Here is a 52,600-nt window from a genome sequence, read left to right as displayed (position 1 = left end):
GGCGTATCGATCCGGAGGATGCTTCGCCAGAGGCGGCGGCGCTGCGCGAGGCGGACGAGGAGATCGGTCTTCTCCCGGGTGCTGTCGATGTGGTCGGCCGCATGCCTGATTATTCCACCGGCAGCGGATACCGCATCGCGCCGGTGCTGGGCATCGTGCAGCCGGGCTTCGATTTGCACATCAACCCGGATGAGGTGGATGCCGCCTTCGAAGTGCCGCTCGCCTTCCTGATGGACCCTGCCAACCACCGGCGCGAGAGCCGTCTGTGGCAGGAGAAGGAGCGGTTCTATTACACAATGCCATTCGGCGACCGCTTCATCTGGGGCGTCACGGCGGGCATCATTCGCACTCTTTACGAAAGACTTTATGCTTGATGGACAAGCGGTTGATTTCAGATTCGAAATGGCTGGCCGACGAAAAGCTCCAGACGCTGCTTGCCGCTCTTTCCACCGATGGCGAGGAAGCGCGCATCGTCGGCGGCGCGGTCCGCAACACGCTGCTTGGCCAGACCGTGACCGACATCGACATTGCCACCACCACGGAGCCGGGTGAGACCGTGCGCCGCGCACGCAGCGCCGGCTTCCGCACCGCGCCCACCGGCATCGATCACGGCACCGTCACGGTGATCGCCGACGGTCGCGCATGGGAGGTGACGACACTGCGGGCCGATGTGGAAACCGATGGCCGCCACGCCAGCGTCACCTTCGGACGCGACTGGCGCAGCGATGCGGAGCGGCGCGATTTCACGATCAATGCGCTTTACGCCCGCGCCGATGGCGAAATTGTCGATCTGGTTGGCGGTTTGCCGGATCTGGAAAACCGCACACTCCGCTTCATAGGCGATGCCGATACGCGCATCACCGAGGATTATCTGCGCATCCTGCGGTTTTTCCGCTTCTTTGCCTGGTATGGCCGGGGCCGTCCCGATGCCGCGGGATTGAAGGCCTGTGCGCGTCACCGTGACGGGCTGGAGCGTCTGTCTGCCGAGCGCGTCTGGGCCGAACTGAAGAAGCTCCTGTCCGCGCCCGACCCCTCACGCGCGCTCCTGTGGATGCGCCAGACCGGTGTGCTGACGACAATCCTGCCGGAATCGGAAAAATGGGGTATCGACACGATTGGCCCGCTGATCGAGGCCGAGCAGGCATTCGGCTGGCAGCCGGACCCGCTTCTGCGGCTGGCCGCGATCATTCCGCCCCACGAGCCCCGCATCGCCGAACTCGGCAGACGCCTGCGCCTCTCAAACGCCGAAAGGGCCGCATTCGAGGGCTGGGCGGGCGCGCCGCTTCCGGCGGCGGACGTGAGCGAAAGCGGATTCAGGAAACTTGCCTACAGGGCTGATGCAAAAGGTCTTTCATGGCGTCTGAAGCTGGCTCTTGTCAGCGCCCGTGCGCGCGCAACAGGGGATGACAGGGCGCTGATGGAGGCTGCCGGCTACACCCGTCTCATGAAGCTCGCCGAAGCATGGAAAAAGCCCTCATTCCCGGTCAACGGAAACGATCTGGCAAAGCTCGGTCTGGAAAAGGGAAAGGCGGTCGGGGAGGTGCTCGCCCGGCTGGAAGAGGAGTGGATCGCCTCGGATTTCTCGTTGAAACGCGACGCGCTGCTGGAGCGCGCCGCGGCAATGATCTCGTCCGCCGGCTGAGATTGCCGGCGGGATACGCATGGTCAGGCCGCGTTGCGGGATTCAGCGATGCGCGAGCGGATGGCCTCCACCATGCTTTCGCGGATCACGGTTTCACCGTGGGCCTCGCGCATATGCTCGGCTGCCCGACGGATGACTTCCGCCTCCTCCTCGTGGCGTGTGTGCCACTCGCAGCCTGGAACGAGCGAGCCGCAATGAAATTCCTTCATGAGACTGTCCTCCTGTTCTCAGTTTATGCGTGCCATAGACTATAACACGGAATGGGGCGAGAGGTTGCCGGTGACAAAAATCGTGATCCTGTCGTGCAGGCGTTACCGTAAGGACAACCGTTATTCCGCCAGCATTTGCGCAATTTCGTCTCGCAGCCAGACCTTGAAGTCACGCACTCTGGCGGGCTCCGGCCGGTTCTGCGAGGTGATCAGCCAGTAGCTGAAGCGTGTTGTCGCCCGCTCGCGGAACGGGGCGACAAGCTGTCCGGCGCGGAGCGCATCATGGGCGAGCGTGTGCCAGGCGAGCATCACGCCCTGGCCGGCAATCGCCGCATCGAGGCAGAGCGCGGCATCGGTGAACGTATCGCCTTCCGCCAGGTCCCGTTCGTCCAGGCCAAGCGGTTTCAGCCACACATCCCATTCGATGTTGGAATTGGCGTCGCGGATGATCGGCGCGGTGAGCACGTCTTCCGGCGTTTCGAGCGCTTTGGCAATCGAGGGCGCGCAGACGGGAAACACTTCCTGCGGCAGCAGGTGTTCCACCTTCACCCCCGGCCAGTTTCCCTCTCCGACGCGGATCGCGAGGTCGATGTCCGTGCTGTCGGGGTGGGCCAGGCCGATGGCCGCTTCCAGCCGCAGCTTGGTCTCCGGATGCGCCCTGGTGTAGCGCGTGAGCCGCGGCACCAGCCATTTGGAGGCGAAAACCGGCGCCACAGAAATCGTCAGGATCGAATCCGTGTCATGCCGGGTCATTGCGACCGCCGCATCGAGCGTGTGAAAACCGATGCCAAGCCGCTCGATAAACTGCCGGCCGAGCGTCGTCGGACGAATGCCGCGGCCCGTCCGTTCAAAGATCGCCGCGCCAAGCTGCGCCTCGGTCTTGATGACCTGCTGGCTTACGGCTCCGACCGAAACGCCCAGCTCCTCAGCCGCGGCACTCAGGGAGCCGCATCGCCCGACCGCTTCCACGGTGCGCAGTCCGTTCAGATGAACCCTCGGCAGATGTTTCATATAGTTTTTCTAAAACATCCCGCAGGCAATCTCCATTGAAAAGCTGCGGAAATAGCGTGATTTTGCCTGTCGAAAACTCCATTCCTCGCAAAAGGGAATGCAATGATACAGTTTTTCTGGATAAAATTTCAGGCTTTCAGCATCCGTTACCGGCAGGCTCGAACAGCGCTGGAGGAAGCTGAATGGCAGGACGATCCGCTGGCCCATCCGGCGCTTCGAGCGATGTCGATGCGGGAGCTGGCGGATCTGCCCATGCGCAATCTCGGCCGGATGGCAAACGGAGAGGCGGTCACGCTCACCGCACCGCCGCCTGCGCCTGCCGGAGTGGCTACTCCGCCGCCATCCTCCCGCCGAGAAAGCCGCCGGACTGGCGCTTCCAGAGCTGGGCGTAAAGCCCGTCCCGTTCCACCAGCGCCTCATGGGAGCCTTCCTCCACGATGCGACCCTGGTCCAGCACGATGATCCGGTCGAGCGCGGCGATGGTGGAAAGACGGTGCGCCACGGCGATCACCGTCTTGTTCTCCATCAGCCGCTCGAGGTTTTCCTGGATCACCGCTTCGATCTCCGAATCGAGCGCCGAGGTTGCCTCGTCGAGGATGAGGATCGGCGCGTTCTTCAGCATCATGCGGGCGATGGCGATGCGCTGGCGCTGGCCGCCGGAGAGCTTGACGCCCCGTTCGCCCACCACCGCATCATAGCCGGTGCGGCCCTTCGGGTCCGACACGTCGAGGATGAACTCATGGGCCGAGGCGCGCTTCGCCGCGGCGACAATCTCCTCGTCGGTGGCCTTGCCCCGGCCATAGGCGATGTTGTCGCGGATCGAACGGTGCATCAGCATGGGCTCCTGGCTCACCACGCCGAACTGGGCGCGCAGCGAGGCCTGTGTCAGCTGCGTGATGTCCTGCCCGTCGAGCAGGATTTTTCCATGCTCGGCCTCGAAAAGCCGCAGCATCAGGTTCACGATCGTGGTCTTGCCGGCGCCCGAAGGTCCGACCAGCGCGACCCGCTCGCCCGGCTTGATGTGCAGGTCAAGCCCCTTGATGATGCCGCTTTCCTTGCCGTGATTGAACGTGACGTTGTCGAAACGGATATCGCCTTTCGCACGCTCCATTTCCAGCGCGTCCTCCGCATCGCGGATTGCCGGCTCGACCGAAACCACCGTGGTGGAATCCTGTACGGTCGCGTAATTGCGGATCAGTCCGTTGATGTTGAACATCATCCAGCCCGACATCTGGTTGAGACGGAAGACAAGGCCCATCGCGGCCGCGATCTCACCGGTGGTGATGGCGCTGTCCAGCCAGCGGGACACGGCAAGAACGAAGATCGCCGCCATCATGAAGCCGTTGACGATGGCAACCGTCACGCGCACACGGGTGATGGCGCGCGTCAGTGTCTGCACGGCGCTCAGGAAATGCGCCATGCCCTCGCGCACATAGGAGTGCTCGCGCTGCCCGCTGTCGAACAGCTTGACCGCCAGAATGTTTGTAAAAGCGTCCACCATGCGCCCGTTGAGGATCGAACGCTGGTCCGCCGTGCGGCGGCCTGCCCGCCGCAGCGGAGGCAGCAGATAGCGGGCAATCGCCACATAGGCCACCAGCCACAGCAGGACCACCAGTCCCATGAACGGGTCGAGTACGGTCAGGATGGAGGCTGCCAGCACCACGAAGGTGAGGAAGCTCCACATGGTCTGCAGAACGTTGATGATGAAATCACCGGTCGCCTCGCCGCCCTGGAGAATCTTGGTGGCGATGCGGCCTGCAAAGTCGTTCTGATAGAATTCGTAGGGCTGTTCGATCACGCGGCGGAACGCCTGCCAGCGCACACGCTGATAGAAGGCCGGCGCGATGACCTGCTCTTCAAGGATCGTGTTGCCGATGATCACCACCGCGCGGATCACCAGGAGCAGCACGAGAAAGGCCGCGAGTTTTTCCCAGTGCTCGGCGATCAGTGTCTGCGGCGAGGAAGAATCCAGAAGATCGATCAGCCAGCCGAGAGCCCAGTAAAGTCCTGCGTCGACGGCGCCCATCAGGCCGCCGGCAATCAGAAGCAGGATAAAGGGCCATTTGGCCTGTCGGGCGAAGAACAGGATGAACTCATGCGCCTTGACCGGCAGCACGGAGCGCCCGGTGTCGCCGAAGGGGTCGATGACCCCTTCGACACTGCGCCAGAGGCTTTCCGATCTGGGCGGTTCTCTGCTTTTCTCGTCTTCGTTCATTCTGCTGCCTCACTCACTTCCAGATCGAGGAACCCGCCGGACTGGCGCTGCCAGAGGCCCGCATAAAGCCCGCCGGCGGCCACCAGCTCGTCATGCGTGCCTTCCTCGACGATCCGGCCTCTGTCCATCACCACGAGGCGGTCCATGGCGGCGATGGTGGAGAGCCGGTGAGCGATTGCGATCACCGTCTTGCCCTCCATCAGGCGATAGAGATTCTCCTGGATTGCCGCCTCGACTTCCGAATCGAGCGCCGAGGTCGCCTCGTCGAGAATGAGGATCGGTGCATCCTTCAGCATGACGCGGGCGATGGCAATGCGCTGGCGCTGGCCACCGGAGAGTTTTACGCCCCGCTCGCCCACATGGGCATCGAAGCCCCTGCGGCCCTTCGGGTCGCTCAGCCCGCCGATGAAGCCCATCGCCTCCGCGCGCCTGGCTGCTTCCAGCATCATCTCCTCGGTTGCATCGGGGCGGCCATAGAGGATGTTGTCGCGCACCGAGCGGTGAAGCAGGGAGGTGTCCTGAGTCACCATGCTGATCTCGGCACGCAGCGAATCCTGCGTGACCCCGGCAATGTCCTGCCCGTCAATCACGATGCGGCCACGCTCCAGGTCGTAGAAACGCAAGAGCAGGTTGACCAGCGTCGACTTGCCGGCGCCCGAGCGTCCGACCAGCCCGACCTTTTCGCCAGGTTTGATGGTCAGTGACAGATCCTCGATCACACCGCCTTTCTTGCCGTAGTGAAAGCCGATTCCGTCGAACTCGATCCGGCCTTCGGGCACCGCAAGCGCTTTTGCGCCGGGCCTGTCTTCGACCAGCCTCGGCAGCGAGATCGAACTGATGCCGTCCTGCACGGTGCCGACATTCTCGAACAGCCCCGTTAGTTCCCACATGATCCACTGCGACATGTTCCAGAGACGCAGAACGAGGCCAATGGCGACCGCGACCGCGCCAACGGAAATTTCCCCGGCGATCCAGAGACTGATCGACAGATAGCCCACGCCCACAAGGCACGCCGAGTTCAGGAAATAGAGAAGCCCGTAAAGGCTCGTGACATACCGGAACTGGGTGTAGACGGTCTGGAGAAAACCGTTCATGCCGTCGCGCGCGTAGCCGGCCTCGCGCTGCGCGTGAGAGAACAGCTTCACCGTCTGGATGTTGGTGTAGCTGTCCACCACGCGCCCGGTCATGACCGAGCGCGCATCGGCCTGCTTCTCGGCAACCTTGCCAAGGCGCGGGATGAAGTAGACCATCAGGGCGATGTAACCACCGAGCCAGAAGAGGATCGGGAGTGACAGGCGCCAGTCGGCAGAGGCGGTCAAAAACAGGATTCCGACGAAATAGATCACAACATAGTTGAAGACGTCGAAGGTCTTGACCACGCATTCGCGCACTGCCAGCGCCGTCTGCATCAGCTTGGTGGCGATGCGGCCGGCGAACTCGTCCTGATAGAAGTTCATCGACTGCTTGAGCAGATAGCGATGCACCTGCCAGCGGACGCGCATGGGGTAGTTGCCCATCAGAATCTGGTGGTTGTTGAGGCCGGTAAGCAGGATCAGCCCCGGCAGGATCAGAAGGATGAAGCCCGCCATGCCGATAAGGCGCAGCCCTTCCTCGTCCAGGAATGTGGCCGGGTCGCGCCCCGACAGCCAGTCGACAATGTCGCCCAGGAAGGCAAACATCCAGACCTCGGCGAGCGCGATGGCCGCCACGAGAAACGTGCCCAGCAGCACATAGGGCCATGCGCCCTTCGTAAAATGCAGGCAGAAGGCGAAGAACGTGCGGGGCGGTTCCTGCGGCTCCTCCGCGGGGAAAGGCTCAAGTCTTCGTTCGAACCATTGAAACATTGTCTCAGGCGTCTTTCATTCTTGTTCCCGCAAACGTGATGTCTTGATTCACGTTTGCGGGTTAATTGTCTGTTTTACATTTGCTTTTCCGCGGGCGGCGGCTGGCGGAAAAGCGGTGCCTTTCGGCTATCGATGGCCCTTGCGCGGCACGGATGCCGCGGGGCTGTTCGTTCGCGTCTTCCCCGGTCCCTTCAAGGGGCCGGCGCGCGACAGTGTTGGTTGCCCGGCACCGCCCTTTTTCAGGGCTTGATTATGCGGCGGATCCGCGGGCTTGCCGAGAGCGGCCTTGAAGGCTCCTGAAAGCGATGTGGCAGGAGCGGTGTCATTTCCACGCTGCAGCGCGGAGGCGGCCGGGTCGGCTTTGGCGAAACTTGTCGTGCGGGGCGTGATGCCCCCGTTGGGAAAGCGTGCAGTCATGATGCAAATCCATTGTGTCAACCGGAAGAAACGGTCGGCGGATTCGCTCGTTTGCTGCTTTGCCTGTCGTGAAAAAGCTGAAGAACGAAACCCGCCGTCAGGCCTGGTACGGCGCCGTGGTCCACGGGCGCAGGCCGGCGAAGGAGGTAAGCATCTTGATGTCCATTGCCGCCTCCAGCGGTTTTCGTTGATGGGACGCACCTTATAGCGACAGCGGTCGGATTTGACCAGAGCGCCTGTGTGCGCGGCAACCATTGAGGGTTGTAGAAAAACATGCGCATTCTGTCCCGTCCCGCAGCGCTGCGGGACGGGGGTTAACGAATGTTCGTGGGCGGAAAGCTCCCTCATTGGAACAGCTTCCGCAGCATCGTCCACAGTGCGGGGCGCTCCGGCGTGGCATATTTCATGTCCACGTCTGGAAGCTGACCGCGATGTGGCCGCCGTTGATGGGGCTCCTGATCGGGCATTGTTGTCGCGCCGATCGTCAGCGCCCATGCCTCAAGCCTGCGATCCTGCAGGGTCGGGCGGGTTGGTTCTATTTGCGGAACGACAAAGTCGTTGTTGCGGCCGAAGGGCCGCCGGGGGAAACGGTTGTGCATCGCGAACGTCCTGGAAGAGCGGGGAGTAATCCCGACGGACTGCGATGCGTAGCTGTCTGAAAGATCAGTGGAAGCGTGCCGAACCGAGTCCGCCGTCAGGCCTTCGGGCCAAAGGCGTGGAGCCAAGTCATGCAATGTCGAAGCGTATCCATGCTTTTCTCCTTCGGTTCGCGTTGACAATGATGGGCTTATACTCACAGTTGCAGCAACTTGCCAACCACTTTCGTGCAATTCCGTTTTCCCGCTGGGGAGTGTGACCGGAAAGCCACAGCCAGCCATGTCGAGAGACACAGCCAGATGCGTATCGCGCTCTACCAGCCAGACATTCCCGGAAATACCGGGGCCATACTCCGTCTTGCCGCCTGCCTCGGCTTCACCGTCGACCTGATCGAGCCGGCGGGCTTCGACCTGTCCGACCGGAACCTGAAGCGGGCCGGCATGGACTATCTCGAGCGCGCCGCGCTTGTGCGCCACGCTTCGTGGGAGGCCTTCGCGCGCTGGAGCCGGGGAGAAGGGCGCCGTCTCCTTCTCTTCACCACCAGAGCTGAGACGCGCTACACCGATTTTTCCTATGCCGATGGCGACATCCTTCTTTTCGGACGGGAATCGGTCGGTGCGCCGGCCTGCGTCCATGACGCCGCCGACGCCCGCCTGCTCATCCCGATGCAGGAAGGCGCGCGCAGTCTCAACCTTGCCATGAGTGCGGCCATGGCCGCCGGTGAGGTGCTGCGGCAGTTGCGCTAGCGCATCGAACGGGAACGTGGAATCCGGTTTTCGGCGGCTCCGATGCTCCGCCAAGGGTGTGGATCGTTCATTATGCGCCCGGGTGGACGCACGGTGACCCGGCGTGCGGGTGTCAGTGTCGTGGGGCGGCATCTCGTCTCTTTCCTCTGTCAGGGAAAGGGATGCCTAAAAGTTCAAGTGAACTTTAAGTCAAGCTATGTCGTGTGGCGTCGAGAAGGGTCCTGAAGGGCGATGTGTCCGAGGGGAGGCTTCTCAGTCGGCGCTCGGTAATCGGCGCATGGTGAACTCAATCACGTCGCCGGGGCGTTCGCACCAGCTTTCGATCTCCGTCCAGTAGGCTTGCTTGGGCCAGCGCTCCAGCCATTCGCGGGCCTTTTCGCGGGCCTGTGCGCGGGGCAGGGCAAAACTCTCCCGCAGAAACCCATCGCGCGGCAGGCGGCTTGCCCTTGCGCGATGCTTGTCGAGGCTGCGTTTCAGCCCCTCCAGCGGTGGTTTTGCGGGCACACGCACGAAAGAACTCCTTGACCCGATGGATAAGAAGCTTAGGCAACGCGGTTGAAAATTGCGAGTCATTTGTAGGACTGTCCGCCTGCCGCACCGTCGCGTAGGATCGGGCCAGAGGAAAGACGATGGAACGACCAGAACTCCCCGCCGGCCTGCCGGACAACATCGAAGACAAGAAAGCGGCTGCGCGCAGCTGGTTCGAGGAGCTGCGCGACAGGCTTTGCGCAGCCTTCGAGGATCTTGAAGACGCGCTGACAGGCCCGCTTTCAACGCGCACGCCCGGCCGCTTCGAGCGCACCCCCTGGAAGCGCGATGGCGGCGAGGGCGGCGGCGGCGTCATGTCTGTCATGCACGGCCGGGTCTTTGAAAAAGTCGGCATTCACGTTTCCACCGTCCATGGCGAATTTTCGCCGGACTTTCGCAAGCAGATACCGGGCGCGGATCGCGATCCGAGTTTCTGGGCATCGGGCATTTCGCTGATCGCCCACCCGCAGAACCCGCATGTGCCGGCCGTCCACATGAACACTCGCATGGTCGTCACCACCAGTCAGTGGTTCGGAGGCGGCGCCGATCTGACTCCGGTCCTCGACCGTCGCCGCACGCAGGAAGACGCGGATACGGAGGCCTTTCACAGGGCCATGCGTTTCGTCTGCGATCGTCACGCGGCCATTGTCGACTACGAAAAGTACAAGGCCTGGTGCGACGAGTATTTCTACCTGCCGCACCGCCAGGAGCCGCGCGGCATCGGCGGCATATTCTACGACTGGCTGCGCTCGCCGGAGGAAAAGGGCGGCTGGCAGGCCGATTTCGATTTCACGCGTGATGTGGGCCGCGCCTTCGCGGTCGTCTATCCGCATCTGGTGCGCAAGAACTTCAACACAAACTGGACCGAGGCCGACCGCGAGGAGCAACTGGTGCGGCGCGGCCGCTATGTGGAGTTCAACCTGCTCTACGACCGGGGCACGATCTTCGGCCTCAAGACCGGCGGCAATGTCAATTCCATCCTCTCCAGCCTGCCGCCCGAGGTGAAATGGCCTTAAGGCCGGTACGGCGATCAATTTCGCTGATGGATAAGGGGCGTTCTTTTTGATTTGAAAGTCCCGGACGGGGTGGGGTCTTTAGCGAGGTATCCCCTTCTACCCGTCCGAGGACCATCCGCATGAAATTGCCCCATATTCTGCTGGCGCTTCTCGTGACTGCCGTCTGGGGGTTCAATTTCGTGGTGATCAAGGTCGGCATCGACAACTTTCCGCCGATTCTTTTCTCTGCCTTGCGGTTCACGGCGGCGGCCTTGCCGCTTGCCTTTTTCGTGCCCAGGCCGGCGATCGCCTGGCGCTATGTGATTGCCATTGCCGTCGTGCTGGGCATCGTCAAGTTCACGCTCCTGTTCTGGAGCATGCATGTGGGTCTTTCCGCCGGCCTTTCTTCGCTCGTGCTTCAGTCGCAGGCGTTTTTCACCATCATGCTTGCTGCGTTCGTGCTTGCCGAGCGACCGACGCGCATGCAGCTTCTTGGTATTTTCGTCGCCTTTTGCGGGATCGCGCTGATCGCGCTGACCGTGGATGGAAGCATAACCATCACGGGGCTGGCGCTGGCGATCGCTGCCGCCTTCATGTGGGCGATTTCCAACCTTCTGATGAAACAGGCCGGCAAGGTCGACATGTTTCGCCTGATGGTCCATGTGAGCCTCATCCCGCCGATCCCGCTGTTTGCCCTTTCTCTCATGATAGAAGGCTGGGAGGCGGATATGGCCGCGCTGTCCAGCGTCTCCTGGGCAGGCGTGGGTGCGGTTCTCTACATCGCTTATGGCGCGACGATCTTCGGCTTCGCTGTCTGGGGAATGCTGATCGGAACCTACGGTGCCGGAAGGATCGCGCCATTCTCCCTGCTCGTACCGATTTTCGGCATGAGCTCGTCCGCACTGTTCCTTGGCGAAACCTTCGGCCCGCTGCGCATGGCGGCCGCAGCGCTCGTTCTTGCCGGGCTCATGCTGACGCTGGTCAGGAAGCGCGCACCACTTGCCGAGGTGGGTGCGGCCTGAGGGGATATTATGGACGCATGGTCGCCAGTTTCAGCCCGAAGCCGATGAACACCGTGCCCGTCAGCGCTTTCAGCCAGCGCTGCATGAGGGCGCTGCTGCCGAGCGTTTTGAAGCTTGAGAACAGGAGCACGAGCGACGAAAACCAAAAAATGTTCAGGAGCGAGTGGATCACCACCAGGGCGAAGGCCCACAACGTGGCATCGGCATTGGCCGGGATGAACTGCGGAAACGCCGCAAGATAAAACATCGAAACCTTGGGGTTGAGCGCATTGGTGAGAAACCCTTCGAGCGCGGCACGCTCCAGCGTGCGCCGGCGCTTCGCCGGCGAGACGGCAAGCGGTGCCGAAAAGCCGCGCCAGGCCTGCCAAAGCGCCTTCAGGCCGATATAGCAGAGATAGGCTGCGCCCAGCATTTTCACGACGAAGAAGAGCTGCGCCGATTGTACCAGAATGATCGAAATGCCGAGGATAGACAGCGCGCCATGGACGTAGAAGGCTGCGAAGAAGCCGGCGATGTTGGCGAAGCCCGCCGCCTTGCCCGAGGTTGGCACGGTCTTGGCGATCAGCACGCCGTTTGGACCCGGCGACATGACAAGCAGTGCGGCAACCAGTGTGAAGGTTCCAAGCTCGATCAGCGTCATCGTTGGTGTCCCGCCGTTGAAGATGGCTTCGATGCGCGCCACAATACAGGGCTAGGCTTCTGATTGTCGAGCGATAGAAAACGGGTTCTGCCATGCTGAGACTTCCCGGTTCCGTGACCGGCCTCGTGCCCCATCCTCTCAGCGGCGACACGGTGCTGCAGCATGAGATCGTGGCCGAGCAGGCTTCGTCGCTCGGTCATGCCGGTCGCCGCGTCGAGAAGGCGCTCTTGCGTCTGGCGGCGGCGGATCCGGCCGACAGTCAGGAGGTCGAACGCCGTCTCCATGCCGCTGCTGATGCGGTCCACGGCTATTTTATCCAGCGTGAGCTATGCGGCCTGCGCAGGCATGATGATGTCATTGCCGATCTTTCCATTCCCGGCAGGGTTCTGGCCCGGCTCGGTGCACGCTGAGCGCTGGCCTGCTGGATGTTTCGGTCTGGCCCGCTTGCTGCCGTCAGGGGTTCGTGGCACTGGCCTGCCAGCAATGGCAGACAGGAAAGACAGCGCCATGGAAAACGCTTACGGCACGCTGGCCTCGTGGGTTTATCATCTCGACAAACCGATAGGCCGCTCTTTCGGGGATATTGAGTTCTATCGTGACCGCCTGGCGGGCTGCACCGGTCCGGTGCTCGAGCCTGCCGCCGGCAATGGACGTGTTCTCATCCCGCTTCTTGAGGCCGGGTTCGATATACGCGGTTTCGATGCCTCCGAAGAGATGGTGGCCTACTGTCGCAGCGAGTGCGAAGCGCGTGGCCTGCCGTCACCTGTCGACATCGCACGCTTTGAGAATTTCGATTGCGAAACGCGCTTCGATGCCATCATCATTCCCGCGGGTTCCTTCCAGCTGATCACGGAACCGCGCCAGGCGCTTGCGGTGCTTGAGCGTTTCCGCGGTGCGCTTGAGCCTGGCGGCCGGCTGATCCTCGATCTCGATGCACTGGCATGCCTTGCCGACACCGCGCTCGCGGCACGGCACTGGCAGGCGGGGGACGACCTTCTCACATTGGTCGAAAGCCGGGTGGAGACCTGTTTCCAGCGTCAGACCACGCTTTCGCAACTGCGTTACGAGCATTGGCGCGAAGGCCGTCTCGTGGCCAGCGAGATCCAGCTTTTTCACCTGCGGCTCTGGGGGCTCCTGGAGTTTGAGCTGGCATTGCGCTCCGCCGGCTTTACGGAGGTTGGTGTCTATGCCGACTATCGGGCCGACAGCGCTTTGGAGCCGGGCGCTTCCATCTTCACCTTCGAGGCACTCGCGCCGCTTTGATTGATGAAGATCGTGCAGAAATCATCGCTGAAGCAGCATCGTTGAAAAATAGGACTTTTTAAGTCATCTTTATTCACGGTGTTTTCCCCGCGACAATCTGCCCTGTAAGGCCGCCCCCGTCTGGACAAGTTCCTGCGTGGCGCATAGAAACCATCGAAAAATGCCGGGGGTAGAACCGGGCAGTTCCTGTCATGCGCAGGAGTTTGCTTGGGTTCAAAGTGCAATGAGGCGTCCCGACCGGCCGACTCAAGGTGAAAGGATCGCAGTCCCGTGAGCGCTACCGATTCGACCGAACATACAAGGCGTGACTTTCTTTACGTCGCAACAGGCGTTGCCGGTGCCGTCGGTGCGGCTGGTGTTGCATGGCCGTTCATCGACCAGATGCGGCCCGATGCATCCACCCGCGCGCTGGCGTCAATCCAGGTCGATGTGTCCGGCGTCGAGCCCGGCATGTCCCTGACCGTCAAGTGGCGCGGCCGGCCTGTGTTCATCCGCAACCGGACGGATAAGGAAATCGAGGAAGCGCGGGCTGTCGCACTGGAGGATCTGAAGGATCCCGTGGCGCGCAATGCCAACATCGCCGCCGACGCACCTGCCACCGACATCGACCGTTCTGCGGGCGAGGGCAAGGAAAACTGGCTGGTGATGATCGGCGTCTGCACGCATCTGGGCTGTGTGCCGCTTGGCCAGGCCGGCGATTTCGGCGGCTGGTTCTGCCCGTGCCACGGTTCGCACTACGACACTGCCGGCCGTATCCGCAAAGGCCCGGCTCCGGAAAACCTTGCGGTTCCGACATTCGAATTCGTGTCCGACACCGTCATTCAGGTCGGCTAAGGCTCGGCGAGAGGGGATTTTCTATGAGCGCTGGACATTCGACCTATACGCCCAAGAGCGGCATTGGCCGCTGGATGGATGCGCGTTTGCCGCTTCCGCGTCTGGTCTATGATTCTTTCGTGGCCTATCCGGTGCCACGCAACCTCAACTACGCCTACACGTTCGGCGGCATCCTGTCGCTGATGCTGGTGGCGCAGATCGTGACCGGCATCGTGCTGGCCATGCATTACGCAGCCAACACCGAGGTGGCCTTCAACTCGGTCGAGAAGATCATGCGCGACGTCAACTCCGGCTGGCTGTTGCGTTACCTGCACTCCAATGGCGCGTCGATGTTCTTCATCGCCGTCTATGTGCACATCTTCCGTGGTCTCTATTACGGTTCCTACAAGGCGCCGCGCGAGATGCTCTGGATTCTCGGCTGCATCATCTATCTCCTGATGATGGCGACGGCCTTCATGGGCTACGTGCTTCCCTGGGGCCAGATGAGCTTCTGGGGTGCGACGGTCATCACCGGCTTCTTCACCGCCATTCCTCTGGTGGGTGACTGGATCCAGCAGCTTCTGCTTGGCGGTTTCGCGGTCGATAACCCGACACTCAACCGCTTCTTCTCGCTGCACTATCTTCTGCCCTTCATGATCGCCGGCGTTGTCGTGCTCCATGTCTGGGCGCTGCACGTGACCGGTCAGACCAACCCGACCGGCATCGAGGTGAAGCAGAAGACCGATACCGTGGCCTTCACGCCCTATGCGACCGTCAAGGACGCGTTCGCCATGGTCGTGTTCCTGGCCCTGTTCGCCTACTTTGTCTTCTACATCCCGAATTTCCTGGGTCACCCCGACAACTATATCGAGGCTGACGCGCTGAAGACGCCGGCGCACATCGTGCCCGAATGGTACTTCCTGCCGTTCTACGCGATCCTGCGTGCCATCACCTTCAACATCGGCCCGATCGATTCGAAGCTCGGTGGTGTTCTGGCCATGTTCGGCGCCATTGCGGTCCTGTTCGTCGTGCCCTGGCTCGATACCTCGAAGGTTCGTTCTGCGGTCTACCGTCCGTGGTTCAAGCTGTTCTTCTGGCTCTTCGTCGTGAACGCGATCTTCCTGGGCTGGCTCGGCTCTCGCCCGGCGGAAGGCACCTATGTGGCGATGGCTCAGGGGGCGACGCTTTACTACTTCGCCTTCTTTATCGTGATCATGCCGGTTCTCGGCCTGGTGGAAAAGCCGCGCCGCCTGCCCAATTCCATCACGGAAGCAGTGCTGGAGAAGAAGTCTTCAGCCGGCGCACCGGCCACTGAACAGGCAAAGGGCTGAGCGAGAGAATGCGCAAAGGGATTTTCGCAATGAAGAGCATCCTCAACGGATTGGCCGCGCTCGGTCTTGGTCTGGCGGCTGTTTCCGCCTCCAGTGCGGCTGAGTACCCGATCAAGAAGCCGGTCGAGCAGGACTGGTCGTTTGCCGGCCCTTTCGGCACCTATGACAAGGGCCAGCTGCAGCGCGGCTTCAAGGTCTATCGCGAGGTCTGCGCCGCCTGTCATTCGATGAACCTCGTCGCGTTCCGCAATCTTGAGGATCTGGGCTATTCCGAAGCCCAGGTTCGTGCGATCGCTGCCGAATACGAAGTCGAGGACGGCCCGGACGATTCCGGTGACATGTTCATGCGTGCTGCAAAGCCGTCTGACCGTTTCCCGGCACCGTTCGCCAATCCGCAGCAGGCGGCCGCATCGAACAATGGCGCGGTTCCTCCGGACTTTTCGCTGATCGCCAAGGCACGCGCCGTGGAGCGCGGGTTTCCGACCTTCGTCTTCGACATCTTTACCCAGTATGCCGAAGCCGGTCCGGACTACATTCACGCGCTTCTGACGGGTTACGAGGAAGATTCCCACGGGCATGACGTTCCGGAAGGGACCTACTACAACCCGTACTTCATCTCATCGGCTTCGTTGGCAATGGCGCCGCCGCTTTCGGAGGGCATGGTCACCTATGATGACGGTGCGCCCGAGACCGTGGACCAGTACGCCCGCGACGTTTCGGCGTTCCTCATGTGGGCGGCCGAGCCGCACATGGAAGCCCGCAAGTCGACCGGCTTTGTCGTCATGGTGTTCCTGCTGCTCTTCGGTGGTCTGATGTATCTGACCAAGCGCAAGATCTGGGCGGACGTCCATTAAGGCGCCCGCAAGGCAAGAAAAAACAGGAGGGCGCTTACAGCGCCCTTTTCTTTTGCTTCACAACGCGGCAAGAACTACCTGAACCGGGGCAGGGCAAATGGCAGCTTCTCAGACACTTCAAGACACGCTTCTTTCCGCGATCCGCACCATTCCGGACTATCCCAAGCCCGGTATCCTGTTTCGCGATATCACCACGCTTCTCGGCAATGCGCGCGCGTTTCGCCGGGCGGTGGATGAGCTTGTTCACCCCTATGCGGGCGCCAAGGTCGACAAGGTCGCCGGCATCGAGGCACGCGGCTTCATTCTCGGCGGAGCGATCGCGCACCAGCTCTCGTCGGGCTTCGTGCCGATCCGGAAGAAAGGCAAGCTCCCGCACGACACGGTGCGTGTGGCCTACAGCCTCGAATACGGCATCGACGAGATGGAGATGCACAGGGACGCGGTGACGCCGGGCGGCGAGAAGGTCATCCTTGTCGATGACTTGATTGCCACGGGCGGAACCGCTGAAGGTGCGGTCAAGCTTCTGAACCAGATGGGCGCCGAGATCGTTGCTGCCTGCTTCGTTATCGACCTGCCCGATCTCGGCGGCCGCGCCCGGCTCGAAGCGCTTGGCGTCGATGTTCACACGCTGATCGCTTTTGAGGGTGATTGATAGTTATGTAAGTATAAATTGTTAGATATAATTTACAGTACTTATCTATACAATTAGATTTTTTAAATTGTTTTGCCACTTATTGGCCGCATTCCGATAAAATCAGTCGCTTCCGAGGGGGTATACGGATGATGACATGGGTATTCGGAAAAGAACTAGAGCTCTGGTGCTCGGCGGCCTTTCAATATTAATTTTCCTCATCAATATTCAATCAGCTTCGGCGAGTTCCATTCGTGGTGATTGGTTGACCGGTGATCTCGAAACTGATTTCAACTGGGGAGTGCCTTCCGTTCGTGCGCAGAAGGCGCACGAGGCGGGTTTTACTGGAAAAGACGTAAAAGTTGGTGTTCTCGATTGGGGCTTTGATGCGTCACACCCCGATTTGAACGGACGCCTTGGCGGTTACCTTAACCCCTATAAAGATGAGGAAGAAGCAGCTCGCTATGTGGGATTTCACGGAACTGCGGTCTCAAGCATTATCGGTGCCAACAAAGATGGCAGGGGGATGCTGGGAGTTGCATATGACGCAAAATTATACGTTTCGTCATTTGAGTGGCGGGTAGGCGACCCTCTGGTTCGACCCCACGCGAGTTCCTATCGCTATTTTGAGGCGCAGGGCGTTGAGATTGTGAACAATTCTTGGGAACTGGGTGATAAATCCGAGAGGGGTGCCGCCGCCTTTTATCAGGACGTTCTTCCCTACGCGCGCTCAGGTGGGGTGTTGGTGTTTTCAACCGGCAACAACTACGAAACCGAGAGTGAACTTCCTGCATTGCCGGCGGGCTTGCCTCGTTTGTACCCAGACCTGGAGGAAACATGGCTTGCGGTAACAGGCCTTGGCCCACAAGATGAGCGGGGAAATTACGCACAGATTTGCGGTCCGGCTGCCCGATGGTGTCTTGCTGCGCCTGGCGGAGCGAAGGCGATCATGGATAACAGGGGGGACCGGGTGTTCATTGATGGAATGAATGCAGCCGAGCCAGGAGGTGGCTACCTGAATGCTTCGGGCACTTCCTTTGCCGCTCCGATGGTGACAGGCGCGCTCGCGATTACACGCGAGATTTATCCCGATGCTGATATGCTTGATCTGCGCAAGCTGGTTCTGCAGACGACCCTCGATATCGGTGATGCCGGCATCGACAGGATCTTCGGCTGGGGAAAGCTCGATCTCGGCAATGTGGTCGAAACCATCTCACCGTATGGCCGCTCCATCTTCGCCGGAGCGGCCTATAATCGCCAGATTGCCATGGAACAGGTTTCGCGCTTGCCGTTTGGCCCGCTTGCACGGTCTCAGAGGCTTGAAGCTCTTTGGGCGGCGACTGACCTTACCCGGTCCGAGCTTGCGGCTTCTGGACCTATCCCTGGCACGCGGGCAGGCAGCAGGGCCTTCGCCGCAGGCATGGACCTTGTCCAGCGCGACGGTTTCACAGCCGGTGCCGGTATTGCCTACAGCTTCACCTCCACCAGTGAGGACAGCACCGCCAACACGGCGTCCGGCAACGGGTTTTATGGTTTTGGCTATGCCGACTGGTCGAACGGTGCATGGTATGCGAAGGGCACAGCCGGTCTCGGATCGCTGCGCCAAAGGCACACCCGCCGTACCATTCCCGGCCTTGCAGGAACGGCGATGGCGCTCGACAATCCTGAAGCCACGTCCGCAACACGCGGAACAGGCATCTTCTCCAATGTCGAGGCCGGGCGGGCATATCACGCAGCCATTGCCGACTTCACCCTGTTTGGACGCTTGTTTGGAAGCAGCCAGAAGATGAGAGGGTTCTCCGAAGATGGTCTGGAAATATTCGGCTACACGGTCGAGGGTGAGCGTCTCACCTCGGCCATGGCCGGTCCGGGACTTCGTGTGTCGCGGTCCTTCCCAAAGGGCGGCTGGACGATCTCACCGGAAGTGGAGCTTTCCTATGCGCGCGCATTTGGCGATACTGCCTCGACGCTCAATTCGTCGCTGCTGGACCGTCCGATGGAAGCCAGTACGGTCGTGCCTGGCCGCAATGTTTTCGGTGTCGGCGCCAAGCTCTCCTTCACCCAGCCGCAGAAGGGCTTTACGGCTTCTGTCAGCTACAATGGATCGTTCCGCAAGAACGTCAGCCATAACAGCCTTCAGTTCGGCCTCTCATTTGCTTTCTGAGACCGTGGAAGCCGCATTTGATTCACTGCCGGCGCAATTGCGCCGGTCGTTTTCCAGTCAACCGGCCTTCATCAGCACGCCATTGTCGAAGCTCATCACCGGCTCGCCGTCGGCCCTGTGCGCTGCGGCAGCGAGTGTCACCAGGTGCCAGCCGGGACGCGAGGCGAGGGGGCGGTGTCCCGTCACGGCCCGCGTGAAGGTGATCGTGTCGCCCTCGTAGACGGGTTTTAGCCATTTCAGGTTGGAAAAGCCTGGCGAGGGACCGAATTCCGGCTTCTCGTCCGGGCCCTCCCACGGGCCGAACGCGTCGCGTTCGATGCCTATCAGGTTGTATCGCATCCACATGGCGCATGTATGCCAGCCCGAGGCGCACAGGCGGCCGAAAACGCTGTCACGCGCCGCTTCCGCATCCGTGTGGAAGGGCTGCGGATCGAATGCCCGCCCGAAGGCGATGATCTCTTCAGCGGTGAAGGTATGGGTGCCCAGCACTATCGTTTCGCCGAGGCGCAGGAAGCGGTCGAGATTCATGCGGCGTCTTCCGCCTCGCGCATTCTGAACATGATCGGGTTCTCCATTTCCATCACCGTTTCGCCGCGCTGGTTGGTCACAAGGTGACGAAAGGTCACCAGGCCGATGCCGGGGCGCGATTTCAGGGCCCGGCGCTCCAGCACGGTCGTCTGGCCGGTCAGTGTGTCGCCGGCAATGACCGGACGCCTCCAGCGGGCCTCGGTGATGCCTGGAGAGCCCTGCGACGTGGAATCCACCAGAAGCGCGTCGTAGAGCATGCGCATGAAGATGGCGCAGCTATGCCAGCCGGAGGCGGATAACCCGCCCAGAATGCTTGCCTTGCCGGCTTCTTCATCGAGATGCATGGGCTGCGCGTCGAACTGGCGTGCGAAATCCTTGATCTCTTCGGCACCAACGGTTTTTTCGCCGAAGGGAATGGTCACTCCGGGCTCAAGGTCTTCAAACGCCCACTTTTTGTCAGTCATGGTTCAATCCTGTTCAGGCTTGAACCTTATGGCTGCAAGCAGTGCATTCTTCAAGCACCGGATGGAGAAGATTGCTGGACCTGGACGTTACAGCGCCGCGCGTCTTATAAGACGCGCAAAGGACGCTGTAACACTTTCAAATGAATTCATTTGAAAGCGACATGCATTAGATCGCCGTGCGTCCATTCGGACGCACAAAGGACGATCTAAACGATTGATGGAGCATCGGAATAATCCGAAAACCGGATTCCACTTTTCGGTCCGATGCTCTAGAGCCAGCCGCGCCGCTTGAAATACCAGAAGGGCAGGAGCGCGGAGAGCACCATGAGACCAATGGCGAAGGGATAGCCGAGCGGCCATTGCAGTTCCGGCATGATGCTGAAATTCATGCCATAGACCGAGGCGACAAGCGTCGGCGGAAGGAAGATCACTGCGACCACGGAGAATATCTTGATGATGGCGCTCTGCTCGATGCTGATCATGCCGAGCGTCGCATCGAGCAGGAAGCCGATTTTCTGGGAAAGCCCCGTCGCATGGTCGGCGAGCGAGGCTATGTCGCGCGAAAGCGTTTTGATCCGCGCCCGTCCATCCCTGCTGCTGCGGGTCGAAACCGCACTCAGGAAGCCGGAAAGACGCTGCATGGTCAGAAGACTGTCCTGCAGATTGGAGATCAGGTCTTCCTTGCGGCCGATCCGGCGCAGGATGATCTGAAAATCGCGGTCGCGTTTGGAAGCCTTTTTCTCGGAGGGATGGAATATGCCCCTCGAGAGCTCCAGAATCTCGCGCCCGGCTCTTTCGAGAATGTCGGCCAGCCGGTCGGTGATGACTTCCAGAAGGTTGATGAGCACCGCCTCGCCACTGCCGCAGCCAAGGGCGGCCTTCGCGGCGCGCTGCGGAAAGATCTGGAAGGCGCTGGGTTCGTGAAAGCGAAGCGTGACGAGCGTGCCACCCGGGCTGAGAATGAAGGTTACCGGCCCCATCTGCGGCTGGTCGCCATCGGCCCGCGCGGTCAGGGTTGCCGTCATGTAGTGCGCCCCGTCCTCGCTGTAGAGGCGGCTCGAGATTTCGATCTCTTCCATGTCGGCACGTGTCGGCACTGCTATGCCGAGCCATGCTTCGATGGCCCTTTCCTCGTCCTCCGTGGGCGAGAGCATGTCGACCCAGACGGCTGCGTCTCGCCCGGCTGACGACAGCTCGACGGGTTTTAGGCGCCCGTTCTCGGCAATGTAAACCTTGATCATGATGTCGTTCCCTGAAACCGGGAACGAAGATTTCCGGCTATCGCCACGCCGTCAAGACCATGTTTTTCCTGCCGGCTGTCCCGGCGATCAGGTGTTGAACTTGAACAGCATCACGTCGCCGTCCGTCACCACATATTCCTTGCCCTCGTCGCGGGCCTTTCCGGCGTCGCGTGCGGCCACTTCGCCGCCGAGCGTCACGAAATCATTGTAGCCGATGGTCTGTGCGCGAATGAAGCCGCGTTCGAAATCGGTGTGGATCACGCCGGCCGCCTGCGGCGCCTTGGCGCCCTTCTGCACGGTCCAGGCGCGTGTTTCCTTGGGGCCGGAGGTGAAGAAGGTGATCAGGTCGAGCAATTCGTAGCCGGCGCGGATCAGCCGGTCGAGGCCCGGCTCTTCCAGTCCCATCGCCTCCAGATACTCGGCGGCCTCCTCGTCGGAAAGCTGTGCCACCTCGGCCTCGATGGCGGCGGAAATCACCACCGTCATCGCGCCCTGGGCCTTTGCCATTTCTTCCACACGCCTGCTCTCGGCATTGCCTTCGGCAGCGTCGCCCTCAGCCACATTGCACACATAGAGCACGGGCTTGGAGGTCAGCAGGTTCAGGCCGCGCAGGATCTTCAGGTCTTCGGCTGCGATGCCGTCGAGAAGCACGCGCACCGGCTTGCCGTCCTGCAGCAGCGCCAGTGCCTGCTCCATCATGGGCAGAAGCGTCTGGGCTTCCTTGTCTTTGCCGGTTGTGCGCTTCTGCATCTGCAGGGTGCGCCGTTCCAGGCTTTCGAGGTCGGCGAGCATCAGCTCCGTCTCGACGGTCTCGGCATCCGCCACCGGGTCGATGCGGCCTTCCACATGGGTGATGTCGTCATCCTCGAAGCAGCGCAGCACATGCACGATGGCATCCACTTCGCGGATATTGGCCAGGAACTGGTTGCCCAGCCCTTCGCCCTTGGAGGCGCCGCGCACGAGGCCGGCAATGTCCACGAAGGAAATGCGGGTCGGGATGACCTCCTTGGAACCGGTCACGCCGGCAATCTTCTTCAGGCGCGGGTCGGGCACGGCCACTTCGCCCGTGTTGGGCTCGATCGTGCAGAACGGGTAGTTGGCGGCCTGCGCGGCGGCCGTCTTGGTGAGCGCGTTGAAGAGCGTCGACTTGCCCACATTGGGCAGACCGACGATGCCGCATTTGAAACCCATTTCCTATTCCTTCTGGCCGAGGAGTTTTTTGAGCATGGCCGCCATCGGGCCGCTTTCGGGGAGGGGGGCTGCAGGCCCCTTCTGCCGCGCCTGGCGGATGTGGCTCTGTTTTTTGGCGGGCTTGCTGTCCCGTTTTTCGGCCGGCTCTGCGCCGGCACCCTTCACCGCAAGGCTGACACGGTTCATGAAGCCCGATTCGTTGCCTTCGGCAAGCATTGCGATATTGTCTGCAACGGCGTCCAGCATCGGTTCAAGCCATGCCTGATCCGCCTTGGCGAAGTCGCCCAGCACATGCGCGTTCACACGCGCCTTGTCGCCGGGGTGCCCAATGCCGATGCGCACGCGGCGGTAGTCCTTTCCGCAATGGGCGTCGATCGACTTGATGCCGTTGTGGCCGCCCGAGCTGCCGCCCGTCTTGATGCGCAGTTTGCCGGGCGCGAGGTCGAGTTCGTCATAAAACACGATCAGATCGTCGAGATCGATCTTATAGAAGCGCATGGCTTCGCCGATCGCCTGGCCCGAAAGGTTCATGAAGGTCTGCGGCTTGATGAGCAGAACCTTCTCGCCGCCAAGGCGGCCTTCGGCCACCAGCGCGTTGAACTTTTTTGACCATGACGAAAAACTATGGCGGCGCGCAATCGCGTCCGCCGCCATAAAACCGACATTGTGCCGGTGCCGTTCGTATTGCTGGCCGGGATTGCCGAGCCCTGCAATAAGCAGCATGAGGTTTTGCAGGAAAGGGGAGGATTACTCCTCGCCCTCGCCCTCCTTTTCTTCGACCTCTGCTTCCTCTTCCGCACCTTCTTCAGCCTCGGACTCTTCCGACTTCAGGCCGGCCGGGGCTGCGATGGTTGCGATGGTGAAGTCACGGTCTGTGATGGTCGGCTCAACGCCCTCGGGCAGCTTGACGGCGGAGATATGAGCGGAATCACCGATATCCATGCCGTCCAGATCAACCTCGATGTATTCGGGGATGGCCGTGGCAGGGCAGGTGAACTCGACCTCGTGGCGCACAATGTTGAGAACACCGCCGCGCTTGATGCCCGGAGCGGTCTCTTCGTTGATGAAGTGAACCGGCACGTTCACGGTAACGACCGTGCCCTTGCCAATGCGCAGGAAGTCCACATGCATGACGAAATCGCGGACGGGATCAAGCTGATAGTCCTTCGGAAGGACCTGAATCTTCTTGCCGTCGACATCGATGGTGGCAATCGTGGTGAGGAAGCCGCCGCCGAAAATCTTCATGGACACTTCCTTGTAGGGAAGCGTGATGGAAAGCGGGGCATCCTTCTCGCCGTAGATCACGGCAGGAACTTTACCGTTGCGCCGAATAGCCCGGGCGGACCCCTTACCGACCCGTTCGCGCGCCTCGGCCTTCAGCTCGTAGCTCTGATGGCTCATGGCCTATCCTTTCATGTTTTGGAGCGCTCTCGGGAAAACCCGAGAACGTGAAAGCCTTCCGAATGAGAAACAGGCGGCGCATGAAGCACTGCCTGAATACCGAAATCGATCGGACGGACTTCCGTCCGCGTTGCCTCCAAGGGTGTCTACGCGGACGGCGGGTCTATAGCCGATGCAGGGGGCGTGCGCAAGGGCGCAAGGCCTTTCAGACCATGGTCGCCGGCTGTATCGGCTGCGGTTGTCTGCCCCTGCTTTCGCCGGAGCCGCTACGCGTGTCATAGGCAGCTCGTGCGGCCTCCATCCTGTTGGCGTTTTTCAGGGCGAACTGCTTCAGTTTCGAGAGCGGTTCTGCAAGCTCGTGGCCAAAACCCGTCAGCCGGTATTCGACGCTCGGGGGCACGGTGGGATGTTCGATGCGCTCGAGAAAGCCATCGCGCTCGAGTGCCCGCAGCGAGCTCGTCAGAACCTTTTGCGAAATGCCGTCCACGCGACGCTTCAATTCGTTGAAGCGCAACGGCTCCTCATTGAGCCGCTCTATGATCAGCGAGGTCCACTTGTCGCCGATCAGCGACAGGATTTCGCTGATGGGGCGGCAGTTCTCCGAGATGTGGCCGTGACGTGGTTTCATAAAGGTGCCTTCTTGCAACCTGCTTCCTGCTGCCAGATATAGGCCCGGTTACCAAAGGATACCACCGGGAATTTGACCCCGGGCGGACAGAGGAATGAAAAATGAAGAAAATCTTGGTTCTCGTTGGCTCCAACCGGAAGGAGTCGATCAATCGCAAATTCGCCGAGGCGCTGGAAAAGCTCGCCGATGGACGCCTGGAGTTCGAATATTTCGATCTCGCCGCTTTGCCGATGTACAACGACGATGACGTTGCGGAATACCCGGCATCCGCTCAGCAGCTCAAGGACAGCGTTGCAGCGGCTGACGGCATTCTCTTTGTTACACCGGAGCACAACCGCTCCATTCCTGCCATTCTCAAGAACGCGATTGACTGGGCGTCAAGGCCCTGGGGACAGAACAGCTGGACCGGAAAAGCGACCGCGATCGTCGGTTCCAGCCCGGGCGCGATGGGGGCGATTGCGGCGCAGATTCATCTGCGCTCGATCATGGTCAGCCTCGGTGCCACGCTGTTGACGAGCCCGGAGGTCTATCTGCAGATGAAGCCGGGCCTGGTCGATGAAAACAATGACATCGCCAATGAAGACACAAGGGCTTTCCTGTCCGGTTTTGTTGACAGGCTCTCTGCCTGGGTCGGTGTCGCGCAGGAGCGCGCCGCTGCCTGAGTGCACGGCTCCGCCAACAAAAAAAGCCGGCACGCGTGGCCGGCTTTTTCATGCTTGCTGGAAGGCGATCAGTCGAAAAGGCTCGAAACAGATTCTTCCGTTGCCGTGCGCGAGATTGCTTCGCCGATAAGGTCGGCAATGGTGATGGTGCGGATGTTTTCCGCTGCTTCCACTGCCGAGCTCGGCTGGATGGAATCGGTGATGACCAGTTCCTTCAGCCGCGATCCGCTGATGCGTGCTGCCGCGCCGCCCGAAAGAACGCCATGCGTGATATAGGCGGTCACACTGGTTGCGCCGTTGTTCAGCAGGGCGTCGGCCGCATTGCAAAGCGTGCCGCCGGAATCGACGATGTCGTCGATCAGCAGGCAGTCTTTGCCGCGAACGTCGCCGATCACGTTCATCACCTCGGATTCGCCCGGCCGGTCGCGGCGCTTGTCGACAATGGCGAGCGGCGCATCAATGCGTTTGGCCAGCGAGCGGGCACGCACCACGCCGCCGACATCCGGCGAAACCACCATCACATTGGAGAGCGTATAGTTGGCCTTCACGTCGCGTGCCATCACGGGCACGGCGAAAAGGTTATCGGTCGGGATGTCGAAGAAGCCCTGGATCTGCCCTGCATGAAGGTCCAGCGTAAGAACACGGTCGGCGCCTGCCTGGGTGATCAGGTTGGCCACCAGCTTGGCCGAGATCGGCGTGCGGCCCGATGTGCGCCGGTCCTGCCGGGCATAGCCGAAATAGGGCAGCACCGCAGTGATGCGCCGGGCCGAAGAGCGCCGGAAGGCATCGATCATGATGAGAAGTTCCATCAGGTGATCGTTGGCCGGATAGGCGGTCGACTGAAGGACGAAAACGTCCTCGCCGCGCACATTTTCCTGGATTTCGACGAAAATCTCCTGATCGGCGAACCGTCGCACGGTGGCTTTGCCAAGAGAAATGTTGAGATAGCGGGAAACGGCCTCTGCCAAAACCCGGTTGGAATTGCCCGCAAAGAGCTTCATGGAATGTCCTCGGAGAACGCCTTGACGCTTGACCGCGCTTTTAACGGGGTGAGGCCGTATTGCAAGCGCCTGAGGAAAGAATCACGATGAAATCCCGAAAAAATCAGCCCTGCCGCTGCGCCAGCCATGCGGACAGTTGACTGATGGTCGAGTCTGCCACGGCTTCCATCGTGGCATTGGTGACGGACGACCAGCCGTCGCCCTGACCGCCGGGCGCAGCCTGCTGGCCCTGGATGCGGTGCAGCCGGTTGCCCGACGGGTCGAGCACATCCCATACATAAATCACGGTCGTCTTGCCGCCATCGGCGATGGCCGAGAAATAGCCTTTCATCACCATGGAGGCGCTGCCGCCCTGGGGCACAATGGCGATGCCGCTTTGTCTGGCACGGGCCTCCAGACGCCGGGACAGGGCCGGCACGGCCTCTGCGGTCGCGCCGATCACCGGGGCGAACTGGATGCGCTCGCTGGTGGTCACGGCCTGCAGGGTGGCTGCCGCAGTCTCGTTCGCCGCGTCCGTCTGTAAGGCGAGGGCGGTTTCCGCAGGCTGTTGGCTCTCGACTGGACCACCCGGTACGGTGCCCGACGGTGTCGGCCCAGAGCTCAAGTCGAGCGTGGAACCCGCGTTGCAGCCGGCAAGGCCGGCAAAGCTCAACATGGCGATGCCCGTTATGGCGCGCTTCGTAAAAATACCGCAGCCCCCCTCAATGGCTTCGATCCTGCGCGGCATATTGCCTTCACCTCGTTATAAGGTCCAGCCCGTAGCGCGAAAGCGGCTCGGGGTCGTCTTCGGTGGTCAGATAGGTGCGGCCGAGACACATGGCGCTGCCCGTGTCTGAATCCATGATGATCATATGCGCGAACAGCGTCATGCCCGGCGCGATGGGCTCTTCATTGCCGGCATAAAACATCTGTGGATCCATCCAGGACGGCGAGAACCGCGCGCCCAGCGAATAGCCGCAGGCGTTCAGCCGGTGCTTGGTCAGGCCATGCGTCTCCATCACCCGCGCATGCGCGTCGAACACGTCGCCGAACGTGTTGCCCGGTGTCATCGTCTTCTGCACCGCGGTCAACGCATCGCGTGCCGCGTCGAAAAGCTCCTGATGGCGCTTGGAGACCTTGCCCGTCAGCACGGTCTGCATCATCGCAGCGTGGTAGTGGTGATAGACGCCGGCCCATTCGAGCGTGATCTGGTCGTTCTTGTTGAGTTTGCGCCGGCCCGCCTTGTAACGGCACAGAAGCGCATCCTCGCCCGAACCGATGATGAATTCATTGGCCGGATAGTCACCGCCGCCGGCAAACACCGCCCCTTGCATGGCGGCCAGGATCGCAGCCTCGTCGCCGCCCTGTTTGATCAGCGGCAGAGCTGCATCCAGTGCCTCGTCGCCGAGCTTCGCGGCGCGCTTCACCTTCTTGATCTCGGCCTCGCTCTTGAAGAGACGCAGGCGGCTGACGAGGTCTGACGCGTCCTCGATCTTGCCAAATGTCTGCAACTGTTCGTCGAGCAGGCGGGTGCTGCGGCCCGTCAGGCCATGCGTGTCGTATTCGACACCGATCCGCGCGCCGAGAAGATCGAGATCGTTAAGCAGATTGCGCAGGTCGACGGCCGGGTTGGCGTCGTGTCGGTCTGTCCAAAGGACGATGTTCTCTATCGTGGAGGTGTGCCGCGCCTGACGCAGATCGGCCGAGCGTGTCAAAAGCACCATCGAGCCATCGGCCTTCACGACAAGGCACTGGAAGAAGCAGAAGCCGAACGTGTCGTAACCCGTTAGCCAGTACATGCTCTCCTGCGCGAAAAGCAGCATGGCGTCGAGCTTGCGCTCGGCCATTTCGATGACGAGGCGATCGCGCCGGGAATCGAATTCTGCCTGGTCAAAATGAAGCGCCATCAAATGTCCTCCAGGATGATCGCTGAAATCTGGCGTCCGTAATCCCTTTCACCACGATGCGTGGCGCGGCGATAGGAATAGAAATGCTCTTCTTCTTTATAGGTGCAACGCCCGATCTGCACGGCATGGACGCCGGCCGCCGTCAGCCGCGCCACCGTATAGCCGTTGAGATCGAACAGAGCATGCCCGGCCTTGGGCGATGGGCGGAACCAGTCCCGGTTGGCGGGGTTGTGGTTGACGAAACGCTCCACGAACTCCGGCCCGACCTCATAGTTCTCCTGGCTTATGGAGGGACCCAGCACGGCGGCGATGTTTTCCCGCTCGGCGCCCAGCAGTTCCATCGCCGCAATGGTGTTTTCCAGAATGCCGGTCAGCGCCCCTTTCCAGCCGGCATGGGCAGCCGCGATCACCCGCGCCTTGCCATCGGCGAGCAGAATGGGCCCGCAATCGGCAGCAAGCGCGCCAATCGCCAGTCCCGGCCGGTTGGTCACCAGCGCGTCGGCCTCGGGTCGCTCTCCTGCAAAAGGTTCATCGACAATAACGGCGTGGGGCGAATGCACCTGATGAACGGTCAGAAGATGTTCTGCGTCGACGCCCAGCCATTCGGCCACGCGCCTTCTGTTCTCCGTCACCGTCTCGCGGTCGTCGCCCGAGCCATAACCCACATTGAGCCCTTCATAGAGCCCTGTCGAAACGCCGCCCGCCCGGGTGAAGAAGCCATGCTTCACACCATTTTCCCGCTCACGGTCCAGTAGCGGGGACCGCAGGGGTTCCGGCCTCGTCGTGTCCAGCATGCGCCGCCTTTTCAGATGTTCTCAAGCGGCGGGATGGTGGGGCAGGGGCGAAATCAAGTCAATGCGCTGAGACGAATGGCGGAACCGCCACTGTGGATGGCGTCACGGCCAGCACCTTGAACAATGTTCCCATCTGGTCGGGGCCGGCAAGCCGCTCCACATCGTTGCGGATCGCCTGCTGCTCCGTGGCGTTCCTGCCGGCACCCAGCCGTCCGGCGCGCTCCAGAAGGCCGAGCCCGATGAGGAAGTCACCCTGGCTCATCAGTTTGGCGGTCAGGCCCTGCTCCATTGCGGCACCCGCCAAAGCGGAGAAATCCACATGCGCCGTCAGGTCGGCCTTGCCCGGCTCCTTCAGCACGTCCTGATAGGCGTGGCCGCGCATCGCCTGCAGCGTGTCGCCGGTGGCCGGTGTCGCATAGCCATAATCGATGAAAAGCCCGGCGCCGCCCTCTCTGCCGATGCGTTCGGCGATGCGGGCCATCAGGGCATTGCGAGCGGGCGCGAGTTCCACGATCGCCCCCTCGGGCGCGTTATTTGCAGCCGGCGGTAAAAGAGCGGGGTCCGCAGAGCCGGCGCCTGCCATGAACGCAAGCCGTTCTTCCGCATCGAGGCCCACCACGCGTTCGCGCCAGGCATTTCCAACCCTCACATATTGCCGGATGGGGATGGCGTCGAACAGCTCATTGCCAACAATGAAAAGCGGCCCTTCCGGCAAAGCGTCCAGATCGGCGATCCATGCCACTTCACCTTCCGGAAGCCCAAGCGTCTTACGCTGCACGTCGCTCAGCCGGGGGCTCGCTTCGATCATGAAAAGCCGCATCTGCTTTCCGAACGCGGGGTCGATTTTCGCCCAGGTCCGGAGCATGTCCTTCATCAGCGTCCCGCGTCCGGGGCCGATCTCCGCGACAACAGGCGTTTTCGGTGCGCCGCTCGCCTTCCAGGCCGAGTAGAGCCAGATGGCGCACAATTCGCCGAACATCTGGCTGATTTCGGGTGCAGTGGTGAAGTCACCCTCGGCACCGAAGGGCTGGCGCGTCGTGTAATAGCCCTCGTCGGGATCGAAAAGGCAAAGCGCCATATAGTCGGCGATGCTCATTGGCCCCGCCGTTTCGATCTGCGCCCTGATGCGATCCTTCAGTGTTTTCATCGGGCTGCGGCCCGCGCCCTCAGCATCGCCCACACACCCACAAGCACCATGGGAAGCGAAAGCACCATGCCCATGGTCAGCCACCCGCCGGCCAGATAGCCGATATGCGCATCGGGCTCGCGGAAGAACTCGACCACGATGCGCGACAGGCCATAGCCACACACGAACGCGCCGGCCACGAAGCCAGGCATTTTCAGCTTCAGCCCCTTATGGGTGAGAAGGCGCAGCACCACGAAAAGCACCAGCCCTTCGAGCGCTGCTTCATAAAGCTGGCTTGGATGGCGCGGCTCCGGCCCGCCATTGGGAAAGACAAAGGCCCAGGGCACGTCCGTCACGCGGCCCCAGAGCTCCGAGTTCACGAAGTTGGCCACACGCACCAGACCGAGACCGATCGGCACCACCGCCGAAATCGTGTCGAACAGGCTCCAGGCATTGATGCCGCGCTTTCGGGCGAAGAGCAGCATGGCGAGCGTGACGCCGAGCAGCCCGCCATGGAACGACATGCCACCCTCCCAAACGGCGAGAATGTCGAGCGGGTTCGCGATGTAGCGGGGGAGGTCGTAAAAGAGAATATAGCCGATGCGTCCGCCGGCGACGATGCCGATCGCGGCCCAGAGAACGAAATCGTCGAGATCCGTGACCGTCATCGCCGGCTTGCCGCCTGCCCACAGCCGCTCGTTCGAGACCAGCCGGCGCGCATACCACCAGCCGGTGAGGATGCCGACCACATAGCCGAGCCCGTACCAGTGGATGGCAAGCGGTCCGACCTGCAGCGCCACCGGGTCTATGTTGGGAAAGGGCAGGGCGGCCAGGGGCGTCATCAGATAGTCGGTCAATCGGGCCTCCGGGCGCATGGAACTCAGACGCGGCAGGTATTACGGAGCATCGGGGCAAGGTCAAGGCGCGCTGTGCCGCGGTTTCCCATCTTCAATCTGGAGAAGACCCTACGGCTTTCAGTCTAGTCGCTACTTCGCCAGCGGAAGCGTAGAATTGTGGTCTTCAGTCTCGGCAACATGATTTCTCGAAAAGGAGCAGTATCAACCCGGGAGGTAATGATGACCGATACCAAGTGGATGATCAGGGGACGTGAATTTATTCACTGCAACTGCGCGTATGGATGTCCATGCCAGTTCAATGCCCGGCCCACGCATGGAGGCTGTCACGCTGTCGGGGTGGTGCATATCGATGAAGGCCAGCATGGCGGCGTCAAACTCGACGGCCTGAGCATGGCCATGATCGTGTCATGGCCGGGCGCCATTCACGAAGGCCATGGCAGCGTCGTTCCCATCATCGATGAACGTGCCGATGAAAAGCAGCGCGCAGCAATGCTGCGGATCATGAGCGGTGAGGACACGGAACCCGGCGCGACCTTCTTCCAGGTTTTTTCTACCACCTATGAGAAAGTTCATGACCCGGTTTTCGCAAAGATCGATTCCGAGGTCGATGTGACCGGCCGATCGGCGACGTTGAATGTGCCCGGCTGGATCAAGGCACGTGGCGAGCCGATCATCAATCCTGTCAGCGGCCAGCCGCATCATGCGCGCATCAATCTGCCGAGTGGGTTTGAATATGATATCTGCGAGGTGGGACGTGGCTGGGCGGATACGCAGGGGCCGATTGCCCTGTCGATACCGGACTCGCACGCTCATTTCTCGAAGGTTCACATGACCGGCGAGGGCGTCGTGCACTGAGCCGATCGTTCCAGGAGGGCAAGGCATGGCTGCCACCGCACTGGAAAACACTCTGCGGCGCGACCGCCTGATTGTCGGCGCGGCCCTTGCCGCGCTGACGGTTGTTTCCTGGCTCTATATCCTGTGGCTGGTCGATTCCATGGACATGGCCATGCCCGCTGGCGACGGGATGAAGACGTCCATGCAGGCTGCTGCGCCGGTGGGCGAGGGGATGGTGATGGGGCTGCATCCGTGGAACCTCACCTATTTCGCCTTTATGTTCGTCATGTGGGCGGTGATGATGGTCGGGATGATGACGCCATCCGCAGCGCCCATGATCCTCATCTATGCGCGTGTTGGTCGTGCCGCCGAAGAAAAGGGCAGGCCGCTTGCGGCGACCGGCTTCTTTGCCGGTGGCTATCTTCTTGCCTGGACCGCATTCTCCTTCATCGCCACGCTGGGCCAGTGGGCGCTGGAGCGAGCGCTTCTGCTCACACCCATGATGGCGAGCGCGAGCGTACTTTTCAGCGGGCTGGTGCTCATTGCGGCCGGTCTGTTCCAGTGGACCCCGCAGAAGGATGCCTGTCTCAGCCATTGCCAGGCGCCGCTCGCCTTTGTCCATGCCCATGGCGGCTTCCGGCGCGAGCCGGCAGGCGCGCTGGCGCTTGGCTTCCGCCACGGGCTTTATTGCATCGGCTGTTGCTGGGCACTGATGGCGCTTCTCTTCGTTGGCGGTGTGATGAACGTTCTCTGGATCGCCGCCATCGCGATCTTCGTGCTAGCCGAAAAGCTGCTGCCGCCGCGCTGGCCGGTGTCGCGCGTGGCCGGCGGCGTTCTGATTGCGCTCGGCATCTGGGTGCTTGCCGGTGGTGCGCTGTAGGCGTGGTTCCTGATGGTGCTGCAACAGCAAATGACCTTGCATTCGGCGCGCGAGCCCACTACCTCAAATGGATCAACGTGAAAGGCGCGCCATGACCAACGGAAGCAACCGAATCCTCGACGAGTTCGCCAAGCTGATGACCGATGCCGCAGGCGCGGCCCAGGGCGTGCGCCGTGAGGTGGAGACGGCCTTTCAGGCACAGGCCGAACGCATCCTCAACTCGATGGACGTCGTCCAGCGCGAAGAGTTCGAGATGGTGCGCGAGATGGCGCTCAAGGCACGCGAGGAAAATGCGGCGCTCACCGCCCGCATCGAAGCACTGGAAGCAAAACTTTCAGAAGGCGGTGCCGCAAAAGCTGCGAAATCTGATTCGAAACCGGCGTCATCCACCCGGACGAAAAAATAATTTTTTATTACCGGCGCCTGTGTATGGCGTCGAAAAATCCTTGTTCGAGAGTCGCTTACGCCGCGCCGCCCTATGCCGCGCGGTGTTTCTATCCACACACCCCTTGGCCTTTCGGCAAAAAAGGTCTGGTCACGCGACTCTGCATCAATACACTGAATTTACAGCGTGATTCGTAACTGGTCATGCAGTCGGGCAGGGGCGGGCCCGCGTTAGTTCCATGCGTTGTCGTTGTCGCTCCACACTGTGTTTCAGGTTTGAAACGTCTTGCGGAAGAGCATTTCCGCTGTGGATTCTTGCGGGGTGTTGCGGCGCCTCCAGCTACGGGAAAGCAGATTAATGAGCCTTCTTGAACTCGACATGACCCGTGATGCGCATCCCGTGGATGTGATCGAGCATGTCGCGCACACCAATGACTGGAGCTTCGAGCGCAATGGCGACGACGAGATCGCCATCGCCGTGGCCGGCACATGGACCGATTACAACGTGTCCTTCTCCTGGATGGAGGAATTCGAGGCGCTGCACGTGGCCTGCGCCTTTGACCTGAAGGTGCCCGCGAAGCGTACTCTGGAAGTCATGCGGCTCCTTTCGCTCATCAACGAACAGATGCTGTTCGGCCATTTCGATCTCTGGGAGCGCGAGAATGTGGTGATGTTCCGCCAGGCGCTCGTTCTTGCCGGTGGCGTCGAGCCAACGGGCCAGCAGGTCGAGACCATGCTGAACAGCGCTCTGGAAGCCTGCGAATGCTATTATCAGGCTTTCCAGTATGTCATCTGGTCGGGCAGCACGGCGCAGGAAGCGCTGAACAGCGTGCTGTTTGAGACCTACGGCAACGCTTAGGTCGCAAGCAGGGGAGCGGGCATGTCATCGGAAATGGCCCCGGAAATCACCTTTGACGATTTTCTGAAGGTGGATATCCGTATCGGCACCGTCATCGAGGCAGAGCCTTATCCGGAAGCCCGCAAGCCTGCCATCAAGCTCAAGGTCGATTTCGGTCCGGAGATCGGAATCAAGAAATCGTCAGCGCAGATCACCGTCCATTACACGCCGGAGACTCTCGTCGGACGGCAGGTGGTGGCGGTGGTCAATTTCCCGCCGCGCCAGATCGGCAAATTCATGTCCGAGATTCTCGTTATGGGGTTTTCAGACGAAAATGGCGCCATCGTTCTGGCCGGATGCGACGGGAAAGTGCCAAACGGCAGCCGCCTTCACTAAACAAGCTCAGCAGACCTGATCCGGGTTGTATAAAATCGGTCGTCCGTGCCTCAATCCAGATAATCAAATCTGTCCGCACCATCGAAACGGCGAATGCGCAGGCCGGCGATCGCACCTGGCTCCATCAGCCGCGCATTGATGGCCATGCGGTTGCCTTCACCAGTCGGGCGCCAGTGCGTCGTGCACCCGCAGGTGGGGCAGTGGTGCATTGCAAGCGTCCTGTCGCCCTGCACATAGGCGACAGTGTCGCCTTCGCCGCACAGGAAGCTCACCTCGGCAGGATCGCAGTGAAGCCAGAGCGCACCGAGCCTGCGGCAGAGCGAGCAGTTGCAGTCGGTCAACCACAAGGGCCGCGCGGACGTTTCCATCCGCACGGCCCCGCAATGGCATGTTGCCGTGAGCATCGCTGTCCGTCAGGCGACTTCGTCGTCGCGCTGGTTGACGAAGATCAGGACGCCGATGATTGCCATGTAGAACTTGAAGGCCGCGTCCTGGCCGTTCCAGGTGTCGGACTGCCACATCAGGAACCATTCGCCGCCGACGACCATGAAGCCGAAGAACCAGACAAGAAAACCGATTGTCGCACCGGCGACCATCAACTTCTTGGATGTATGGAACTCTGCAGCCGAAGCGCTGCGCGCACCGAGCATCCTGAGGCCGCCGAGCAGCAGGAGCACGAAAGTGAGGCCTTCGCCGGCGATGATCAGCCAGTATCCGGCGTACCAGAGCGCCGGCGTGGTGATGGCACGATACATGGCTGAATTGCCGGGGAATGTCGTGTCCATGCTGAACACATGCTGCACGAAGGCGAAGTTCGAGCCGTAATCGGTGATGTTGTTGAAGGTCACCATGAAGGCGAAGGCAGCGAGTGCCAGCGTCATGGCGATTTTTGCGTAGCGTGAGGTCATGAGCCCCCTCCTTGCAATGAGCGGCCGGGAAAATCGTGCGTCTGTGGCCCGGTCGCGACTCAGTGTGTTAGACGAAAGGATAACGTGCAATCTTTCGCGGGCGAAAGGTCAAGAGCATGGCCTTCTTTCCGCAGGGTTATCGACAGCAGGAGACGTGCGCTTGAAGACGATCATCGAATTGACCAGTGCCGCGCGCCGCAAGGCCGGGCTTGCCGGACTCGAGACGCAGCTCAACCGTCTCAGCCTTGGTGAATGGGCCCGCAAGGGCGATTTCGTTGAACTGGCGGGGCGCGGCGAGACCATTGTGTTCATGATCCGCGCCCGACGCATCCGTGTCGACGTCAATGATGTGCAGACCCTGGTCTTTGAACTCGATCATCCACCACGCCCGGCCGTGCGCTGACGCATTTGAACCGTCCTACGACGGCACCCTGATCACTGCCCGAAGTCCGCCAAGCGGGCTGTCGTCCAGCGTCACGTCGCCGCCGTGGCTGCGGGCGATGTCGCGGGCGATGGAAAGGCCGAGCCCCGTACCGCTTTCGTCCTGGTTGCGCGCTTCATCGAGCCGCACGAAGGGCTTGAACACGTCTTCACGCATGTCGGCGGGAATGCCGGGCCCGTCATCGTCCACGGTGATGGTCAGCGTTCCATTGGTGTTGCGCGCGGTGATTTCCACATTGGAAGCGTAGCGGAATGCATTGCCGATCACATTGTTCAGAAGCCGGCTGAAAGCATTGGGCCGTGCGTGCAGGTGCGTGCTGCCCACGGTCTCGACCTTCAGCGTGCAGTCGCGCAGGCCCGCTTCCTCCACGGCGCGGTCGAAGAAGGCGGCCAGATCGAACGCGCCGGGGTCTTCCGCCGCCTCGCCGCGGGCGAAAGCCAGATACCCTTCCAGCATCGAGCGCATGTCCTCGATATCCTGGTTGAGCGCTTCGATGTCTTCCTTGCTGCCGGCCACGGCAAGCTGCAGCTTGAAGCGCGTCAGGATGGTCCGCAGATCGTGGCTCACGCCGGTCAGCATGGCCGTTCTCTGCTCGATCTGGCGCTCGATCCTTTCGCGCATCAAGAGGAAGGCGCTGCCGGCGCGGCGGATTTCCTCCGCGCCGCGTGGTCGGAAGTCGCTCGGTGTCGGCCGCCCCTTGCCGAAACTGTCGGCGGCGGCGGCCAGTTGCAGGATGGGGCGGATCTGGTTGCGCAGAAACGCCACCGCGATGGCGATGAGCACCAGCGACGTGCCGACCATCCACAGAAGGAAGATGTGCGTGTTCGAAGCGTAGGCCTGGCTGCGTCTGGCAAAGATACGCAGCACCTGGTTTTCAAGCTGGATGCGGATCTCGATGATGTTCGAATTGCCCACCGTGTCGAGCCAGAAGGGCCGGTTGATCTGCCGGGTGATCTCCTCGCCGAGCGTCTGGTCGAGAATGGAGAAAAACGGTTTCGGGCCGGGCGCGGGCAGGGGGTCGGGCGGCAGAAGGTCGATCTTCAGCGCCAGCCGCTCCTGGGCGATGCGGATCACCTGCGCATAGCCGTCATTGCCCGGATAGGTCTCGATCATGTCGATGATGGCGGAGATGTCGCGCGTGACCGCCTGGCTCAGCCGCTGCGTGACCGTCTGCCAGTGGCGTTCCATGAAAACGAAAGCAATGACCGACTGCAGAAGCAGCATCGGCGCGATCACGATGATGAGCGAGCGCGCATAGAGCTGTTTGGGCATGTAGCGCGAAACGATGCGCCAGAACCGCCGCCACGGTCTGCGCATCGCGCCGAATGCCTGTCTGAAGCGCGTCAATGGCGTGATCTTCCCGGCCGGCGTCTTCTGATCTGAGCTGATGTTCAATTCCGCCATTCGCCCTTGCGGGCATCCATTCCCGAACTGCAATCCGGTCTGATCCTATGCATTGGAGGCGCAGGAGGAAACAGCTTTTCCGTGCGCTGCACACATGCGGTCAGCTCGACGCCGCTTGCAGGTCGCAAAAAAGCACCGCCGCAGCGAAAGAGCCCTTGACTTAAAGTTAACTTGAACTTCGAGAGTGCGCCGCATCACCGTTCCATCCGTCCTTCAAGGAGACACCATGTCCGCACGCCCGCAAACCGCGCCTTCCGCCAATGCAATCTACCGGGTCGATAAATTTGCCGTACCGGCGCCGGCCCGCGAAGAGTTTCTCGAGCGCGTTTCCGCCACGCACGCCCTCCTGCGCCAGCAGGCGGGTTTCCTGGGCGACGTCATTCTCGAACAGGCGTCGGGGCCGGGCGAGTTCAATTTCGTCACCATGGTCGAGTGGGAAGGGCCCGAAGCGATCGCGCGCGCGGGCGAGGCCGTCGCGCGCATGCATTCAGAAATCGGTTTTGACCGCCATGAGATGATGGGCCGCCTCGGCATAAGAGCCGATATTGCGAACTACCAGTCTCTTGCCGTCTGACGCCGGGGTTACTCGACGCTCAGCCGGTAGCCGATGCCGCGCACGGTCTGCAGGTAGACCGGGTTGGACGGGTCGCGCTCGATCTTGCGGCGCAGGCGATTGATCTGCACGTCGATCGTGCGCTCGCCCACTTCCGAGTCCTCGCCCACCAGTTCGTGCCGCGGCACGGTCTCGCCGGCCCGTTCGGCGAAGATGACCATGATGTCGCGTTCCCGGTCGGTCAGCTTCACCAGCTTGCCGCTGTGCTTCAGTTCGCGCTTGGCGATCTGGAAGGCGTAGGGGCCGAACACCACCTGCTCCACCTTTGGAGTGGACTGTGGCGTGCTGCGGCGCAGAATGCTGTTGATGCGCAGCACCAGTTCGCGTGGATCGAACGGTTTTGGGAGATAATCGTCGGCGCCGGCTTCCAGCCCGGTGACGCGGCTGTCGGTTTCCGACAGCGCCGTCAGCATCAGGATCGGCGTGTCCTTTTCCTCGCGCAGAGATCTGGTCAGCGATACGCCGTCTTCTCCCGGCATCATCACATCGAGCACGACGAGATCGAAATCGAGGCCCACCAGCTTGCGGCGCGCCTCGGCAGCGTTGCCGGCAATGGTCACGCGGAAGCCGTTTTCACGCAGGAAGCGGTTGAGCAGGCTGCGAATGCGCGTATCGTCGTCCACCACCAGCAAATGCGGCGCATCATCGCTCAGGACAGCGCGGTCCTTCTCGAGATTGCCGGTTTCGCTCATTGTGACGATCTCCTCAACCGATGTGCCCGATGTGCCCGATGTGCCATGCGTCTGCTACTTAGAGCGTCCGTTGGGCAGTTTGTCCATCTGGGCGCGCAGTTCCGGGTTCACCATGGCGCGCAGAAAACGCTCCACCGCGGCACTGTCGCCCGGTTCCGCCTCTTCAAGTGCCGCACGGATGCGGCGGGACTGTGGCAGCGCCAGCGCCAGCGCCAGATCGCGGCCTTTCTGTGTCGGGTAGAGTTCGCGCTGGCGGCGGTCGCGCGGCCCTGGGACCTGCACGATATACCCATCGTCGATGAGCTGTTTCAAGACGCGCGCCAGGCTCTGCTTGGTGATCCTCAGGACCTCCAGCAGCTCCGCCACTGTCAGCCCCGGCAGGCGGTTGACGAAATGCAGGACCCGATGATGCGCCCGTCCAAAACCATATTCGTCAAGGATGGCGTCCGGGTCGGCAGTGAAATCCCTATAGGCGAAGAACAGGTGCTCGATGATGGCGAAATCTACGCCGTCGTCGAGTGTCAGCGGGGTCTTGATCGGGTCGGCGTCGGTCATGCTCTTGGGCTGCTTCCGGTCGTTTCGGTCGATTGACAAAGAAATTATGTCAGCCTTATTGACATAATTTCAAGGCGTGGTAATTTTTGATAATGTTTTCGTCCCGGCACGAACGAAAAGGTACTCTGAAGGCCATTTTTCGGAACATCCTTCAAATTCCTTTTGGTAACGCATAGGCTGTGACGATTGAAGGCGTCGCCCACGGGCGGTATTTTCGGTTTGCCCGGTCCCACGGAAACGGACCGGCGGGAGAGGTTACATGGCAGCGGTTCCTTTTGATCAGCTCGAGGGCTTTATCTGGCTCAATGGTGAATTCGTCAAATGGGCAGATGCGAAGATCCACGTATTGTCCCATGGCCTGCACTATGCCAGCGCCGTGTTCGAGGGCGAGCGTGCTTATGGCGGCGAGATCTTCAAGCTCACCGAACATACCGAACGTCTGCATGAATCCGCCCGCATTCTGGGCTTCACCATCCCGTGGTCGGTGCAGGAAATCGACGATGCATGCCGTGAGCTTCTGGCGCGCCAGGGCTTTGCCGATGCCTATGTGCGGCCGATCGCCTGGCGCGGCAGCGAGATGATGGGTGTTTCGGCGCAGAACAACCGCATCAACCTTGCCATCGCCATCTGGCAGTGGCCGAGCTATTTCGACCCGGAGCAGCGCCTGAAGGGCATCCGCCTCGACATGGCCGAGTATCGCCGGCCCGACCCGCGCACCGCGCCGTCCAGGTCCAAGGCTGCCGGTCTATACATGATCTGCACGCTCTCCAAGCATGCCGCCGAGGCAAAGGGCTATGCCGACGCCATGATGCTCGACTGGCGCGGTCAGGTCGCCGAGGCGACGGGTGCCAACATCTTCTTCGTCAGGGACGGTGTTCTGCACACGCCGACACCTGACTGCTTCCTCGATGGAATCACGCGCCGCACGGTGATCGATCTTGCCCGCCGTCGCGGCATAGAAGTGGTCGAGCGCGCGATCATGCCGGAAGAGCTGGAAGGTTTTGAACAGTGTTTCCTGTGCGGTACCGCTGCCGAGGTCACACCTGTCTCCGAGATCGGCCCTTACCGCTTCGAAGTCGGCGAAATCACGCGTTTGCTGATGAATGACTACGCCAACGAAGTGCGCCCGAAACTGTCTGTGGCGGCCCAGTAAACCGTCGCAACCGCAGGTTACTTCATCAAATATTCACAGCCTCTTATTTGACATGGGCCGGAATCGCGCTTTCATGGGCGGGCCGGCCCCTGGAGGTCGGCTCTTTGAGAGGGACCGGACATGGAAGCTCTACTTCCCATTATCGTGCAGGCTGTGACTGGCATTCTTGGCGGTGAGGCAATCGGCTCAGTCGTCAAGAAGGCTGCGATGGGTCACGGCGCCAAGATACTGAGTGGCATCATCGGCGGCGTTGGCGGTGGTGCTCTGCTTTCCGGCATGGGCGGCGATGCCGGTGCGCTAAGCGGCCTGTTGGGCGATGCTATCGGCGGTGCTGTCGGTGGCGGTGTTCTGACTGGTATTGTCGGCGCCGTCATGGGCGCGATGAACAAGAGCTGATTTTCATCAATTCTCTGAAACGGGCAGCCGGGGGCGGTTGCCCGTTTCCTGTTTCCGGCCCCGCATCTCCGGGCCACCAGCAAGAGGGCTTCATGGGCAATCTCCGTGCCGGTGTCATTCCCGTGACGCCATTCCAGCAGAACTGCACCATTCTCTTCGACGAAGATATCAAGAATGGCGTTGTGGTTGACCCGGGCGGCGAGGTGGATCGCATTCGCGCAGCCATTGATGACAACGGCATTTCCGTTGAAGCGATCTGGCTGACCCATGGTCATATCGATCATGCCGGTGGCGCGATGGACCTCAAGGAGGCGCTTGGCGTGCCGCTGATCGGACCGCATGAGGACGACCGGGAGCTTCTGGCCAATCTGGAAAATCAGGCGCGCATGTTCGGCCTTGATCAGTCCGTGCGCAACGTCACGCCCGACCGCTATCTGCGCGAAGGCGAGACAGTGTCATTCGGTGAGCATGAGTTCGAGGTTCTGCATTGCCCGGGGCATGCGCCGGGCCACGTTGTCTTCTTCAACCGGAAAGCCCGCTTCGCGCATGTGGGTGACGTGCTCTTCAACGGTTCGGTCGGTCGTACCGACCTGCCGGGCGGCGATCATGAAGCACTGATCCGCTCGATCAGGGAGAAGTTGCTGCCGCTCGGTGACGATATCGGTTTCCTGTGCGGTCATGGCCCCGGTGGGCGCTTCGGCGACGAGCGGCGCTCGAATCCCTTTCTCGTATAGTTTGGCGTTCAGTCTGTACGGAGCCGGGTAACCCCATAGCCGGCAAGCGCCAGCGCGATGCCGGATGCGATCGTCCGCGTCTGGTTCCAGAACTGCCAGCGTGAAGAATAGTCGGACCAGATCGCTTCTGCCGCTTCAATCTCGTCCGGCACCGCAATCAGCGCCAGCGCCTCGTTCATCGGTACGTTGACCGTCATCGTCAGAAAGAGACCGAAGACCAGGTAGGTCGCGGCGCCGGCAGCGATCCAGAAGGCGGGGCCCCTTTGCCCGTCGCGCCAGATCACCAGCGCTGCCAGTGCAAGGACCGCGGGCGTCAGAAAGAAGACGGGAAAGAAAACCGCATTGCGCACCGAGGCGTTCATCGCCTGCATGGCCGCGATCGCCACACGCGGGTCCGCCTGGTCGAGGCCCCACATGGTCGAGCACACCCAGGCATAGAAGAACCCGAAAATCGCCCCGGAGAAAAGAACAGCGGTTACCGAAAGTCCCGTGATCAGGCTGCGCATCGCCATGTCTCCCAAAAATCGTACACATGTGTACACTTTCCAATCTCGTACATTTGTGTACGGTAGCTGTCAAGACAGCGGGAGATGCGCATGCGCGAGGAAGCGAGAACAGAACGCCAGGCTCAGATAGAGCGTGCCGCCTATCGGCTCTTGCGCGAAAGGGGCTATGGCGGAACGTCGATGCTGGCCATTGCCAGGGAGGCGAGGGCGTCGAACGAAACGCTCTATCGCTGGTATGGCGACAAGAACGGTCTCTTCAAAACAATGGTCGAGGCGAATGCGCGTGAAACCCGCGAAGCATTGCAGCGGGCAATCGAGGCGGGGGACGATCCGCTGGAATGTCTGGAGAACGTTGCCCCGGTTCTCCTCTCCATGCTTCTTGGCGAGAGGGCTATTGCTCTCAACCGTGCCGCTGCCGCCGATGAAAGTGGAGAACTGGGCGCGGCGATTGCCGCCGGCGGGCGCAATGCCGTGGCACCGCTTGTCGAAGAACTGCTTCGTCGGGCATGTGAGGCAGGCAGTCTCACAGCATTGTCACCGTCGACCGCTGCAGAACAGTTTCTCGGCCTGCTGATTGGCGACCTTCAGATCAGACGCGTTATCGGTGTTTTGCCGGAGCCGGAGGCCGATTTCGTCGAAGCGAGGGTTTTCACCGCCATGACTGCTTTCAAAAGCCTGTGCGATTCTTCATTCACTGATTGACACAGTGCCAGAAAATCAACTAATGGTTGTTTTCCGTGCGGAATGATCGTGAGCATCTGCGGGTAGCCGCGATCCGGGTCCAGTGTACGTTGCCTGTGTCCGAGGGCCGGTTTTCGTTTTTCCCCGAGTGTCCATTGGATGCGTTCGCAAACTCCACATCCAGCTTTTCATAAAGAAAGGCCGGGCTGAGCCCGGCCTCATTTCGTCTCGGGGCAGGGAACTCCGAGATTAGCGCGGCTGGCAGAAATGCCGCTGGCCATCATAACCCATGAAGGTGCCGGTGCGGCCGTCAAAGCTGCGATAGCGGTTGGCGCAGTACCGGAACCATTCGCGCGACCATGGCTCCATCGCGGGGCGATAGCGAACCGGATGTTCGCGATATACCGGGCGTTCCCGGTAGCGGTATGCTGGGCGTTCTCGGTATTGGTAGACAGGCTGGTAGTCGGGACGATAGGGCGGGTCGATGTAGACACGATCGTCGCCGCGGCGCGACTCCGAGATGAGCCCGCCGACGATGGCGCCTGCGGCCAGGCCGATGACGCCGGCTGCAATGGCGTCACTGTTGTTGTTGCGGTGACGATGGCGGTGGCCGGCATCGGCGGTGGAGATCGCTCCGAGCGTTGTGGCTGCGACGGCCAGCGAGAGAATGCCCGTCTTCAGGAAGCGTTTCATGACTTTACCTCTTCAAACACGAGCTGCGGTTTTTTCAGGGGGAGCCGCAGCTTTCGCACTGGGTTTATCCATTCGCACCTGAATGGCACCTGAATGAGGCAGGCAGCCTGCGTTCAACCATTATGAACGCTCCTTATCCTCCGTGTTGCGGGTGTGACCGATGTCCGGACGGCGATCCATCGTTTCGCACGAACGCCGGTTGCGCTAATCTCTGATTCCGGTGCTGCCCGCGCCGCCCCCCTCCATCGGGAAAGCAAACGTCATGCAGGGCTATCTGCCTTTTGAAACCGACTGTTCGGGCGGCTGCATAAGGAGGGGTTGCGAAACCAGCTCGCAATGGGAGGTTTCCGATGAAACTGACTGCCCCTCTCTACGCCCTGAAGCGCAGGGCGAAGTTGCTGTCCCGCCGTGATGGCGTCCCGCTCCACGCAGCGCTCGATCGCGTTGCCTGCGAGCAGGGATACGGCGGATGGAGCCTGCTGGCGGCAAAGGCCGCATCGCGTGCGCCGGCAACCATGCTGTTGTCCAGGCTCACGCCCGGCGATTGCCTTCTGCTTGGCGCGCGTCCCGGTCAGGGAAAAACGCGATTGGCGCTGGAACTGGTCGTCGAAGCCATGAAGAACGCACATGGCGGTGCATTCTTCACTCTTGAATATACCGAACGCGACATCGTGGAGCGGTTTGGTGATCTCGGGGCGGAGGCGGCTCGCCATGCCGACCGCTTCATCTTCGACAGTTCTGACGAGATCTGCGCCGACCATATCGTGCGCGCGCTTTCGGCAGTGCCGCGCGGCACACTTGCCGTTGTCGACTATCTCCAGCTTCTCGATCAGAAGCGGGTCAATCCCGATCTTATGGAACAGGTGCGGTCTTTGCGGAGGTTCGGCGGCAGAAAAGGGGTGATCTTTGTTTTCATCTCCCAGATAGATCGCTCCTTCGATCTGTCGGGCAGGTCGCTGCCCGATATTGGCGATGTCCGTCTGCCCAATCCGCTGGATCTGTCATTGTTCAACAAACACTGTTTCTTGAACAATGGCGCTGTTCGCTTCCATGGATAAGCGCATTGGGGCGCTTTCCTGCGCGATTGCATCGGGCCGGCGGGAACGGAAACGCAGCTCGCAGGCCGCCATTTTTGCCTGCGGTCTGCTGCGCCGGTGCCTGAAATTTGGTGAAAAAGGAGAAAGAGCGCGCGGCGGCTCGACTGACGCGCGTTCCCTGTTCTGCCTGCAGCAGAAGGGCCTGCCCGGAGGGCAGGCCGAAGCCTGGCGCCTTCGAAGCGGTCCCCGGAAAAGCGCGCAAGCCGGTTTTCCGTTCGGAACTGCCTGAAAACCATGACCTGAGCCGCTTCGCCAGTTTACGAAAACGATGAAGCGGTCTGGCCGGCACCCGTCACCCGGTCAGGGCGCAACCTCCAGGTTGACGGCTTTCGGGCCTTTGCCACGCTTGTCCGGCTCGGTCTCGAACGTGACTTTCTGCCCGTCCTCGAGGCCCTGCAGGCCGGATGCCTGAACGGCTGAAATATGAACAAACACGTCCTTCTCGCCATTATCCGGGGTGATGAACCCGTATCCCTTGGCCTGATTGAAGAACTTGACGGTACCACTCTGCGACATAGGAAGGAGTCCTTTCTCCCTTTATGCTGGTTTCGGCGGGCAAACCTCTTGATGGGTTCTCGCCCATGGCGTCATCGGTCGTTTACTGGGGGAGAAGAAACAGTCAGCTTCACGCCTCTCATCGGGACCAGTGGTGCGGGCTACTTGCCCGGACAAGTTGTTTGTCCTCGTTGCTTCGACGCGACTTCCTGAGGGCGTGATTATATCCGCCGCCAGGGCATGCCATTCCAGTCTCCGGGCCGGCAAATGCCCGAATGGCAGGGAGCTTGTTCGATTTTTTTAAAGGGAGCAAGCGAAAGTTTTGTGAATAATACGAATTGCGAAGAACAATGCGCCTGCAATCTGTGCGGGCAAATAAAAAGCGCGGCGAGTGAACGCCGCGCTCGATATGTGCATCCGGGAGAGTCTGGAAATCAGACTGCCGACAGATTGACAGCCTTCGGGCCCTTGCCCATGCGGTCGGGCTCAACCTCAAAGGAAACCTTCTGGCCGTCGGTGAGCGTGGTCATGCCGGAGCGCTCGACTGCCGAGATGTGTACGAACACGTCTTTCGCGCCATCATCGGGGGTGATGAAGCCGAAGCCTTTGCTCGCGTTGAAAAATTTAACGGTGCCTGTCTGGGCCATTGGGAAACTCCTTTTCCCTTTGAGAAGTCGCGTCTGCGCAACGTGCACAGGTTAGCGGTGGTTCGAGAGTTTGAAGAAAATCGGGGAAAGGGGCCGTCCAAATCATAAAGCTTCCAGTCTCCGGGTCTGCAATCACCCGAGCGCGAGGGAATCTATGGCACGAAAGGGAAATAGCTACAAGACTGCCTGCAAAGCCGGCTCTCATCCTCTTTTGGTCATGCCACACGCCTGTTTTGCAGGATCGCGCGGGTATGGGGAGGTTGGCAAAATACCATTTCCAATCGGCCCCCGAGATAAATCGCAGGCGGGTATTCGACCAAGGTATAATGCCCGTCAAGCCCTTGCGGCGGCTTCAAGTCCGGCTATGTCGAGCTTCACCATTTGCAGCATTGCCCCCATCACACGCTGCGCCCTGGCGGTATCCGGATCGTTTATCAGTTCGCCAAGCCGCCGCGGCAGGATCTGCCAGCTCAGGCCCCAGCGGTCCCTGAGCCAACCGCACTGTTCCGTCGTTCCGCCCTCGCCAAGCGCGCTCCAGAGCCGGTCGATCTCGGCCTGGGTTTCGCATTCGAGCATGATCGAAAAACTGTGATTGAACGCGTCGAGCGGTCCTGCTTCAAGCCCCTGGTAGCGCTGGTCACCAAGCGTGAAGCTTGCAATCTTCAGGCTTCCTGCAGGCCCGCCCGGTGTTTCTGCGGGCAGCGCCTTCACGCTCTCTATGCTGGAGCCGGGGATCAGCGACGTGTAGAGCCGGAGTGCGCTCTCCATGTCTTTTTCGAACCAGAGATGCTGTGTGACCTTCATGGCATTGCCCTTTCATTCTGATGGATCTTGCCACATAGGACGCAGGGCGCACCCCGCTTCCGACACGGGTCTCAGACTTCTGGCGCAATGGGCATCCAGTGGGGCAGGATTTCCATGTCCGGCAGTGTTGCGGGCCAGAAATGGCCATGAAACGGCTGGTTATGCGCACGGTCGATGGGAATGAAGATGGGTTTTGCCATTGCCTTTTTCTGGCACGGCGCGCATGGCGCGTCCATCCTGCGGGAGCGCTCAGTCTTGTGGCGCGGTGCCAAGCCGCGCGCCTTCATAGCCCTGTCTGGCAATCGTAGAGCACAGGCCAAGCCATTCGCAGCCAAGGCAGGCCTGCCGGGTTTTGCCCCCGGCAAAGGCAGTGCGCATCCGCTCGATCAGTTCCCGGTCGGGGTGAAGAATTTGCCCTGTGGCAATCTCATCGCCGAGCCAGCGCGAGAGGGCGCCTGCCGCCCGGGCATCCCGCTCCCGCACGCGCGCGTTCAGGCAATGCGGTTGCGGCTCTTCATCCAGCAGTGGCCGGCAGATGTCATCCGGTCCTTCGACGAGAAGCACCTCCTCGCCCGCGTTAAGGCGCGAAATGATGCCGTCGTAATTGGTGGTGAAGGCGGGGCTGTAGCCCCGCCCGACATAAGTCAGCATGCACAGAAGATGATGTGCACGCAGCCGCACCGTCATTGCGCATCACCGCGCTTTGCCGTGCGTGCGAGCGCCACCAGAGACGCAGCGCCGAGCGCCGACTTCAGGATGCCGCCGATCACGAATGGCGCAACGCCAAGCATGAAGGCCTTCTCCATGCCAATCAGGCCGGCGAGCCAGACACCGCCCATGGCGAGGCAGAGTGCATTGGCTGCCAGCATGGAGGTGAAGGCGAGGAACGGGCGCTCGGCGTTCCAGCCGCGCTCTGCCAGAAGGCCGACAAGCAATGCCATGACCGGGAATGCGGCCAGGTAGCCGCCCGTCGGTCCGGCGAAGTGTGCGAGGCCGCCCGCGCCGCCGGCCAGGACCGGCAGGCCGATCATCGCCTCACCGAGCCAGGCGAGAACGGTCAGCGTGCCGAGACGCGCGCCATAAAGCGCTCCGATCATGGCAACCGCAAAGGTCTGCATGGTGACCGGCACCGGCACCATCGGCACCTCGATGCGCGAAGCCAGGGCCAGGAACAGCGTGCCAAGCACGACCGCACCGGCCCTGAAGGCGAGCGATCTCTGGTCGAGCTGCAGCGCACCGGCGCTGCCGATCAGCCTTGTGGTTTGCGATGTGGCGAAACTCTCAGACATGGGGCACCTTTCGAATTATAGATAATTTAGAGTCTTGATCTATTATTGAGTCCACATTCGCGCGCTCTTGGCAAGAGGGATGTGGACAATCCCTCTTCTTTCGTCCGCTTGCGGGTGATTGCGCTCCGTTCTGGCGCTTTCGGTTCCGGAGCCTGGGCGCCGGCAGGAAGCGCCGGGGAGGGGGTGCCCCGGTCAGCCCTCGATCACGAAGGCCTTGCGCTGCTTTCCAGACGCGGTCTCGACGGGTTTGTGCCCGATCCATTGCACGTGCCGCGCGAGCACCGTGCAGGCCGCGTCCAGTTCACCGCGGCGCAGATGTTCAAGGATCGCGCGATGGTCGCGGTCGGTGCGCGTTTCCCAGTTCGAGCGCCAGGCCGAGAAGAGAAAGCGGGCGCTCGCTGCATGCAGATCGTCGATGGCCGCCAGCAGGCGCGGCATGCCGCATGGGGCGACCAGAAGCCTGTGAAATCGCCGGTTTGCGGCTTCCCACGCCATCACATCCCGCGCCCGGTCGCCTTCCAGCGTCGCCTCTTCGGCAGAGGCGAGGATCGCCGGCGTCAGGTGCTGCGCGGCGTTGCGCAGGGCCAGCACTTCCAGAGCCGCCCGCATCTCCGCCACTTCGCGCACCTGGTTCAGGTCGAATGCCGCCACCCGCACCCCGCGGCGTGGTTCGTTCTTTGCCAGTCCCTGTGCTTCGAGCAGCCGAAACGCCTCGCGCACCGGCACATGGCTGGCACCGAACTCCTCGGCGACATGGTCCTGCCGCAGCCGGGCGCCAGGCTCCAGCGTGCCGGAGATGATGCGGTCGGCCAGCGCGCGTGCGATCTGGGCGGCTTTGGTCTCTCTGTGCTCGGTCATAATTATAGATAATTTGGTCGACGCGGCTTTGTCGAGTGGGCACGTGTCCTGATCGTGAGAAAGATGAGGCGATAACGAAGCCGCTTGACGATTTCCATATTTGGGATAATTTCTCAAATATGGATTCTCTCTCGTTTGATGACCACACCATAGACCAGCGTATTGCCGAGCGTCTGCGCGCGCTTCGTCAGGAGCGCGGCTGGTCGCTTGAGGATCTCGCCACGCGCTGCGGGGTCAGCCGCGCGACGCTTTCGCGGCTTGAGAACGCCGAGGTCAGCGCCACCGCCAGTGCGCTGGGCAGGCTTTGCCAGGCCTACGGCATGACGCTCTCGCGCCTGATCCATCTGGTCGAGGACGATTTCCCGCCTTTGGTGCAGCGCGCCGGGCAGACGGTCTGGGAGGATGCCCGCTCGGGCTTTGCGCGCCGCATCGTCTCGCCGCCCGCCCGTGCGCTTGCCGGCGAGGCGATGGAGGGTGTGCTGCGCCCCGGCGCCCGCATCACCTATGAGGGGCCGCCGCGCGCGGGGCTGGAGCATCATCTTGTCCTGCTGGAAGGTGCGCTTCGCGTCACGGTGGATGGTGTGGCCCACGCGCTTCATCCGGGCGATTGTCTTCGGTATCAGCTTCGCGGGCCGAGCCGGTTTGAGGCTGGTGAGGCGGGCGCCCGCTATCTCCTTTTCACGGTCTGAATCATGCAGGTTTCTTCTACCCTCTCCATAGAACGCGTGGATGCCGGTGCGGCGGAGCACATCCTGCCCGAACTGGCGGCGCTGCTTCATGCCTGTGTCCATGACGGAGCGAGCATCGGGTTCATACTGCCCTTTGGCATCGAGGACGCAGCGGGCTTCTGGCGCGGAACCATCCTTCCCGCGCTTGTGTCAGGCGGGCGCATTCTCTTCATCGCCCGGCAGGGCGGCGCGCTCGCAGGCTCCGTTCAACTCGTTGTCGACACCCCGCCCAATCAGCCGCATCGGGTCGAAGCGTCCAAGCTTCTGGTCGATCCCGCCTTTCGCCGGCGGGGCATCGGCCGTGCGCTGATGGGGGCGCTGGAAGGCGAGGCGCGCAGCCTTGGCCGCAGCCTCATCACGCTCGACACGCGTACGGGCGACAGGGCCGAACCGCTTTATGCAGCTCTTGGCTTTTCCGTCGCAGGTATCATTCCCGGTTACTGCCGCGATCCCTTTCACGACCATCTCGACGCCACCACGGTCATGTACAAGCGGCTGTAACTCCGGGTGCTGTCTCACGCGTCCGATACCGTTGCGAACAGATCGTGATGCAGCCTGCGGAACGCGCGCGTGGTAACGGCACTTGTCTGTCGGGGTGGCTTCAGTTCGGCGAATGGAATCATGCGGCATCTCAGAAAACTGCATCGCGCGCGGATGTCTGCGCATCGCGGTGGTCATGGGCTGCTGCGGCGCACAGGTTCGTTCCGCAGGCGTGAGGTCCCGCGTTCCCGTTCAGGCCGGCATTTCATGAATGAGCAAGGGACACTGTACATCCATGATCGATTTCAACCGACGGGATTTTCTCTCTCTCGCGGCGGCGTTTTCTGTCGTCGCGCCGTTGCCGGGCAGGGCGCTTGCCGCCGCCGGCGCGCCCGGCCTGACCTACGGGCCGGCAAAACCCTTCGGTTTCGACTGGTTGAAAGAAGAGGCGAAGGCGCTCTCGGAAAGGCCATGGCAGAATGCGCGCTCGCCCCATGGCGATACACTGGAGAAGATCGACTACGATGCTTTCCAGAAGATCCGGTTTCGCAGCGATCATGCGCTCTGGGCTGATGGAAAGGGCGGTGCGCCGGTGCAGTTTTTCCATCTCGGTCGGTATTTTCAGGAGCCCGTCCTTATACACGTGGTGGAAAACGGCGAGGCCCGCGAGGTGCTCTACAGGCAGGCGTATTTCGACCTTCCCGCAGATCATCCCGCCCGAGGCCTGCCCGACAATATCGGGTTTTCCGGCTTTCGCCTGCATGAACCCTCGCAGAAGACCGACTGGCTCGCCTTTCTCGGTGCGTCCTATTTCCGGTCTTCCGGTGCGCTCAACCAGTATGGCCTCTCGGCGCGCGGTCTTGCCATCGACACCGCTCTGCCGAAGCCGGAGGAGTTTCCCCGCTTCAGCCGCATCTGGCTTGAGCGTGTGGAGGGCGAGCCGGATCGGGTTCTTGTCTACGCCCTGCTCGACAGTCCGAGCATCACGGGCGCCTATCGCTTCGACTGCGCAAGGGCCGACGGCCCGGTGATGGACGTTTCCTCCAGTCTGTACCCGCGCAAAGCCATTGAGCGGTTGGGTGTCGCACCGCTCACCTCCATGTACTGGTACTCCGAAACCAATCGCGGACAGGCGGTCGACTGGCGGCCGGAAATCCATGATTCAGACGGGCTCGCCATCTGGATGGGCAATGGCGAGCGCCTCTGGCGTCCTCTCAACAACCCGCCCGCAACCGTCACCAACGCCTTTGTGGACGCGCGCCCGCGTGGCTTCGGCCTGCTTCAGCGCGATCGGGAATTCACCCATTACCAGGATGATGGCGTCTTCTATGACCGCCGCCCCTCTGCCTGGGTCGAGCCGGTCAATGAGTGGGCCTCGGGGCAGGTGCAGCTCGTTGAGATTCCGACCGACGACGAGATTCACGACAATATCGTCATGTACTGGGTGCCCGATGAGCCGGTGGAGCCGGGCAGGGCGCTTCAGTTCGATTACCGCCTTCACTGGACCGCGAGCGAGCCCTTTCCTGCCGATCTCGGACGCGTCATGGCCACCCGGACCGGTACGGGCGGTATTCCCGGTCAGCCGAGGCCGAAAAACACGACACGTTTCGTCGTCGATTATCGTGGCGGGGAGGTGGGCGCGCTCGAGCGCGGTGATGCCGCGCCGGTCATTGGTCTTTCGCGCGGTGCCGTGACGCTCGCCGATTCGCATCCGGTGGTCGGTCAGCCGGGTCTGTACCGCGCCTTCTTCGATGCACGGATCGATGGCACCGACCCCGTCGATATGCGCATGTATGTGAAGGGAAAGGACGACCGCGCCCTCACGGAAACCTGGCTCTATCAGTATTTCCCCAACCGGAGTGCGCTGGGCCGCGGTTCGTGAAGCGGCCTATCCACCAATCAGCCAGGTGCTTGCCAGCGCGGCCAGATAGAGCCCGACCCCGAAGGAGGTGTGCGCGATCAGGCTGCGCAGCCGGGCCGTGTTCGGAGCCGGTGTTCTGGATGCTGCAATCCCGGCGCCCATTCCGGGCTGAAGTATAAGGAAGGGGGCGAGCACCGTTACGAGGCCCGTTGCGAGTGCGGGCAGGAAGCTGGGCTGGCGTGCCCAGTCCAGTCCTGCAATGGCGATCAGCGCTCCGGCAAAGACCACGCCGATGGCATAGTGCGCGACCCAGCCGATCCCGCGTTCACCGGCAATCGGCTGGGCGGCGCCGATGGCCGCATGGCGGAATGTTCCCCTGCCCAGATGGCCGATCCAGCGCCCGACCATCGCGTAGTTGAGGCCGACCACGCCAAAGGCCCGTTTCTGAAACAGCGCCCAAAGGTCCATCACCGCCGTTGCGCCCACTCCGATCAGAAAGGCGCGCACGCAGAATTCGATTGTTTCGGCCGTCATCACTCACCCTGTTTCCTGCCTGCCCGGATGCCGGGGCTTCGTTTTTGCACCGGCTGCTCAAGGCCAATGCACCGAGCGCCATTAGATCGCCCTGCATCCATCCGGACGCACAAAGGACGATCTAAACTATTGCTGGAGCATCGGAATAACCCGAAAGCCGGCTTCCACTTTTCGGTCCGATGCACTAACGCATCGTCGGACATCCAAATTAATATTCAATTGTTTTATTGATTGATTGCTTGAAAGCGCGGCGTTTGTCAATGCGTATCGGGCCGGGCATCAATCTTCTGTCCGGGCGCCGGTCATTTTGCGGGACACGCGATCTGTCTCGAGAGTTCAGCTTTCAAAGGCCGCCGCTGCCAGCCGCTCGACATGCGTTTTCAGATCAGCCGGCCATCCGCCGATCCGGCTTTGAAAGCGCTTCGCATCACCGGCATAGAGCGCGCGGGCCGCTTCTTCATAGCCCGGCTGGTCGCCCAGCATGGCCATCATGAAGCGATCTGTGGCTGCCTGGGCCCTGCGCAGGCGCTCACGCGGCGCGTCGGCGGTTCTTGCGGCATCGACCAGCTTGCGGAGTGTGGCCGAAGCACCGCCGGGCTGCTCGTTGAGCCAGTCCCAATGACGCGGAAGCAGCGTTACCTCGCGCGCCACGACGCCGAGTTTCGGTCGGCCGGGCGCGCGCTTCGCGGACGCTTTGGCAGGCTCCCCGCCGGACAGTCTCGCGGCCACCTCGGCATCGCTGCCGCTCAGGTTGAAATCGACCTGCCGCCCGGTTTCATCGTCGAAGATCAGCACGTCTGCGCCGGGATGTACCGTCAGCAGCGCCTTCACGGCCAGCGCGACGTCAATGTTCGTACCGCTGGCGAGGCGTTTCCTGCCATGAAAGGCCGTGTAACCGGGCATGATAAGTCTCCATTCAATTTTCGCGCCTTTTACCCGGGTATAATAATTCTGTCAATATACCCGGATAAAATACTGAATGTCTTCGCGTGCCGGC

66 protein-coding genes (1 of these 66 only partly in view) are annotated in these 52,600 nt (G+C 61.4%); 29 read left to right on the top strand and 37 right to left on the bottom strand.

All coding sequences use genetic code 11. The features are described 5' to 3' along the window. On the top strand, positions 1-374 hold the 3' portion of the coding sequence (locus AC07E3_RS10510) for a CoA pyrophosphatase (RefSeq protein WP_478361735.1). Its footprint begins 265 nt before the window's first position; 374 of the gene's 639 nt are visible here — the last part of the coding sequence; its start codon lies beyond the left edge, outside the window; it ends in the stop codon at positions 372-374. Further along, positions 374-1,642: a CCA tRNA nucleotidyltransferase gene (locus AC07E3_RS10505; protein WP_478361733.1), complete on the top strand. Its 1,269-nt coding sequence runs from the start codon at positions 374-376 to the stop codon at positions 1,640-1,642. Before AC07E3_RS10510 ends, AC07E3_RS10505 begins: the two co-directional genes overlap by 1 nt. A gap of 23 nt (positions 1,643-1,665) precedes the next feature. Here AC07E3_RS10505 and AC07E3_RS10500 read toward each other — a convergent pair whose 3' ends face one another. The 6 genes from AC07E3_RS10500 to AC07E3_RS10475 form a co-directional block, all read right to left on the bottom strand. Continuing rightward, entirely contained in the window at positions 1,666-1,851 is a 186-nt protein-coding gene (locus tag AC07E3_RS10500) for a DUF1059 domain-containing protein (protein WP_007008748.1), read from the bottom strand. A gap of 120 nt (positions 1,852-1,971) precedes the next feature. Further along, positions 1,972-2,862: a LysR substrate-binding domain-containing protein gene (locus AC07E3_RS10495; RefSeq protein ID WP_478361731.1), complete on the bottom strand. Its 891-nt coding sequence runs from the start codon at positions 2,860-2,862 to the stop codon at positions 1,972-1,974. A 9-nt stretch (positions 2,863-2,871) separates the two neighbouring features. Continuing rightward, positions 2,872-3,069 carry a hypothetical protein gene (locus AC07E3_RS10490; protein WP_336069694.1) on the bottom strand — a complete coding sequence of 66 codons (198 nt, stop codon included), beginning with the start codon at positions 3,067-3,069 and terminating at the stop codon, positions 2,872-2,874. A 121-nt stretch (positions 3,070-3,190) separates the two neighbouring features. Then, entirely contained in the window at positions 3,191-5,077 is a 1,887-nt protein-coding gene (locus tag AC07E3_RS10485; protein ID WP_478361728.1) for an ABC transporter ATP-binding protein, read from the bottom strand. Beyond that, positions 5,074-6,921 carry an ABC transporter ATP-binding protein gene (locus AC07E3_RS10480; RefSeq protein ID WP_478361726.1) on the bottom strand — a complete coding sequence of 616 codons (1,848 nt, stop codon included), beginning with the start codon at positions 6,919-6,921 and terminating at the stop codon, positions 5,074-5,076. The genes AC07E3_RS10485 and AC07E3_RS10480 overlap by 4 nt, the downstream gene beginning before the upstream one ends. 761 nt (positions 6,922-7,682) lie before the next feature. Further along, positions 7,683-7,937, bottom strand: coding sequence for a hypothetical protein (locus tag AC07E3_RS10475; protein ID WP_065815465.1), 255 nt, complete (start codon positions 7,935-7,937; stop codon positions 7,683-7,685). A 297-nt stretch (positions 7,938-8,234) separates the two neighbouring features. Between AC07E3_RS10475 and AC07E3_RS10470 the strand changes: the two genes are divergently transcribed. Further along, positions 8,235-8,681, top strand: coding sequence for a tRNA (cytidine(34)-2'-O)-methyltransferase (locus tag AC07E3_RS10470; RefSeq protein WP_478361723.1), 447 nt, complete (start codon positions 8,235-8,237; stop codon positions 8,679-8,681). Positions 8,682-8,933: 252 nt separating this feature from the next. On the opposite strand, the gene AC07E3_RS10465 is transcribed toward AC07E3_RS10470, so the two are convergent. Then, the gene (locus AC07E3_RS10465) at positions 8,934-9,191 is read right to left on the bottom strand and encodes a hypothetical protein (protein WP_007008755.1); all 258 of its coding nucleotides are present in this window, start codon (positions 9,189-9,191) and stop codon (positions 8,934-8,936) included. 119 nt (positions 9,192-9,310) lie between these two features. Between AC07E3_RS10465 and hemF the strand changes: the two genes are divergently transcribed. Next, positions 9,311-10,225, top strand: coding sequence for an oxygen-dependent coproporphyrinogen oxidase (hemF, locus tag AC07E3_RS10460; protein WP_478361721.1), 915 nt, complete (start codon positions 9,311-9,313; stop codon positions 10,223-10,225). Between the two features lie 119 nt (positions 10,226-10,344). Continuing rightward, positions 10,345-11,226, top strand: coding sequence for an EamA family transporter (locus AC07E3_RS10455; protein ID WP_223006005.1), 882 nt, complete (start codon positions 10,345-10,347; stop codon positions 11,224-11,226). 7 nt (positions 11,227-11,233) lie between these two features. Here the strand turns inward: AC07E3_RS10455 and AC07E3_RS10450 are convergent, their stop codons facing one another. Next, positions 11,234-11,866, bottom strand: coding sequence for a LysE family translocator (locus AC07E3_RS10450; RefSeq protein ID WP_478361718.1), 633 nt, complete (start codon positions 11,864-11,866; stop codon positions 11,234-11,236). 92 nt (positions 11,867-11,958) lie between these two features. Between AC07E3_RS10450 and AC07E3_RS10445 the strand changes: the two genes are divergently transcribed. From AC07E3_RS10445 to AC07E3_RS10415, 7 genes are all read left to right on the top strand, one after another. After that, positions 11,959-12,276, top strand: a complete 318-nt coding sequence (locus tag AC07E3_RS10445; protein ID WP_322338654.1) for a DUF6665 family protein — start codon at positions 11,959-11,961, stop codon at positions 12,274-12,276. A 97-nt stretch (positions 12,277-12,373) separates the two neighbouring features. Then, a complete protein-coding gene (locus AC07E3_RS10440) occupies positions 12,374-13,129 on the top strand; it encodes a class I SAM-dependent methyltransferase (protein ID WP_478361716.1) in 756 nt (251 codons plus the stop codon). Between the two features lie 270 nt (positions 13,130-13,399). After that, entirely contained in the window at positions 13,400-13,963 is a 564-nt protein-coding gene (gene petA, locus AC07E3_RS10435; RefSeq protein ID WP_065815459.1) for a ubiquinol-cytochrome c reductase iron-sulfur subunit, read from the top strand. Between the two features lie 23 nt (positions 13,964-13,986). Next, positions 13,987-15,273, top strand: coding sequence for a cytochrome b (locus AC07E3_RS10430; protein ID WP_065815458.1), 1,287 nt, complete (start codon positions 13,987-13,989; stop codon positions 15,271-15,273). A 29-nt stretch (positions 15,274-15,302) separates the two neighbouring features. Beyond that, entirely contained in the window at positions 15,303-16,127 is an 825-nt protein-coding gene (locus AC07E3_RS10425; protein WP_336069714.1) for a cytochrome c1, read from the top strand. Positions 16,128-16,224: 97 nt separating this feature from the next. Beyond that, positions 16,225-16,779 (top strand): adenine phosphoribosyltransferase, encoded by a 555-nt coding sequence (locus AC07E3_RS10420; protein WP_478361711.1) that lies wholly within the window; start codon positions 16,225-16,227, stop codon positions 16,777-16,779. 136 nt (positions 16,780-16,915) lie between these two features. Next, the gene (locus tag AC07E3_RS10415; protein ID WP_478361709.1) at positions 16,916-18,922 is read left to right on the top strand and encodes a S8 family peptidase; all 2,007 of its coding nucleotides are present in this window, start codon (positions 16,916-16,918) and stop codon (positions 18,920-18,922) included. Between the two features lie 57 nt (positions 18,923-18,979). Here AC07E3_RS10415 and AC07E3_RS10410 read toward each other — a convergent pair whose 3' ends face one another. The 7 genes from AC07E3_RS10410 to AC07E3_RS10380 form a co-directional block, all read right to left on the bottom strand. Beyond that, positions 18,980-19,450 carry a MaoC family dehydratase gene (locus AC07E3_RS10410; RefSeq protein ID WP_336069718.1) on the bottom strand — a complete coding sequence of 157 codons (471 nt, stop codon included), beginning with the start codon at positions 19,448-19,450 and terminating at the stop codon, positions 18,980-18,982. Continuing rightward, positions 19,447-19,914, bottom strand: a complete 468-nt coding sequence (locus tag AC07E3_RS10405; RefSeq protein WP_478361707.1) for a MaoC family dehydratase — start codon at positions 19,912-19,914, stop codon at positions 19,447-19,449. Before AC07E3_RS10405 ends, AC07E3_RS10410 begins: the two co-directional genes overlap by 4 nt. A gap of 269 nt (positions 19,915-20,183) precedes the next feature. After that, a complete protein-coding gene (locus tag AC07E3_RS10400) occupies positions 20,184-21,155 on the bottom strand; it encodes a magnesium transporter CorA family protein (RefSeq protein ID WP_336072211.1) in 972 nt (323 codons plus the stop codon). A gap of 87 nt (positions 21,156-21,242) precedes the next feature. After that, on the bottom strand, positions 21,243-22,346 hold the full coding sequence (gene ychF / locus AC07E3_RS10395) for a redox-regulated ATPase YchF (protein WP_478361704.1): 1,104 nt from the start codon (positions 22,344-22,346) through the stop codon (positions 21,243-21,245). Positions 22,347-22,349: 3 nt separating this feature from the next. Beyond that, positions 22,350-23,069 (bottom strand): aminoacyl-tRNA hydrolase, encoded by a 720-nt coding sequence (gene pth, locus AC07E3_RS10390; protein ID WP_478361702.1) that lies wholly within the window; start codon positions 23,067-23,069, stop codon positions 22,350-22,352. A gap of 24 nt (positions 23,070-23,093) precedes the next feature. Then, complete coding sequence (locus AC07E3_RS10385) at positions 23,094-23,747, bottom strand: 50S ribosomal protein L25/general stress protein Ctc (RefSeq protein WP_336072216.1); 654 nt, start codon at positions 23,745-23,747, stop codon at positions 23,094-23,096. 205 nt (positions 23,748-23,952) lie between these two features. After that, entirely contained in the window at positions 23,953-24,375 is a 423-nt protein-coding gene (locus AC07E3_RS10380; RefSeq protein ID WP_336072218.1) for a winged helix-turn-helix transcriptional regulator, read from the bottom strand. A gap of 101 nt (positions 24,376-24,476) precedes the next feature. On the opposite strand from AC07E3_RS10380, the gene AC07E3_RS10375 reads away from it, so the two are divergent. Beyond that, a complete protein-coding gene (locus tag AC07E3_RS10375; protein WP_478361699.1) occupies positions 24,477-25,037 on the top strand; it encodes an NADPH-dependent FMN reductase in 561 nt (186 codons plus the stop codon). A 68-nt stretch (positions 25,038-25,105) separates the two neighbouring features. On the opposite strand, the gene AC07E3_RS10370 is transcribed toward AC07E3_RS10375, so the two are convergent. The 6 genes from AC07E3_RS10370 to lgt all read right to left on the bottom strand — a co-directional run bounded on the left by AC07E3_RS10370 (position 25,106) and on the right by lgt (position 30,686). Then, the gene (locus AC07E3_RS10370) at positions 25,106-26,038 is read right to left on the bottom strand and encodes a ribose-phosphate pyrophosphokinase (RefSeq protein ID WP_336072221.1); all 933 of its coding nucleotides are present in this window, start codon (positions 26,036-26,038) and stop codon (positions 25,106-25,108) included. 103 nt (positions 26,039-26,141) lie between these two features. Then, positions 26,142-26,765, bottom strand: a complete 624-nt coding sequence (locus tag AC07E3_RS10365) for a hypothetical protein (RefSeq protein ID WP_478361697.1) — start codon at positions 26,763-26,765, stop codon at positions 26,142-26,144. Positions 26,766-26,772: 7 nt separating this feature from the next. Continuing rightward, the gene (locus AC07E3_RS10360) at positions 26,773-27,924 is read right to left on the bottom strand and encodes a M24 family metallopeptidase (protein WP_007009904.1); all 1,152 of its coding nucleotides are present in this window, start codon (positions 27,922-27,924) and stop codon (positions 26,773-26,775) included. Further along, entirely contained in the window at positions 27,924-28,718 is a 795-nt protein-coding gene (gene pgeF, locus AC07E3_RS10355; RefSeq protein ID WP_478361694.1) for a peptidoglycan editing factor PgeF, read from the bottom strand. Before pgeF ends, AC07E3_RS10360 begins: the two co-directional genes overlap by 1 nt. A 58-nt stretch (positions 28,719-28,776) precedes the next feature. Continuing rightward, entirely contained in the window at positions 28,777-29,865 is a 1,089-nt protein-coding gene (locus AC07E3_RS10350) for a class I SAM-dependent methyltransferase (protein ID WP_478361692.1), read from the bottom strand. Continuing rightward, positions 29,862-30,686: a prolipoprotein diacylglyceryl transferase gene (gene lgt / locus AC07E3_RS10345; RefSeq protein WP_418793330.1), complete on the bottom strand. Its 825-nt coding sequence runs from the start codon at positions 30,684-30,686 to the stop codon at positions 29,862-29,864. Before lgt ends, AC07E3_RS10350 begins: the two co-directional genes overlap by 4 nt. 234 nt (positions 30,687-30,920) lie before the next feature. On the opposite strand from lgt, the gene AC07E3_RS10340 reads away from it, so the two are divergent. From AC07E3_RS10340 to AC07E3_RS10320, 5 genes are all read left to right on the top strand, one after another. After that, positions 30,921-31,556, top strand: coding sequence for a DUF1326 domain-containing protein (locus tag AC07E3_RS10340; protein WP_223006358.1), 636 nt, complete (start codon positions 30,921-30,923; stop codon positions 31,554-31,556). 25 nt (positions 31,557-31,581) lie between these two features. Beyond that, positions 31,582-32,415, top strand: a complete 834-nt coding sequence (locus AC07E3_RS10335; RefSeq protein ID WP_336072233.1) for a DUF2182 domain-containing protein — start codon at positions 31,582-31,584, stop codon at positions 32,413-32,415. A 91-nt stretch (positions 32,416-32,506) separates the two neighbouring features. Then, positions 32,507-32,821 carry an accessory factor UbiK family protein gene (locus AC07E3_RS10330; RefSeq protein ID WP_223005980.1) on the top strand — a complete coding sequence of 105 codons (315 nt, stop codon included), beginning with the start codon at positions 32,507-32,509 and terminating at the stop codon, positions 32,819-32,821. A 336-nt stretch (positions 32,822-33,157) separates the two neighbouring features. Further along, the gene (locus AC07E3_RS10325) at positions 33,158-33,658 is read left to right on the top strand and encodes a type III secretion system chaperone family protein (RefSeq protein ID WP_007009910.1); all 501 of its coding nucleotides are present in this window, start codon (positions 33,158-33,160) and stop codon (positions 33,656-33,658) included. 21 nt (positions 33,659-33,679) lie between these two features. Further along, positions 33,680-34,033: a tRNA-binding protein gene (locus AC07E3_RS10320; protein WP_210180064.1), complete on the top strand. Its 354-nt coding sequence runs from the start codon at positions 33,680-33,682 to the stop codon at positions 34,031-34,033. Between the two features lie 50 nt (positions 34,034-34,083). Here the strand turns inward: AC07E3_RS10320 and AC07E3_RS10315 are convergent, their stop codons facing one another. Then, complete coding sequence (locus AC07E3_RS10315; protein ID WP_478361688.1) at positions 34,084-34,437, bottom strand: GFA family protein; 354 nt, start codon at positions 34,435-34,437, stop codon at positions 34,084-34,086. Between the two features lie 9 nt (positions 34,438-34,446). Beyond that, entirely contained in the window at positions 34,447-34,941 is a 495-nt protein-coding gene (locus AC07E3_RS10310; RefSeq protein ID WP_478361686.1) for a DUF2165 family protein, read from the bottom strand. Positions 34,942-35,101: 160 nt separating this feature from the next. Between AC07E3_RS10310 and AC07E3_RS10305 the strand changes: the two genes are divergently transcribed. After that, a complete protein-coding gene (locus tag AC07E3_RS10305) occupies positions 35,102-35,344 on the top strand; it encodes a hypothetical protein (protein WP_478361684.1) in 243 nt (80 codons plus the stop codon). Between the two features lie 15 nt (positions 35,345-35,359). Here AC07E3_RS10305 and AC07E3_RS10300 read toward each other — a convergent pair whose 3' ends face one another. Beyond that, entirely contained in the window at positions 35,360-36,700 is a 1,341-nt protein-coding gene (locus tag AC07E3_RS10300; protein ID WP_478361805.1) for a sensor histidine kinase, read from the bottom strand. Positions 36,701-37,013: 313 nt separating this feature from the next. On the opposite strand from AC07E3_RS10300, the gene AC07E3_RS10295 reads away from it, so the two are divergent. Then, positions 37,014-37,361 carry an antibiotic biosynthesis monooxygenase gene (locus AC07E3_RS10295; RefSeq protein ID WP_478361682.1) on the top strand — a complete coding sequence of 116 codons (348 nt, stop codon included), beginning with the start codon at positions 37,014-37,016 and terminating at the stop codon, positions 37,359-37,361. Positions 37,362-37,369: 8 nt separating this feature from the next. Here AC07E3_RS10295 and AC07E3_RS10290 read toward each other — a convergent pair whose 3' ends face one another. Beyond that, the gene (locus AC07E3_RS10290) at positions 37,370-38,092 is read right to left on the bottom strand and encodes a response regulator (protein ID WP_336072242.1); all 723 of its coding nucleotides are present in this window, start codon (positions 38,090-38,092) and stop codon (positions 37,370-37,372) included. A 54-nt stretch (positions 38,093-38,146) separates the two neighbouring features. Then, entirely contained in the window at positions 38,147-38,647 is a 501-nt protein-coding gene (locus tag AC07E3_RS10285; RefSeq protein WP_065815439.1) for a MarR family winged helix-turn-helix transcriptional regulator, read from the bottom strand. Positions 38,648-38,906: 259 nt separating this feature from the next. On the opposite strand from AC07E3_RS10285, the gene AC07E3_RS10280 reads away from it, so the two are divergent. From AC07E3_RS10280 to AC07E3_RS10270, 3 genes are all read left to right on the top strand, one after another. Then, positions 38,907-39,800 (top strand): branched-chain amino acid aminotransferase, encoded by an 894-nt coding sequence (locus AC07E3_RS10280; RefSeq protein ID WP_065815438.1) that lies wholly within the window; start codon positions 38,907-38,909, stop codon positions 39,798-39,800. A 120-nt stretch (positions 39,801-39,920) separates the two neighbouring features. After that, a complete protein-coding gene (locus AC07E3_RS10275) occupies positions 39,921-40,196 on the top strand; it encodes a hypothetical protein (RefSeq protein ID WP_007010439.1) in 276 nt (91 codons plus the stop codon). Positions 40,197-40,288: 92 nt separating this feature from the next. Continuing rightward, positions 40,289-40,930: an MBL fold metallo-hydrolase gene (locus AC07E3_RS10270; RefSeq protein ID WP_478361678.1), complete on the top strand. Its 642-nt coding sequence runs from the start codon at positions 40,289-40,291 to the stop codon at positions 40,928-40,930. Positions 40,931-40,938: 8 nt separating this feature from the next. On the opposite strand, the gene AC07E3_RS10265 is transcribed toward AC07E3_RS10270, so the two are convergent. Next, on the bottom strand, positions 40,939-41,436 hold the full coding sequence (locus tag AC07E3_RS10265; protein ID WP_478361676.1) for an anthrone oxygenase family protein: 498 nt from the start codon (positions 41,434-41,436) through the stop codon (positions 40,939-40,941). Positions 41,437-41,526: 90 nt separating this feature from the next. Here AC07E3_RS10265 and AC07E3_RS10260 point away from each other — a divergent pair, with 90 nt between their 5' ends. After that, the gene (locus AC07E3_RS10260) at positions 41,527-42,138 is read left to right on the top strand and encodes a TetR/AcrR family transcriptional regulator (RefSeq protein ID WP_478361674.1); all 612 of its coding nucleotides are present in this window, start codon (positions 41,527-41,529) and stop codon (positions 42,136-42,138) included. Positions 42,139-42,366: 228 nt separating this feature from the next. On the opposite strand, the gene AC07E3_RS10255 is transcribed toward AC07E3_RS10260, so the two are convergent. Beyond that, positions 42,367-42,810 carry a BA14K family protein gene (locus AC07E3_RS10255; protein WP_065815434.1) on the bottom strand — a complete coding sequence of 148 codons (444 nt, stop codon included), beginning with the start codon at positions 42,808-42,810 and terminating at the stop codon, positions 42,367-42,369. 350 nt (positions 42,811-43,160) lie between these two features. Here AC07E3_RS10255 and AC07E3_RS10250 point away from each other — a divergent pair, with 350 nt between their 5' ends. Beyond that, complete coding sequence (locus tag AC07E3_RS10250; protein ID WP_478361672.1) at positions 43,161-43,868, top strand: DNA helicase; 708 nt, start codon at positions 43,161-43,163, stop codon at positions 43,866-43,868. Continuing rightward, the gene (locus AC07E3_RS10245; protein ID WP_478361670.1) at positions 43,843-44,136 is read left to right on the top strand and encodes a hypothetical protein; all 294 of its coding nucleotides are present in this window, start codon (positions 43,843-43,845) and stop codon (positions 44,134-44,136) included. The genes AC07E3_RS10250 and AC07E3_RS10245 overlap by 26 nt, the downstream gene beginning before the upstream one ends. 71 nt (positions 44,137-44,207) lie before the next feature. Here the strand turns inward: AC07E3_RS10245 and AC07E3_RS10240 are convergent, their stop codons facing one another. The 7 genes from AC07E3_RS10240 to AC07E3_RS10210 all read right to left on the bottom strand — a co-directional run bounded on the left by AC07E3_RS10240 (position 44,208) and on the right by AC07E3_RS10210 (position 48,000). Further along, positions 44,208-44,423, bottom strand: a complete 216-nt coding sequence (locus AC07E3_RS10240; RefSeq protein ID WP_223005964.1) for a cold-shock protein — start codon at positions 44,421-44,423, stop codon at positions 44,208-44,210. 413 nt (positions 44,424-44,836) lie between these two features. Beyond that, the gene (locus AC07E3_RS10235) at positions 44,837-45,049 is read right to left on the bottom strand and encodes a cold-shock protein (RefSeq protein ID WP_090327267.1); all 213 of its coding nucleotides are present in this window, start codon (positions 45,047-45,049) and stop codon (positions 44,837-44,839) included. A 333-nt stretch (positions 45,050-45,382) separates the two neighbouring features. Continuing rightward, positions 45,383-45,853: a VOC family protein gene (locus AC07E3_RS10230; RefSeq protein WP_336072249.1), complete on the bottom strand. Its 471-nt coding sequence runs from the start codon at positions 45,851-45,853 to the stop codon at positions 45,383-45,385. Between the two features lie 71 nt (positions 45,854-45,924). Next, entirely contained in the window at positions 45,925-46,053 is a 129-nt protein-coding gene (locus AC07E3_RS10225; protein ID WP_478361666.1) for a hypothetical protein, read from the bottom strand. Between the two features lie 49 nt (positions 46,054-46,102). Then, on the bottom strand, positions 46,103-46,540 hold the full coding sequence (locus AC07E3_RS10220; RefSeq protein ID WP_336072253.1) for a DUF1284 domain-containing protein: 438 nt from the start codon (positions 46,538-46,540) through the stop codon (positions 46,103-46,105). Next, the gene (locus tag AC07E3_RS10215) at positions 46,537-47,142 is read right to left on the bottom strand and encodes a biotin transporter BioY (RefSeq protein WP_478361663.1); all 606 of its coding nucleotides are present in this window, start codon (positions 47,140-47,142) and stop codon (positions 46,537-46,539) included. The genes AC07E3_RS10220 and AC07E3_RS10215 overlap by 4 nt, the downstream gene beginning before the upstream one ends. 192 nt (positions 47,143-47,334) lie before the next feature. Then, the gene (locus AC07E3_RS10210; protein WP_336072257.1) at positions 47,335-48,000 is read right to left on the bottom strand and encodes a GntR family transcriptional regulator; all 666 of its coding nucleotides are present in this window, start codon (positions 47,998-48,000) and stop codon (positions 47,335-47,337) included. Between the two features lie 119 nt (positions 48,001-48,119). On the opposite strand from AC07E3_RS10210, the gene AC07E3_RS10205 reads away from it, so the two are divergent. The 3 genes from AC07E3_RS10205 (at position 48,120) to AC07E3_RS10195 (ending at position 51,090) form a co-directional block, all read left to right on the top strand. Next, complete coding sequence (locus tag AC07E3_RS10205) at positions 48,120-48,689, top strand: helix-turn-helix domain-containing protein (protein WP_336072259.1); 570 nt, start codon at positions 48,120-48,122, stop codon at positions 48,687-48,689. 3 nt (positions 48,690-48,692) lie between these two features. Next, positions 48,693-49,229: an N-acetyltransferase family protein gene (locus AC07E3_RS10200; RefSeq protein WP_478361659.1), complete on the top strand. Its 537-nt coding sequence runs from the start codon at positions 48,693-48,695 to the stop codon at positions 49,227-49,229. Positions 49,230-49,503: 274 nt separating this feature from the next. Next, a complete protein-coding gene (locus AC07E3_RS10195) occupies positions 49,504-51,090 on the top strand; it encodes an OpgD/OpgG family glucan biosynthesis protein (RefSeq protein WP_478361657.1) in 1,587 nt (528 codons plus the stop codon). A 6-nt stretch (positions 51,091-51,096) separates the two neighbouring features. On the opposite strand, the gene AC07E3_RS10190 is transcribed toward AC07E3_RS10195, so the two are convergent. Both AC07E3_RS10190 and AC07E3_RS10185 read right to left on the bottom strand, forming a co-directional pair. Further along, a complete protein-coding gene (locus AC07E3_RS10190) occupies positions 51,097-51,603 on the bottom strand; it encodes a DUF2938 domain-containing protein (protein WP_322338676.1) in 507 nt (168 codons plus the stop codon). Between the two features lie 336 nt (positions 51,604-51,939). Continuing rightward, on the bottom strand, positions 51,940-52,506 hold the full coding sequence (locus AC07E3_RS10185; RefSeq protein WP_478361655.1) for a DUF2239 family protein: 567 nt from the start codon (positions 52,504-52,506) through the stop codon (positions 51,940-51,942). Positions 52,507-52,600: the final 94 nt, after the last annotated feature.

The sequence above is a fragment of the Nitratireductor lacus genome (assembly GCF_056431025.1).
Note: the sequence above shows the minus strand (reverse complement) of the source record. Positions and strands in the feature narration are given on the sequence as shown.

Coding starts and splice junctions, on each gene's coding strand:
- AC07E3_RS10505 (WP_478361733.1), top strand. CDS start 374: ATGGACAAGCGGTTGATTTCAGATTCGAAATGGCTGGCCGACGAAAAG.
- AC07E3_RS10500 (WP_007008748.1), bottom strand. CDS start 1,851: ATGAAGGAATTTCATTGCGGCTCGCTCGTTCCAGGCTGCGAGTGGCAC.
- AC07E3_RS10495 (WP_478361731.1), bottom strand. CDS start 2,862: ATGAAACATCTGCCGAGGGTTCATCTGAACGGACTGCGCACCGTGGAA.
- AC07E3_RS10490 (WP_336069694.1), bottom strand. CDS start 3,069: ATGGGCCAGCGGATCGTCCTGCCATTCAGCTTCCTCCAGCGCTGTTCG.
- AC07E3_RS10485 (WP_478361728.1), bottom strand. CDS start 5,077: ATGAACGAAGACGAGAAAAGCAGAGAACCGCCCAGATCGGAAAGCCTC.
- AC07E3_RS10480 (WP_478361726.1), bottom strand. CDS start 6,921: ATGTTTCAATGGTTCGAACGAAGACTTGAGCCTTTCCCCGCGGAGGAG.
- AC07E3_RS10475 (WP_065815465.1), bottom strand. CDS start 7,937: ATGCACAACCGTTTCCCCCGGCGGCCCTTCGGCCGCAACAACGACTTT.
- AC07E3_RS10470 (WP_478361723.1), top strand. CDS start 8,235: ATGCGTATCGCGCTCTACCAGCCAGACATTCCCGGAAATACCGGGGCC.
- hemF (WP_478361721.1), top strand. CDS start 9,311: ATGGAACGACCAGAACTCCCCGCCGGCCTGCCGGACAACATCGAAGAC.
- AC07E3_RS10455 (WP_223006005.1), top strand. CDS start 10,345: ATGAAATTGCCCCATATTCTGCTGGCGCTTCTCGTGACTGCCGTCTGG.
- AC07E3_RS10450 (WP_478361718.1), bottom strand. CDS start 11,866: ATGACGCTGATCGAGCTTGGAACCTTCACACTGGTTGCCGCACTGCTT.
- AC07E3_RS10445 (WP_322338654.1), top strand. CDS start 11,959: ATGCTGAGACTTCCCGGTTCCGTGACCGGCCTCGTGCCCCATCCTCTC.
- AC07E3_RS10440 (WP_478361716.1), top strand. CDS start 12,374: ATGGAAAACGCTTACGGCACGCTGGCCTCGTGGGTTTATCATCTCGAC.
- AC07E3_RS10430 (WP_065815458.1), top strand. CDS start 13,987: ATGAGCGCTGGACATTCGACCTATACGCCCAAGAGCGGCATTGGCCGC.
- AC07E3_RS10425 (WP_336069714.1), top strand. CDS start 15,303: ATGAAGAGCATCCTCAACGGATTGGCCGCGCTCGGTCTTGGTCTGGCG.
- AC07E3_RS10420 (WP_478361711.1), top strand. CDS start 16,225: ATGGCAGCTTCTCAGACACTTCAAGACACGCTTCTTTCCGCGATCCGC.
- AC07E3_RS10415 (WP_478361709.1), top strand. CDS start 16,916: ATGGGTATTCGGAAAAGAACTAGAGCTCTGGTGCTCGGCGGCCTTTCA.
- AC07E3_RS10410 (WP_336069718.1), bottom strand. CDS start 19,450: ATGAATCTCGACCGCTTCCTGCGCCTCGGCGAAACGATAGTGCTGGGC.
- AC07E3_RS10405 (WP_478361707.1), bottom strand. CDS start 19,914: ATGACTGACAAAAAGTGGGCGTTTGAAGACCTTGAGCCCGGAGTGACC.
- AC07E3_RS10400 (WP_336072211.1), bottom strand. CDS start 21,155: ATGATCAAGGTTTACATTGCCGAGAACGGGCGCCTAAAACCCGTCGAG.
- ychF (WP_478361704.1), bottom strand. CDS start 22,346: ATGGGTTTCAAATGCGGCATCGTCGGTCTGCCCAATGTGGGCAAGTCG.
- pth (WP_478361702.1), bottom strand. CDS start 23,069: ATGCTGCTTATTGCAGGGCTCGGCAATCCCGGCCAGCAATACGAACGG.
- AC07E3_RS10385 (WP_336072216.1), bottom strand. CDS start 23,747: ATGAGCCATCAGAGCTACGAGCTGAAGGCCGAGGCGCGCGAACGGGTC.
- AC07E3_RS10380 (WP_336072218.1), bottom strand. CDS start 24,375: ATGAAACCACGTCACGGCCACATCTCGGAGAACTGCCGCCCCATCAGC.
- AC07E3_RS10375 (WP_478361699.1), top strand. CDS start 24,477: ATGAAGAAAATCTTGGTTCTCGTTGGCTCCAACCGGAAGGAGTCGATC.
- AC07E3_RS10370 (WP_336072221.1), bottom strand. CDS start 26,038: ATGAAGCTCTTTGCGGGCAATTCCAACCGGGTTTTGGCAGAGGCCGTT.
- AC07E3_RS10365 (WP_478361697.1), bottom strand. CDS start 26,765: ATGCCGCGCAGGATCGAAGCCATTGAGGGGGGCTGCGGTATTTTTACG.
- AC07E3_RS10360 (WP_007009904.1), bottom strand. CDS start 27,924: ATGGCGCTTCATTTTGACCAGGCAGAATTCGATTCCCGGCGCGATCGC.
- pgeF (WP_478361694.1), bottom strand. CDS start 28,718: ATGCTGGACACGACGAGGCCGGAACCCCTGCGGTCCCCGCTACTGGAC.
- AC07E3_RS10350 (WP_478361692.1), bottom strand. CDS start 29,865: ATGAAAACACTGAAGGATCGCATCAGGGCGCAGATCGAAACGGCGGGG.
- lgt (WP_418793330.1), bottom strand. CDS start 30,686: ATGACGCCCCTGGCCGCCCTGCCCTTTCCCAACATAGACCCGGTGGCG.
- AC07E3_RS10340 (WP_223006358.1), top strand. CDS start 30,921: ATGACCGATACCAAGTGGATGATCAGGGGACGTGAATTTATTCACTGC.
- AC07E3_RS10335 (WP_336072233.1), top strand. CDS start 31,582: ATGGCTGCCACCGCACTGGAAAACACTCTGCGGCGCGACCGCCTGATT.
- AC07E3_RS10330 (WP_223005980.1), top strand. CDS start 32,507: ATGACCAACGGAAGCAACCGAATCCTCGACGAGTTCGCCAAGCTGATG.
- AC07E3_RS10325 (WP_007009910.1), top strand. CDS start 33,158: ATGAGCCTTCTTGAACTCGACATGACCCGTGATGCGCATCCCGTGGAT.
- AC07E3_RS10320 (WP_210180064.1), top strand. CDS start 33,680: ATGTCATCGGAAATGGCCCCGGAAATCACCTTTGACGATTTTCTGAAG.
- AC07E3_RS10315 (WP_478361688.1), bottom strand. CDS start 34,437: ATGCTCACGGCAACATGCCATTGCGGGGCCGTGCGGATGGAAACGTCC.
- AC07E3_RS10310 (WP_478361686.1), bottom strand. CDS start 34,941: ATGACCTCACGCTACGCAAAAATCGCCATGACGCTGGCACTCGCTGCC.
- AC07E3_RS10300 (WP_478361805.1), bottom strand. CDS start 36,700: ATGCGCAGACCGTGGCGGCGGTTCTGGCGCATCGTTTCGCGCTACATG.
- AC07E3_RS10295 (WP_478361682.1), top strand. CDS start 37,014: ATGTCCGCACGCCCGCAAACCGCGCCTTCCGCCAATGCAATCTACCGG.
- AC07E3_RS10290 (WP_336072242.1), bottom strand. CDS start 38,092: ATGAGCGAAACCGGCAATCTCGAGAAGGACCGCGCTGTCCTGAGCGAT.
- AC07E3_RS10285 (WP_065815439.1), bottom strand. CDS start 38,647: ATGACCGACGCCGACCCGATCAAGACCCCGCTGACACTCGACGACGGC.
- AC07E3_RS10280 (WP_065815438.1), top strand. CDS start 38,907: ATGGCAGCGGTTCCTTTTGATCAGCTCGAGGGCTTTATCTGGCTCAAT.
- AC07E3_RS10275 (WP_007010439.1), top strand. CDS start 39,921: ATGGAAGCTCTACTTCCCATTATCGTGCAGGCTGTGACTGGCATTCTT.
- AC07E3_RS10270 (WP_478361678.1), top strand. CDS start 40,289: ATGGGCAATCTCCGTGCCGGTGTCATTCCCGTGACGCCATTCCAGCAG.
- AC07E3_RS10265 (WP_478361676.1), bottom strand. CDS start 41,436: ATGCGCAGCCTGATCACGGGACTTTCGGTAACCGCTGTTCTTTTCTCC.
- AC07E3_RS10260 (WP_478361674.1), top strand. CDS start 41,527: ATGCGCGAGGAAGCGAGAACAGAACGCCAGGCTCAGATAGAGCGTGCC.
- AC07E3_RS10255 (WP_065815434.1), bottom strand. CDS start 42,810: ATGAAACGCTTCCTGAAGACGGGCATTCTCTCGCTGGCCGTCGCAGCC.
- AC07E3_RS10250 (WP_478361672.1), top strand. CDS start 43,161: ATGAAACTGACTGCCCCTCTCTACGCCCTGAAGCGCAGGGCGAAGTTG.
- AC07E3_RS10245 (WP_478361670.1), top strand. CDS start 43,843: ATGGCGCTGTTCGCTTCCATGGATAAGCGCATTGGGGCGCTTTCCTGC.
- AC07E3_RS10240 (WP_223005964.1), bottom strand. CDS start 44,423: ATGTCGCAGAGTGGTACCGTCAAGTTCTTCAATCAGGCCAAGGGATAC.
- AC07E3_RS10235 (WP_090327267.1), bottom strand. CDS start 45,049: ATGGCCCAGACAGGCACCGTTAAATTTTTCAACGCGAGCAAAGGCTTC.
- AC07E3_RS10230 (WP_336072249.1), bottom strand. CDS start 45,853: ATGAAGGTCACACAGCATCTCTGGTTCGAAAAAGACATGGAGAGCGCA.
- AC07E3_RS10225 (WP_478361666.1), bottom strand. CDS start 46,053: ATGGCAAAACCCATCTTCATTCCCATCGACCGTGCGCATAACCAGCCG.
- AC07E3_RS10220 (WP_336072253.1), bottom strand. CDS start 46,540: ATGACGGTGCGGCTGCGTGCACATCATCTTCTGTGCATGCTGACTTAT.
- AC07E3_RS10215 (WP_478361663.1), bottom strand. CDS start 47,142: ATGTCTGAGAGTTTCGCCACATCGCAAACCACAAGGCTGATCGGCAGC.
- AC07E3_RS10210 (WP_336072257.1), bottom strand. CDS start 48,000: ATGACCGAGCACAGAGAGACCAAAGCCGCCCAGATCGCACGCGCGCTG.
- AC07E3_RS10205 (WP_336072259.1), top strand. CDS start 48,120: ATGGATTCTCTCTCGTTTGATGACCACACCATAGACCAGCGTATTGCC.
- AC07E3_RS10200 (WP_478361659.1), top strand. CDS start 48,693: ATGCAGGTTTCTTCTACCCTCTCCATAGAACGCGTGGATGCCGGTGCG.
- AC07E3_RS10195 (WP_478361657.1), top strand. CDS start 49,504: ATGATCGATTTCAACCGACGGGATTTTCTCTCTCTCGCGGCGGCGTTT.
- AC07E3_RS10190 (WP_322338676.1), bottom strand. CDS start 51,603: ATGACGGCCGAAACAATCGAATTCTGCGTGCGCGCCTTTCTGATCGGA.
- AC07E3_RS10185 (WP_478361655.1), bottom strand. CDS start 52,506: ATGCCCGGTTACACGGCCTTTCATGGCAGGAAACGCCTCGCCAGCGGT.